The sequence below is a fragment of the Lactiplantibacillus sp. 3062 genome (assembly GCF_055413545.1).
Window position 1 is genome coordinate 115,344 of record NZ_JBVAYE010000003.1, and the last position, 57,671, is coordinate 173,014.

Genomic DNA, 57,671 nt, shown 5'->3' on the forward strand with positions numbered 1-57,671 from the left:
TGACGTTGGGCATCTGCATTAATTGTGCCACGTTGGTATCTTGAAGCACCTCACCCTGATGATTTTGATTAAATAACGCATTTTCACCCTCAACCGTATCAAGTGCACAACCGGCGATTTCACCGGCCTTTAACGCTGCCACAAGATCATCGGTGACAATCACTGGTCCGCGTGAGGCGTTGATAATGTAGGCATCCGTCTTCATTAACTTCAGGGCCGCCGCATCGATCAACCCCGCAGAGGTCTCATTCAAATCCACGTGTAAATCAACGACATCCGCCTGCCGCAATAGGTCTTCCTTAGTGTCAACGTAGGTTAAAACGTCTTCGAGTTCAGGATGGCGTACCACGTCATAGGCAATCACCTTGGCACCTAACCCGTGGAAAAGTCGAGCGGCCGTGCCACCAATACGACCCGCACCAATAATACCAACGGTTAATGATCGAATTTCTCGTGCTTGCAGTCCCGCCCACTGAAAATTCTGTTGGCTGATTCGTTGATCAAACATTTCCAAGTTGCGAATCAAGCGCATGGTTTGTGCCACCGACATCTCAGCAACTGAATTAGGCGAATAGGCTGGGACGTTCGTGACCACAAGACCAGCCGCCTTGGCTGCCGGAATATCGATTGTATCCACACCAGCCGTACGGCTCGTTAGTTGTTTTAACCCGGCCGCAGCTAATGATTGGTATAAGCTAGCATCACCACCAATTGGACTGCGTTGCTGAATGACCAAGCCGTCATAACCCTTGACCAGGTCGGCAGTTTCTGGATGGAATTCCAGATCATTCGTATCTACTTGAATTTGATGAGCCGCAGCCCACGCTTGAATCGCATCCTGTTCATCATCGCGAACACTATACATTAAAATTTTCATCTTTAAGCCCCCTGCTTCTTGCTGGCAACGTACGTCCTGAGCCGCGTGACCGCCGTCTTAAGATCGGCCATCGAAGCGGCATAACTAATTCGAACATAGCCTTCACCACCCGGGCCGAATGAGCTACCTGGAATCAGAGCGACACGTGCTTCATGGGCTAGTTCACGGCAAAAAGCCATACTATTTTGTGGCAACCCGGCTGGAATCTTACTGAAGAGATAGAAGGCCCCTTCTGGCTTAGCTGATTGGAACCCAAGGTCATTAAGTGCATCATACAAATAATCGCGCCGTTCTTGGTACTCACGTTTCATTACTTGGGCATCATCTAACCCATTTTTCAATGCTTCCGTCGCAGCTGCTTGAGCATTGGTCGTCGTTGAAGTCACTGTGAATTGGTGAATCTTACCCAGTTGTGCTGTGATAGCTTTCGGCGCACACATGATGCCGATTCGCCAGCCCGTCATCGCGTGCGACTTTGAGACGCCGTTAAGCAAAATAGTTTGTGTTGGTAAGTAATTTGCAATCGATTCATGAGGCTCACCATACGTCAATTCGCTATAAATTTCATCAGACAAAACAAAAATTGGTTGATTAGCTAACACTGCGGCCAGGGCTTTCAGATCATCATGCCGGTAAGTCACACCGGTTGGATTTGAAGGAAAGTTAAGGACCACCGCTTTCGTCTTGGGGTGGGCTGCTAACGTCGTTTGTAACTGGTCAGGCGATAACACGAAGCCATTGTCCGAGGTATCCATGAAGACTGGTGTTGCCCCAGATAATTTAACGATTGCGATGTACAATGGAAAAATTGGGGTTGGAATCAGGACCTCATCCCCAGGATTAAGGATTGAAGTCAACGCTGTATAAATGCCCCCGGTCGCACCAGCTGTGATAATCACTTCGCTAGCAGGATCATAATGGACATCATACTTAGCGGCCAAGAATTCAGCGGCAGCCGTCCGCAAGGCCAACGTTCCGTTCGAGGGTGCATAGTGGCTTTCATCCGCTTCAATGCTTTCGATTGCAGCTTGTTTCACGTGCTCAGGTGTATTAAAATCCGGTTCACCGAGGGTCAAACGCACGATACCCGGAATATTTGCGATTTCAGCGTTGAACGCCAAAATATCAGACGGCTGAATCGCCGCAATTTCATGATTCATATGGTTAACAAGTGTTTCTGAATTAATTGACATAAAGATTCCTCCCAAGTTTGGCTGATCTTGTTGGTGGAAGCGGACTGGACTAGGGTCAAAAAAGCGCACCCCTTGAAATTCCAAAGGGTGCGCCACCACGCAGAAACAAACTTATTAGCCACCCTTGGAATTTTCAAACATCCATGGGCGCCGTCAAATCACAAAATACTCTTGGCAACCGCATCGATGCAAACATCGGATTCGTGTTTGCACCTCTGCAGCCGGCACAAACACTAGCGAAAATACCAAAAGTAAAAGCTAGTTCTAGATTTTAATGAATTTAACGGTAATGACATATCATTAGCTCCTCATCAATTGTTAATCTAACTATAATGGTTGTCCTAACCACTGTCAAGGACGAATTTGCTATACTGGAGTTAAATCTACTTTGGAAGGAACGATTATATGACTTACCAAGCATTAATGTTTGATATTGACGGCACGCTGACTAATAGCCAACCAGCTTACACGACGGTTATGCGTGAGGTACTTGCTACTTATGGCAAACCATTTAGTCCTGCCCAAGCGCAGAAGACTTTTCCCATGGCCGCTGAACAAGCAATGACTGAATTGGGGATTGCAGCCAGTGAGTTTGACCACTTTCAGGCCCAATACGAAGATGTCATGGCCAGCCATTATGATCAGATTGAACTTTATCCAGGCATTACCAGCCTCTTTGAACAGTTGCCGTCTGAACTAAGACTTGGAATCGTGACTTCCCAACGACGAAACGAATTAGAAAGTGGGATGCGCTCGTATCCATTCATGATGCGGATGGCTGTCACAATCAGTGCGGACGATACGCCTAAGCGCAAACCAGATCCCCTCCCCCTACTCACAGCCCTCGAAAAAGTCAACGTTGCGCCACAAAACGCACTCTTCATCGGGGATTCCGTCAGTGACGAACAAACTGCCCAGGCCGCTAACGTTGATTTTGGACTGGCAGTCTGGGGAATGGACCCTAACGCCGACCATCAAAAAGTGGCCCACCGCTTCCAAAAACCATTAGACATTTTAGCGCTTTTTAAATAGCCATACCGACAAAACAACCGTTTCGAGCCACTGCTCAAAACGGTTGTTTTGTGTTTAGATTCAATTTGGCTACCGAAACGTGCTTCCAAAGGCAGTTTGCTCCGCTTAACTCCCGCTTGCCGAAACGTGCTAAAAGACACAGTCAGTTCCGCTTAACCCTGTTCACGCTTTATAGTCGAAACGTGCTTCCAAAGGCAGTTTGCTCCGCTTAACAATAAAACGGTCATCATCCAAAACCAGGATGATCACCGTTTTACCGTTAATGCTCACAAACTAACCGCCTTTGGAAGCACTCTTAATCTTCTCTTCCCTCATACGCAACCTGCGCGGTTACCTGGTAATCGCCCGGTTGCTCGATAGCCGACGTTCGGCCCGCAATCTTGCTCATACCACCTGTGATTACCGTGGAGGCCAAGTACAACTTATAATCCTCATGCGCATCATGAACATCGGTCAAGCCGACCTTAGTAATATGCCCAACCGGGGATTGGTCCATCTGATTGATTCCGGCGTAAATAACTAGCCGGTGATTCTCCAACTTTAACTGCGAAAAAGGAATTTGAATGCCTTGCCCAATCGCATAAACGGGTTCACCCGTTGCCTGCGCCTGCTGAATGATGGCATCATCAGTTAAGCCACCGTAATCTAATCGGACAATGTTCGCCGCTTGTAGTTGATCAACGATTTGATGCACATTCTCCTGTTCAGCACGTGAAGTCTTCACCGTGGCGGGCAACAATTCCTGCCCATCAAAAATACCGTTCGCAGGAATGTATGGTTGTTGCTGACTTTGTTGTGCTTGTTTTTCAGCTGCTAACGCTTCTTTAGGCTTACCACCCAACAATTTTTCAATACGTGGTGATAAGTCATACTTCGCAGTTTTATTAGTAAAATAATAAATGACGTTTAACGTAATGAAATAAATCAGCGCCAAGAAAACGAGCATATATAAGATGCCCCGTAACCACGCGCCATTCTGCATCAAGCGAATTGCCACATAACCGAGGTATAAATTACCCGCAATTCCAATGCCGATATAGATTTGGTTCTTAATCTTCACATTGACATTAACGTAACCCAAGGCGTGGTTGATCATATCTAAAATACTAAACATTCGTTATTCGCCCCCGTCGCTAGTAGTGGTATCCGTTGTCGACTGTGACGTTGTCGTTGTCGAGCTTGACGCGGTCGTACTTGATGACTCAGCAGCAGAGCTTTCATCATCGTCACTCGTATCAGTCGTTGAACTATTGTTATCAGTCGTACTACTATTAGTGGCACTAGAACTCGTATCATCAGCTGAACTTGATGAACTACTGGTCTTATTAGCACTGCTGCTGTCCGTATCATTCTCGTCAGTACTACTACTGGAACTACTATTCTGTTCATCATTAGATGTATCTGAACTGGATTTGTCTTTGGATTTATTCTCATCGCTACTATCATCAGCCGCTTTCTTTTTCAGACTTGCGGAACTAGCTGATGAACTTTTGACCACACTGCTAGTGGCCTTGGCGCCATTGACAGTATGGGTTGTCTTATTAACGACCACGTTAGTTGCCCCCAGTGCAAGGACAATTGAAACAATTGCAAATGGTGAAATAAATGGTGGTGTTCGATAAGCCATCGATGTCATTCCCTTCTGAGGCTTTGCCGTTATTCTTTCTAATCTATAATTAAACCATGCTCGTGTTCGGAATGCACTAATTCTATCACAAATTAAGAAACTCTTTACTCAAACAAGGCCAACAAAAAAGCCGACTCCCCGTCAGCTATTAATTGCCTGCTTTTTCGTGCAATTGGCACATAGACCGTAAATCTCGATGCGGTGACCCGTAATCGTACAACCCGGTAATTGTGCTTCATACTCGTCTAACGGACACGCTTGCAGTTCCGTCACCTTACCACAGTTTGAACAAACAAAATGGTGATGGTGTTGATGCTTGAAATCACATTGATATTTAACCAGGGTTTGATTAGCCTGGGCCTTCAATTCCAATAATCCTAACGTTTCAAACTCTTTAATATTGCGATAAATGGTATTGTGACTCATTCCTGCAAATAAGGTCCGCATGTGCTCATCAACGGCCGAAATTGCCACATAGTGGTCCTGATAGGTCACCAGATAATCTAATAATGCCTGCCGTTGCTTCGTAATTTTAAACTGATTGCGACGTAAAATTGCGACGGCTTGTTCAATTGGTGTTTCCATAATGTTGCTGCCTCCTACTGACCAGGACTTCACTAAATCATAATCATTACTATTTAGTTTAGCATACTCAAGTGTAAAAGTGAATTACGTTGACCGTCTATACGTCAGCGCTAATCTTTCGTCACAACATCATGCTGACAATATTCAGTGACCAGCTCATCTAGTTGGCGCCGCGTCGCCTGCCAATCATCATTCACGATAACATGTGCATGCCCCACTAATCCTACTGGCAAAGCCTGGTCCCGCAAATACTCATCACTAGCAACTCGCTTTTTTATCCGGCTAGGAAGATCTCCTCGCTTGGTCAAACGCTGAATTAGCGCCTCTTGATCAGCAACCTCGAGATAAATCACCACCGCTTGTTCGCCCAACTCCCGCGCATAGGTAATAGCCCCCGCCGTATCTAAGACGATACTAATCAGTGGTGACCGTTCCCAGGCTGCCGCTAGTCCTTCTCGTGAAGAACCGTATTGATTACCACTATAGGTCACGTGTTCTAAATAATGTTTCGTGACAAAACTCGCCGGAGTTTCAAAATAATAGTCGCGCCCACTGACTTCACCTTCCCGGGGAGCCCGGGTCGTATGAGTAATCACCTGAGGAATTTGGTATTGTGACCGCAAGTAATGACTGACAGTGGTCTTACCACTCCCCGTTGGTCCCGTGATCACAAAGATCCGTTTCGTTGTCAAAGTTGATAAACCTCCATTTTTTAATTCATGTAAAGCTTTTCATTTGCGTTAGCTCGGTAAACCGAGTATAGTAACGTACCTATAAGGTTCAAATAGATGATTCACGCATCTCGTAGCAAACCAACAATTTTCAGAAGGGAGTTTTGTCATATGCAATTTCAAAAAACAAATAGCTGGTTCAGCATTGTCTTAGATACGCAACGCCAAATGTTTGTCGCAACTGACAAACTTCATCCAGAATTGTTCGCTGAAGGCGTAACAATCGAAGATGCAGTTGCAAACTTACAAACCCAGGCCTAAGCCAATCTAAAAATATTGTTTAAAAATTACTGGTACCGTTTATGCGACGGCACCAGTAATTTTTTTACAGTCAGTATTATTGTAGATGCTGCTCAATGTAGGTGTTAGCCTGATCTAACATTTGCTTTAAATTATCGTAAGTCAATCGTTCACGGGCAGCAGCATAATCAAACCAGCCAATTGCACTGATTTCAACTTGCTGCCGCGTCACTACGACACCACTTGGGACTTCACTGACAAACAGTGTGACTTGCTTCAAATTACCATTCGGTAAGTCATATTCGGTATACGCCTTAAAATTGGTATCGAGTGTCGCTTCAATTTGAGTTTCCTCACGGATTTCACGTCGCGCCGCCTCAGCTAACGTTTCATTGCCTTCAACGTGCCCCTTCGGAAAGCCCCAAAAATCACTGGTCGCACTCTGTAATAATAAATAAGCGGGATGACCATCTTTTTGTTGATAGACGACCGCACCACTAGCTACTTCTGTACTCATGAAGTCGCACCTTCCTAATTATGAATTATGCTCTAGTATAACATGTTCCATCATCAATTGAGGGCTAAAATTGCCTGGAGCAAGTCCCCCAGTGCGACCCCTTGCCGGTCATCCGTTCGATTTTGTGCAATCGTTTCTGCTACCGCCATATTCAACCACTGATTAGCGCGCGCCAGCGTTGGTGCTAACGGGTAACCCCGGCCCAACAGTCCCGCGATTACAGCAGCTAAAGTATCACCGGTACCATTATAATGCCCCGGCAAACGTCGCGCACCACAGTATTGCACGTGCCCAGCTTCATCCAACCAGGCACAGCCAATCTGATCAGCACGTTGGACATCCGTAATGACTGCGTGGGCACCAGTTTTCAACTGTGCTTGCAGTGCTGGCAAAATAACTTCTAAATCTGGCGTCACTTGATAGGGCGCTCCCGTTAGCAATGCGGCCTCCGTCGTGTTTGGCAAAATCACATCCGCCTGTTGAATAAGCTGACGCATTGCCGCGACATAGTCCTGATCAAAGCCCTGATAGAGTTGACCGAGATCGCCGAGTACTGGGTCAACAACTAATAGCGACAGCGTTTGTTGTTCTAAGTAAGTAGTTATTTGTTGGCACAGTGCGACCGAACCAACGTAGCCGATCAGGGCTTGATCAAAATGCAGTTGTGCACGGGTCCAATGCGCAAAGACCTGCGGCAGCCACGTCGATAAGTCGACAACGGCTGGTGTCCCGTACCCGCTAGTATGTGTCGATAATAAGCTGGTCGGCAGTGCTGCCACGTCATACTGCATCGCCGTTAATACGGGCAACGCTGAACTAAGTGAGATTCCACCGACTGCGGATAAATCTTCCGCCACTAACATTGTTGACAATCTTGCTACCCCCTCTTATCTCGTGTAATGCTTATTCTATCAGAACTCCGACTGACTGTAACCTCTTCGCTTCAAAAGAAAGGTTAAATCAACCACTCAAATAAGCATTGATTACTCCTCACTGCAAACCGCAACGGTATTGTCATCATTAAGCTTGATTAGTGCCGACTCAAAAAGTTGAGCAGCGGATTGCCAGTCCCGTTGTTCAACTCATTAAAATTTATCATCCATCCTCATCAGACTAAGCACACATTACGTCGAAGCCCTTCGACACTTAACCGACTTCAGTTCCTTCAAATATTATCCACAATATTAGCTAGCCTACAATTTGCTAGTGAATCCTAACGTGGGCATCCGACAGTTTCAGTTATCAGATGACGTTAAATATTGCTGTTCCATAGCGTGCCGGGCCCGAACCGCATCTTCAAAATGCGCAAAATGTTTGTTTAATATGTACGTTCCTTTGTAGTAGAAGTGCGCAACCCAGGAACCTGACTGTTTGTCATAGCTCACGCCCACGACCCCACTCGTGTTACGCTTCGACTTCTTGATTGAACTCACATCTGTATGGTGATCACGAATCTTCAAATTGCGCGGGTCCCCCATATGCGAAACTGCTTGCGGATTATTAAAAATATTTTGCCGACTCTGTTCCACGGCTAGACAGCCACAACTACGCGTCTTGCCGTGCCGCAAAACGTAGGAATCCACCACGCACGTCCGGCCACACTGACACTGACAAAACCAGAGCGCATTACCATTCTTGGCCCGGCCCGCTCGGTGAACAGCTATTAAGCGTCCGAAGTGCTGACCGGTAATATCAATCGCCGCTCCCATCCTAATCCCACCATTCTAAAATTAAATTTCTATTGATAACAATATTATAAGCTTTGGCGAATCCAATTAACAGTTTAATGTATTATCCGTGTGTATTCTTTGACTACCGTTCGTTATAACAAAGTATCAACTTATAAATAACAATAGTAACAGCTACCCAACCGCATATTCAGACCCGTTTCTCTTCAGCTTAGCACCGTTACCGCCGGCTTAAGTGATGACTAGTAATTCGGCCATCACAACGCTTTTTAAATCCCCACCATGACTGGTTACGCGTTATCGTCATCAAATCTATTGTCAGCACGAACAGTGCCTCGACAGTCGCAATGTCACCAGCTTCTATGATGATTAACCAGCTATCTTGCTCCGTATCCCATTGAGTTATTAATAATAAAAGGCTGATTCTAATTGACTTTTAATAATCAACCACGGTATCATATTGACATGACGATTTGTCGATAATGACAACTAACTGTTACAAATAACCAAAAAGGTGGTCCATGTTATGGGGATTTTCCAGCGCATTTTCCAAAAAGAAGATTTGGAGCGCTATTTACAAAAAGATAGTCATTTTGAACGAACCCTCTCCGCAGTCGATCTGATTGCACTTGGGATTGGTGCCGTCATTGGGACCGGGATTTTCATCCTACCCGGAACGGTTGCCGCAACAAAAGCGGGACCCGGGATTATTTTATCTTTCGTTTTGGCTGCCATTGTGTGTGCCGTCGCCGCAATGTGTTACGCCGAGTTTGCTTCGGTGCTCCCAATCGCCGGTTCCGCGTATTCATACGGAAACATTGTCTATGGCGAAATGATTGGTTGGATCATTGGTTGGGCTCTGGTACTCGAATACGTCCTAGCCGTTGCGACCGTTGCCGTTGGGTGGGCCGCGTACTTTAATTCATTCATTGCTGGTTTTGGCCTCAAGTTACCGAAAGCCATCACCGGTTCGTTTGACCCCGCCCACGGGACCTATATCAACGTGATCGCAATTCTGATTGTCTGTCTGATTGCTTGGATTATCGATACCGGCCTAAAAACGTCGATTCGATTAAACAATATTATTGTGGTCGTAAAATTAGCAATCATTGTATTGTTCTTATTAGTCGGTTCATTTTATGTTAAACCAAGTAACTGGACACCCTTTGCCCCATTTGGTGGGACGGGAATTCTCAAGGGCGCCGCGGTCGTCTTCTTCGCTTACTTAGGGTTTGATGCTGTGTCTTCGTCGGCAGCCGAAGTTAAAAATGCCAAGCGCAACATGCCAATTGGAATCATTGGGACCCTAGTCATCTGTACCATCTTCTACATTCTCGTTTCAGGAGTGCTGACCGGGATGGTTTCGTACAAACAGTTGAACGTTGACGATGCAGTGGCGTTCGCTTTACAACTCGTCCATCAAAACTTCGTTGCCGGTATTATCTCGATTGGTGCCCTCGCCGGCATGTTCACAATGATGGTTACGATGATCTACAGTAGCTCACGGCTATTATATTCAATCGGCCGTGACGGCTTACTCCCACGTTTCTTAGGTAAAATCGATAAGCACCACGCCCCTAAAAACGCCATGTTGACGGTTACAATCGTGATTTCAATTCTTGCTGGTCTCATTCCGTTAGACCAATTGGCAAACTTGGTTAATATCGGGACATTAATTGCCTTCGCCTTCGTTTCTTTTGGAATTTTGCTACTACGGCGTAATCCCAAGCTCAACGCGATCAAGGGCTTCCGCGTGCCACTTTACCCGGTTCTCCCAATTATTTCTGGCTTGCTGTGCCTGTTCATGATGACCCAGCTATCCATGGAAACTTGGCTGGCATCCCTAGTCTGGTTCCTCCTTGGTCTCATCATTTACTTTGGCTATGGCATTCGGCATAGTCGCATGAATAAAGCTGATGAGTAACAATCTAGATTTGTACTAACTAAAAGCGCCCATCTCAAGTGATCAATCAACTTGAGATGGGCGCTTTAACTATTGTCAGCCAGCTAACGATGACAACGATTACATTTTAAGGTATGATAATGATACTTAATTAAGGAGCGTGGTTTAATCATGTTAACACCTAAAACGATCCATGACGACCTTCATGAGCATCATACCCAGGTCGTTCAACTATTCAGTAAGCATCCCTGGCTCATTCCCGCCACAACCTTATTACACATTATTCCAGTTGTCGTCGGCATCAACGGCTTTTGGAAATCGCGAGCACTAAGCAAGCAGCTCAAAATCGAACGCGAAAAAACGAAGCAACTTGCCCTACAACAGGTCGATAAAGTTCAGTCAGCGGTTACTAATCATCACTGTCAGCACCCAAGCTTACGCCAACTTTTCAAGCAAATTCGCAGTCATCATTAACACCAACGTGGTTCGAATTGGCAGTTTTAATCGCTGCCAACTCGAACCACGTTTTAATCAATCCCCTGACATTTTTACAAACTACGATTAATGATTACTGCGGCCATATCACAACGGCTAAGCCAATTGAATCGTCACGTTGGCTGATGGCCCAACGAGCTTGGCAACGGGACAACGCGTTTCCGCAATCGCGAGCCACCGTGCTGCCGTTTCAGCATCCACTTCCGGAATCGTGACCCGAGCATCTAGGAAAAATTGGTACCCAAAACGGTCACGCGACATCTTCACCGTAGTCACGACTTTGCTCTGATGTGTCTGGCCGTGCTCCTTTTCGATTGCCTCCAGCGTCGCGTTAAGGCATGTACTGAGCGCCAATCCGATTAATTGTTCCGGATTCGAGCCCGGCACCGCCTTAAGTGGACTAGATACGGCCACCTCAAGACCATTGGGAATATAGGCGTGTCCTTCGATGCCGTCTTCATTAACTGCTTGGGTCGTATATAAAATTGGAAAATCACTCAATCTTAGTTCCTCCATTCGATAGTTCACTTTGCAATTAACCTACCACAACATTATAAACTTGTCAGTAAGAAGCATTGGTTCTCGACTAATTAGCGGTATAATATTTCTAATAATACTTAATGGGGAATTTACTTATGAAAAATAATCAATTTGCAATCGTCCCGACTGATTCGGAAACCGCGATTGCCGAACTTACAAAAATTCATTTTATTACGCCTGATATGGACGCCCTGACGACTGTTCCAGCCGTCTACCAGGCATTGCTGGCTAAAAGCTTACCAGAAGTTCACACGGCAAGCGGCTTGACCCACAAGTTTAATAACATCATGGCAACCAGCCAGCACACTTTATCAGAATGGCTCGCCGATGCAACTATCGTAAACAATCAAGTCTTTTATAACGTGGGACTTCAGCTACTGGGTTTTCTACCTGGTCAAGATTTTGAATTGGCCGATCCATTGCTGGCGATGCGCGATATTCACTTGCCAATGGTCGGTGATAGCGCCTTTGATCGTGAAGCCCTCTATTATGCTTGGTACCTATTATTAAATACACGTGGGAATAATGGACAAACCTTGATTGAATCACTCACGACCCGGGGTTACTTTGTACCATTTTACCAATTACCTAACGATCAAAAGCCACTCTTCTTCAATGGTAAGGCCCAAGCCGTCTTTGATACCAACGCGCTCATTCGTGACGTCGTCTACGTTGAAGCGCCTTTAGATACTGACCACGACGGCCAACGGGACCTGCTCAAAGTTGAAATCCTTCGGCCAGCTGAGACCGAAACCGGCTTAAAAGTTCCCGTTCTCTATACCGCTAGTCCTTATAATCAGGGCATCAACGACCAAGCTGGCGATGCTCAAATGCACAACGTAGACGTTCCCCTGACTGCAAAGGAACCGGACGAAAATACCTATGCGGATGTTGAGTTCCAGCCAACAACGGCGCAACTACCAGCCGCTCGAACCGCGACCACGACGACCGATACAGCAGAGGAGACTTTCAGCCGAGAAAAGTCCTACACGCTCAATGATTACTTTCTAGCGCGCGGTTTTGCTGTCGTCTATGCAGCTGGAATCGGTTCGATCGACTCGGATGGGCTAGCCCCTACCGGTGACGTTGATGAAACGACCTCAACAGTTGCAATTATTGAATGGTTGACTGGCAAACGCCAAGCCTTCACCAATCGTGATGGCAATATCGCTATCAAAGCTTGGTGGTGCAACGGCGCCGTTGCTATGACTGGCCGGTCTTACCTCGGTACCCTCGCAACTGCCGCTGCTACGACGGGCGTGGCTGGCCTTAAGACGATTATTTCCGAGGCCGCCATCTCAAGCTGGTACGACTATTATCGAGATAATGGCCTGGTTGTCGCTCCCGATACGTTCCAGGGCGAAGACACCGATGTTCTCGCCGCTGAGGTCTTCTCACGAAGCTTAAAAGCCGGTGACGCTCACCAGATCCAACCCGCGTTTGATCAGAAACTGGCAGAACTGACTGCCGACCAAGACCGAGCAAGCGGTAACTATAACCGTTTCTGGGATGAACGCAATTATCTCAAGAACGTTGACAAAATTAAGGCGGACATCATCATGGTTCACGGGCTCAACGACTGGAACGTTAAGCCCCGCAACGTAGCTAATTTATGGGATAAATTACAGGCAGTTCCCGTTACTAAAAAGCTCATTTTGCACCAGGGACAACATATTTATATCAATAACTTACAATCGCTCGATTTCACCGACATGATGAACTTGTGGCTAAGCCATAAATTATATGGTTTAGATAATCATGCGGAGACACTCTTGCCTAACGTCTTGGTACAAGACAACACGCAAGCCCAAACTTGGCACGGCTATGACAATTGGTGGCAAGACACAACCGACGCTTTAGATTTTAAGGTTCAGTACAAAGAATTAGTTCCTGCTGACCATACAGTTGACCAACGCGCCGCTCATTTTACTGATAAATTGCCTGACAAATTATTCGACCACTATAAGCATCATTTGGATAGTTGGCAGCGCGACCTCTTGCAAGAGGATAAGTTAAATCCGCTCTATGATTACCGCCTCTTGTTCAAGTCTTGGCAGGCACCTGAGGATCAATTATTAGTGGGTATTCCGCACGTTGCGGGCTCTGTCGCCGTTAATAAGAATTTCGGCATGTTGAGCTTTATGCTGATTGACTTCGGGGCCGCGCGCCGTTTGACTGTCAGCCCACAAATGCTGGCTGCAAAAGCGCTTGATCTAGGTTACCACTGGCGCGAAGATGATTTGAAGGACTTCAAGTTAGCGGGTGAGACGCCGTTCAAGATGATTACTAAGGGGCATCTTAACTTACAGAACCGCCACCACCCATGGCACGCAGAAGCGATTCAGCCAAATGTCTTTTATGACTTTTCTGTGGATCTCCAACCGCTGTTCCACCACTTGCTGAAGGGGCATCAACTCGGACTAGTCATTTACGCAACTGATATGAAGATGACGATTCGTGGCAATCAAGACCTACAGTACTCACTTAACTTGAACGATATTCGCTTACACGTCCCAATGAAAAAAATAACAGACTAACTAATTATGGCCTACCAACTAACCACACAACCGTTAACTGGTGGGCCTTTTGTGTACCTTCAACTTAAACAGCCACTTATCATGACCAGGTCGGACACCACCACCTGTCCGGAACTAGCCAAAAAAAGTTCCAGCTTACCATCAACGTAAGCTGGAACTCATCTTTAATTGTTATTAACTTCGGCAATGCGGTTCGCAATCAAATTCGTTAACTGGCGATTACCAGTCGTATTTGGATGAACATTGTCATCTGCAAACCAACCACTTTGATTCTGCGCACGACCATGCCAATCGATAACATGCACGTTCGCATGCTTCTTAGCAGTCTTGGCAATTTGAGCATTGACCTGATTTTGCCAACTCTGTGTTGGGACGTGGGCCGTTACCCAGAAAATCTGACGATCCTTACCAATCAGTTTAACGACTTGTTCAGCTTGATCATCCGTAATTGTCCCGTTAGTCCCAATGTTCAATAGGACGTTATGGGCTAATTGCCCTTGCGACTTCAGCGAATTAATGATTCCAGGAACTTCCGTCACTTGACGACCAACGCGACCTTGAACCACCGTACCCGGGATAACATCTTGAAGATCGGAAGAAACATCCAGTAACACCGAATCCCCAATGGCTGTCAGATCCGTATTGGCCATCGCTAGAACAACTTGTGGCTTCAAATCGTATTCCTTTTCCACCTGCTTCTGCTTCGAGTTCAACTTCGCTTCAGCCTGCTTGGTCTGCATCTTTTCAGTCGCAACCTTCTTGCTTGAAGCAGCCGCTGCCTGGGCAGCTTTTTGCCGTTTGAGCGCCGCCGCATTCTTCTTATCAGCCGCTTTAGAGTTAGCTGCAATCGTCTTTTGTAATTCAGTCTTCTTGTTAGCTTCCGCTTTACTTGGCTGTTGAACGAAACCAACCGCCGTAATAACGAATAAGACCGTGGTCAAAGCGACAATCGCAGTGGTCACGCGGTTAAACTTCGGTTTGCGGAGGAAATCTTTGAAGTCGACCAATAACCGACTGTAATCATAGTGCCGCATTGGATTTTCAATAAACCGATAACTCAATTCCGTCACGATCAAAATTAAGGCAACTTCAATCAAACTATTGAGGAGTAAATGATCACCAATGTTTTTAACTTTAGTTTCGTAGAAAATCATCACTGGGAACTGGTAGAGATAGATCCCATAACTACGTTGCCCAACGTACTTAAACACCGGATTCGTCAAGACGCGATTGAGATGACTAGCCGGGTGGGCCACCGTTGCAACTAACACTGTTGATAGGACTGTGAATAGTAACATACCGCCACGATAAGTGAAATCAGATTGACCGGACATCTGGAAAAACATCCAAATAATTGCAATTAGCGAAGCACCGCCTAAGATATCCAGTGTCACTCGATTAACATTAGCAATGTCCGCCGATAATTCCCGTGATGGCCAGATAAACGCAAGGCCAGAACCTAACAAGATTGCAAACATCCGCGTATCAGTTCCGTAGTACACCCGATTCGTATTCGCTGGATCATACAACATTGCCATGGTTATCGCTGAAATACCCGCAGCAATCATCATAAACCAGAAGACCCGTGAACGCTTCTTGAAGATGACCATCAAGATACCAATCACTAATGGCCAGAATAAGTAATATTGTCCTTCAATTGAGAGCGACCATAAATGAGTGAACGGTGATTCACCATTGAAACGGTCAAAATAACTTTGACCGTGATTGATTTCAAACCAATTATAGACGTAGACTAAATTCGTTAATACAGTAGCCCGAATGTTCGTCAATAATGACCGTTGAAACAGCGTAATGTAGGCTGTTGTCCCTAACAACATCGTCACGAATGCTGGATATAGCCGCCGCATCCGGTGTCCGAGAAACCGCCATATCCGGACATGCCCCCGACTCAAAATATCTTGTAATAAAATATCCGTAATCAAATAACCTGAAACGACGAAGAAGATCGGAACTCCCAAGTAACCTCCTTGTAGTGAGGCCGGCATCAAGTGATAGATGATGACACCCAGCACCGCCAATGTCCGGATACCATCAAATCCGGTGATATAACGTCTTGGATTCATCCGGTGTCGATTCATCCGACTCATTGTTCGGCTCATATTTACGCTCCGCAAATTTTCATTCATATTCCTATTACCCCTTGAATTGTCTCTACAAATATTAACTAACCCACCAGTGCTTCGGTACCTTTACTATAATATGTAAATGACCGCATTGACCAGCATTATTTAAACTTCATTAATTATTTTTATTAACCACTTTATTCATTATGCTGATTAAACACATATAACCCCGAACTTAATTACAATATAAATAAATCAAACGTGAGTCTATTAATCCATCCGTTATCATTCCTATGTTATCAACAATTTAAGGTTGATTCGACGTACCAAACAGCTCAATTAATCAAATTGAAATTGATTAGCACTACTTGTGACTAACTTCTACTATACAACAGTATGAACCAGTAAAACATTGAATCAGAAATCATTTTAAAAGATTGACGCGATTCGTTCGGTAACTTGATAAATTGATTTTACAAACTTGCTAGCCATGATAACCACCGGACAAGAGGTTCACCTTAGTAATCTCACCAGAACTAAAATGACGACTCTGACCAGTCTCTAATTTGACGACTAACGCCCCGTGTGCATCAATATCCGTGACAACTCCACGATACTTTTGCGTTCCGCTCTTCAACTCGACCTGTTGATCGATCACCATGGAGAGTTTCCGATAAGCGTCCATGAAAGTCCCACTACGATAAGTCCCATAGCTATTGAAAAAGCGCCGCAGTAGCTCACAAATCACTTGATTGCGCGTCACACCATTTGGATTGGCAACGACTGCGCCCGCTTTGTGCGCTAGTAGCGCTGGAAAAGCTGTCGTTGTTAAGTTAATGCCAATTCCAATAATGACTGCTGAAATTTGCCCCGTTTCGAGACTAGTGATGCCTTCTGATAAGATACCAACCACCTTGTGATGATTGACTAACACATCATTGACCCACTTTAATGAAACGTCAACCGCAAACAGCTGTTGCAGCGTCTGAGCAACGACTACCGCAGTACTCGTTGTCAACAAACCAGCGTCTAACGCCTTCTGGTCACTGAGTGGTAACCCAATGCTCATGTAAATTCCAGTCTGTGCTGGCGAATAAAATGCCCGCCCCGACCGACCGTAACCAGCAGTTTGCGTATCCGCAACCACGATTTTCGGAAGTGCTAAAGGCGTCTGCGTGACTAACCGCCGTAAATAGGCATTCGTTGAATCAACCGTTGGTAGCACGGTCAAATCAAACGGTGGTAACGCTGTAAGCGCGTATTCAATCACCGGCGCACTCAATTGATTATTGGCCACATACCGATAACCTCGCCCATGCCGGCTCTCAATAGTATGGCCCGCCGCTTGCAATCCTTGCACTAATTTCCAAATAGCCGTTCGACTGATTGCAAGTCGTTGTGCCAACCAGTCACCCGAACAGTACGCGGGCGCCGCTTGGATTAACAAGCGTAAAACTGCGACTTGATTTGCCATATCAATCTCACCCATCTCTAATTAGTTAACCCATTATTTCATATTGGTTAACTAACCGCAATTGAATTTAAAGAATGTAATATTACATCTTTCTGTGCTGAGCAGTTTACTTATTATCGCTGAAAATGTAACCGCTTGTCAAATCAATTGTGTACAATCGGTCACAATACGACTGAAACTTGGTCTATCAGTCGTACCGACCAGCATAATAACTAGTATAAACCAAATTCAAACTAAACGGCCCGTTCTAATTATTATTTTTATATCGTTTCGACCGAAGTCCCCTCCCATACTCAGCTACTATGACGTTAACGTACTGATTCAGTTAATTAGTGAACACGACCTTACCAATTATCTACTTAATGCAATTCTTTATGATTGCCTAGTCTCTTTGACCCTGCTTAGTTAACAGTGGTAAGATAACAATTAAAATATGAAGAAATTAGGTGATCATTTGAAACAAGGAACGACAATCATCACGCTGGATAATGGCTACCATTTATGGACGAATACTCAGGGCAAAGGCGACATTCAATTATTATGTCTACACGGTGGCCCTGGTGGCAATCACGAATATTGGGAAAACTTTGGTGAGGAACTGGCAGATTTAGGCGTCCAAGTTTCAATGTACGACCAATTAGGATCCTGGTATTCGGATCAACCCGACTACTCAGATCCTGAAATTGCTAAGAAATATCTCACCTACGACTACTTCTTAGATGAAGTTGAAGAAGTCCGACAAAAACTAGGACTCGATAACTTCTACTTGATTGGTCAGTCTTGGGGCGGTGCCCTCACAATGATGTACGCGCTCAAGTATGGTCAACACTTAAAAGGCGCCATTATTTCAAGTATGGTCGATAACATTGAGGAATACGTTGTCAACGTTAACAAGTGTCGTGAAGAAGCCCTACCGGCTGACGCTGTTGCTTACATGAAGCAAAAGGAAGCGGAAGGCAACTGGAATGATCCCCAATATCAGAAGTACGTGGACGTTCTGAACGCTGGCTATGTTGACCGCAAACAACCCACTTCAATTCGCCATTTGATCAACACCACTGCCACTCCTGTATACAACGCCTTTCAAGGTGATAATGAATTCGTTATCACTGGGAAGTTAAAGGAATGGGATATTCGCGATCAGATTCACAACATTAAAGTGCCGACCCTGTTAACTTTCGGTGAACACGAAACAATGCCATTAGCTTCGGCCCGCCGCATGGCTCGTGATATTCCTAACTCACGCTTAGTAACGACGCCAAATGGTGGTCATCACCACATGATCGACAACGCCCCCGTCTACTTTGACCATTTGAAACAATTCATTCGTGACGTGGAAGATGGCAGCTTTAATCAAAAATAAATCCTAACTGAACAATTAAGAAGCCGCCAGTATCAGGTCATACCCGATACTGGCGGCTTTTTAATAATATTAGGTTAACTGAAGCTTTGCCCAGTGGTCTAACTAGCCCTTCAGGCTTTAACTATAGCTGATCACCCTGTGCTCGTAGTAAGGCGCCTAATGATGGCTGTTCCTTAATATCAATGTGGTTGGCTTTGGCATAAGCGTCAACTTCTGCTTGACCATATAATTCAGGATCTAGTGGCATGTAAGCTGTGCCAATTGGATCATCATTCTTGATGACCGCGTTCACAACGATTGGCCGCTTGTTGCCCTTCGCTTGGAGCGCCTTGATTTGGTCAAAGACGGTTTCGACCTCTTGATTATTTTGAACAGTAAAACCAATCCCACCAAGGCCATCTGCAACTTTGGCCCAGTCGGCATCCGTTAGATCAACACCATACAAGTGTTGCTTCGTATCAACTTGCTCACGATAGATGAAACCAAACCGTTGATTACTGAAAATCACGTTAATAACGGGCAAGCCGTAACGTGCTTCCGTGATAATATCTGGCGCTACCATCGCAAAGCCACCATCGCCTGAGAAACTCCACGCTTGGCTGTCTGGAACACTTAAGGCACCAGCCATCCCAGCAGGTAGTCCAAATCCCATGGTTGCGAAGAGGCCAGATAAGGCAAAGCGTTGCTCCTGATCCATTGGGAGCCCCCGGACAGCCCATTCGGAGACGTTACCGGTGTCGACCCCGTAGGTATCACGAGGGCCGACCATACTAGCAACTTTGTGCATGACCGCTTCCGGCGCTAGTCCATCATGGTCGTCAGCAGCCAATTGTTGGAGCCACTTATCCCAATTACGTTTATTTTGCCGGTTAGTCGTTAACCACGCTGTTTCAGGTAACGTTTCGCCAGTTGCAATCATCGCTTGCAAATAAGCTTGGGCGTCACTGATGACGGCGTAATCGATTGGGACCATCTTGCCGATATCAAAACTGTTATTGTTGACCTGAATAATCTTAATCCCCTTAGGCCAAAAACTAGCAAATGGAAATTCAGATCCCAGGAACAAAATCAAATCAGCGTGTTGGAGTGCTTCGAACCCCGATTTGGAACCCAACCGGCCAAACGTGCCAATTGCATTCGGGTGGCTCGTTGGAATAACCCCCGTCGCCGGGACCGTATTCATGACTGGAATATTGAATTGTTCACTAAACTTGACCAGGTCTGCCTTAGCACCAAGAAGACCCCGACCAGCGTAAACTAATGGATGCTTAGCTGCTTTTAGCATCTTTAACGTTGCCGTAATGGCCTGAGGATCGACCCGTTGTTCAAACGTATCTGAAACGGTGTTAGGCGTCGATACCGGCTGATAATCGATTTCTTCCGCTGAGAGATTTTCAGGAATGATAACGACTGCCGGTCCCTTTTGCCGGTATGCTTCACGAATCGCTTGGTTAATGACATATGGTAATTGTCCGGCCGTCGTGACAGTGCGGTTATATACCGCCACGTCACTAAACATTGGGGTCTCATCCATTTCTTGGAAGTAATTCGTGTTCATCGTCGCTTGTGGTACCTGTCCGACAAGTGCTAATACAGGAACGTGATCCATCTTGGCATCATACAAACCGTTGAATAAGTGCGTTGCACCAGGACCCGCAGAACCAAATGAAACGCCGATTTTGCCCGTAAACTTGGCATCTGCCGAGGCTGCTAAGGCTCCCACTTCTTCATGCCGTACTTGAATATAATCAATATCGGCCTTTTCAAGGTACAAACCTTCAACGGTATGATTGATTGAACCGCCGGGAATCCCGTAGATGTGGTCCACACCCCACGCCTCTAAAACCTTAACTAAAGCTTGTCCTGCAATCATCTTTGTCATCACTATTCATCCCTTCGACTTAGAACCAATTTGTCTGCTTGGTTCAATTCATTTAACAAACGTATTATAAATCGCTTTCAATTATAAATGCAATTAATATGCTTACTTTTCGTAAGTGAAATTACAAGTACACAAAACGGGGCACCATTCAGCGCCAATTTTGTGTTTATCCGATTATTTCATGTGAAACTATCTATGGACTAGAAAAATAGGATCAAGCACACACCCGATACTCAGTTTTATCAAATATCGCTAACGGTCTAGCACGAATAACTTACCGACTTAACGACAATCAAAAACCACCCCATCAAACAGATCAGGGTGGTCTACATTAAGCTTTACTATATTGTGATTGTTGATGCTGGGCTGAGACAGAACTGACCACTTGCAAAGCACGCTGCTGCCACTGAACGTCCACATCTAATACCGTGGTTTCCGGTGGCAACTGGTATGGCGAAATAATTTTTAATGTCGTGGTGACTCGCAGAATGACTGCCTGTCGATAATTAGCGCTAACTAACCAACAACGATAATCACCGGCCGCTGGTAACTGCTGTTGCCGATTTGCAAGTTGGATCGTTCTAGTCAACGGATCGAATGTCGCCTGTGTCGCGTAAGTGTACCCCAATAAATCATTAGCTTGTTCAATCTGCCCCCGAGCAATCAGCCCCCGGATCCGAGTAGAACTGACTTTAAGCTGCTGATTAGCCAAGCGATCCACCGTGACCGTTTCAAAGTACGGGGCGCCCAATTCCGCGAGTTCGCGCATCCCATTTGCGCCACCCTGCCCGAACGTATAGTCAAACCCCGCCACAACGACTTGCGCATTCAACCCGACAAGGTAATCCTTAATAAACGCAGTCGGTGTCAAGCCAGCAAATTGGTGGTTAAAATCCGTAATATATAGTCGGTCCACCTGTAGCGCCGCCATATGTTGGCTTTTTTGCGCGACGGTATTCAGATACCGAAAAGTGGTCTGGGACTTAAACAGTTGTGACGCGTGTCGATTGAACGTCATCACAGCGAGTGGTAAATCACGCTGCTTCGCAATTCGTTTCGCTGTTTGAATCACGCGTTGGTGGCCCTGATGCACACCATCAAAGAAACCTAAAGCTAATACCAGTGGCGGTTGTGGTGCCAGCATCTTTAATCGATGGGCATCTAAATTGATTACTTGCATCTGTGCGACCTCCCGAACGTTCACGTAGTGTTCTCTACAGCTTGGTATGTTGTCACCGCCACAATGGCAAGCGACACTTAATACTATGTACCAAAAGAGCCGCGATAATCGCGTCCTCTTTCGTTAATTATCTATCCAAATTAGTTTGTTTGAGCTTGTTTTAAGAAGTAGCTGAACGGCTTCAACGCTTGAGCATCATACTTCTTGACAAATTCAGCAATCTTGTCTTTATCTTGCCATGCGTCATCGAGATACATATGTTCCGTTGTAAATGGCATTGCATGCGTTAACTTCACATCAATGACAACTGGCTTATCCGTCTTCTTAGCGTCTTCAAGGGCTTGCTTGAATTCAGCCTTGGTCCGAACGGTATAACCAACGGCACCATAGCCTTCGCCAACCTTGGCCCAATCAGTATCTGGCAAATCGACACCAGAGAGTGGTTGATGGCTATCATCAGTCTGTTCAGCTTCAATAAAGCCTAAGGTCTCATTACTGAAGACAATGTTGATAATGTGCAAGTTATACTTAACTTGTGCCAAGATTTCTTCTGACAGCATTGCGAAAGCGCCGTCACCGCTCAAACTGTAGACGTCCCGATCTGGGTAGTTGACTTTAGCAGCCAGTGCAGCAGGAACCCCAAAGCCCATTGTTGCATAAATCCCAGAAGTTGCCCATTTCTGGTCATCGTGCATTCGGATCAAGCGTTCAAAGTTAATATTAACATTGCCGACATCGATAGCCCAAACAGCTTTGTCACTAGCTTCTTGGTTCAAGACATCAAAGATTGGTTCGGGGCGAACTGGTGATTCAGTGCTATCGTTGAAGCTGGCTTGCCATTTGTCCCAGTTCTTTTTATCAGCAACCGCAGCGTCATAAAAGGCTGAATCATCGCGCGCTTCACCAGCTGCATTGATCGCCGCTAAAGCTTTTTTCGCATCCGCCTGAATAGCAACGTTCGTATGGTGGCGCTTACCAAATTTTTCACTATCAATATCGATTTGAATGACCTTAGCCTTCTTATTAAATAAGAAGATACTAAATGGGACATTGTTACCGACCCAGAGGATTAGATCCGTACTAAAGCCAATCTCGGCACCCGGCTTAGGTGCGACTCGTCCCGTGGAACCTAAGTAAGCGGGATAATCGTCTTCAATGATCCCCTTCGCTAATACTGAAGAGACAAGTGGCATCTTAAACTTTTCAGAAGCAGCTTTTAATTCTTCAGCCGCGTCCTTAGCGCCAACGCCAAAGTAAATCATTGGTGACTTAGCAGCTTTGATTAATTTAACCGCATCAGCAACTGATTCAGCGGTTGGTGCAGGATAGTTAACAGTGTGCACGCTAGCGTTCGTTTCAAAGTTGTCTTCAATTTCAGCCCAACCAAAGTCCTTAGGGATCGTTAAGACAGCTACACCATTGTGGGCATACGCTTGACGAATGGCTTCATCAGTCATCATCGGTAAACTCTCAGCAGTCATCGCAGTCCGATTCCAAACAGCCACATCGTCAAAAATCGGTTCTTCATTCATTGCTTGGAAGAAGTCCATGTTCATCCGCTTAGTAGGAACTTGTGCAACGATTGCTAACATTGGAATACCATCTTCCTTAGCATCGTACAATCCGTTCAGTAAGTGGACAGCACCAGGGCCAGCGGAACCAAAGCAGACGCCGATCTTTCCAGTTAGCTTATAATCAGCGGAAGCGGCAATCGCACCAGCTTCTTCGTGACGTACTTGGATGTACTTCAACGTTTCCCGTTGATTATAGATGGCGTTCATCGTTGAATCGAACGACCCACCGGGCAAACCATAAATATGTTTTACGCCCCACTTCTGAATTACTTTTAATACGGCATCTGAACCACTAATTTTAGCCATTAGTAATGTCCTCCTCTGATATATTTTAATTATCAACTTTACGACTTTATTGTAATCACGATTTTTTAAAATGTAAACGCTTTTATCGATAGATTTTATCTATCATTAGAAATTTTGCGAAACTTTCTATGGTTTACAAGCGTTAACGACGGGCTTTGGAGCGTTTTTAATTTTTTAAAAAAAAACGTATTTTTTTGTATTTTTATATTTTGTATTATTTTCGACACCGGTATACCACCTTAACCACCGTACTAATTGTGTATTTGTCTTATTAAATCGAATTGGTACGGGTACATCCCCACTCGTTACGCTTGCCCCGCTTAGCAAATCTCGGCCGATTGACTGCTCATGAGCTAGTTTCAAGATAGTTTTTGATGACGGCGCTTACATTTCAATGTTTATCCTAACTTTCTGATTGCTTCACCTCCCCCTTCTATCACTTGAATGACTCTAGTATAGTCACCTCCAAAGCAAACCAACTTGACGCTCATCAAGTTTTAGCCTATTTCGCGTCAAAAAAAAGACTACCAACGTCATGTGCGTCAGTAGTCCGTTTAGAATTAAGTCATTTAAATTATCTGTAACTAGCCAATAACGTCGAGCTGACCACCTTTAACTGTCAGACATTTAATATCCACAAGAAGATAATGAAGATGAAGAACAGCACGTACATTAATGGATGAACTTCCTTGGCATGCTTAGTTGCGACCATCGTAATGACGTATGCAATGAAGCCTAAAGCAATCCCATCAGAAATACTATAAGTCAACGGCATCCCGATAACAGTTAGAAATGCGGGTACGGCAATTTCAAACCGTTCCCAACTGATCTGTTTTAAAGATTCTGCCATCAACACACCCACAATAATCAATGCAGGTGCAGTAACTTGATCCGTCACGACGTTTAATAACGGTGAGAAAAATAATCCAAGAATGAATAGCGCACCTGTAACAACTGCACTCATCCCAGAGCGACCACCGACCGCAATTCCGGCCGAAGATTCAACATAAGCTGAAGTTGGTGAGGTTCCCAACACTGACCCAACTAACATCGAAGTTGAATCGGCCATCAACGCTTTACCAACCCGCGGCATTTTATTATTTTTCATGAATCCAGCCTGTTCTGCCAATCCAACTAGCGTTCCGGCCGTATCGAAGAATGTCACTAATAAGAACGTCAAAACAACAATAATCAATTGTAACGAATTAATATCACCAATATGACCAAGCGCCACACCAAACGTTGGTTTCAACGAAGGTGCTGCCGAAACAATTGTGGATGGCATCTTAATCAAGCCAGTTGCTAGCCCTAAAATGGAGGTTAAAACCATCCCGATAAAAATCCCACCGGGAACTTTGCGACTCATCAAAATCAACGTGACGATCAATCCAAAAATAGTTAACCAGGTCGTTCCAACTGTCAATGATCCCAGACCAACAACCGTTGATTTGTTGGCAACAATTAAGCCACCACCATGAAGACCAATAAAAGCAATGAAGAACCCGATCCCCGCCGAAATTGCTAACTTCATATCCCGCGGAATCGCATCAATAATCATTTCCCGGAGCTTAAAAATCGTAATCAAGATAAAAATCACGGCTGCAACGAACACCCCAGCCAGAGCAGTTTGCCATTTAATGCCCATTCCGATAACTACGGAATAAGTAAAGAACGCGTTAACGCCTAATCCTGGTGCAATTGCTATCGGGTACTTAGCAACTAACCCCATCAATAAACAGCCTAACGCTGACGCTAAGGCCGTCGCGGTGAAGACGGCGCCCTTATCCATCCCCGAAGCCCCGAGGACGCTCGGATTAACAAATAGGATGTATGCCATCGAAACAAACGTGGTCAAGCCAGCCAGCACTTCGGTTCGCATTGACGTTTTCAATTCTGAAAAATTAAAATATGCCGCAATTTTATTCATGATTCCCTCCAAATATTCGCCTAAATTACAATTGCACAATTGTAAACGTTCGTGTTTTAGCGTTCTTTTAACGTATTTAATCGTATCATTTTGTTTATTTAAAAGCAATAACCGAACGCTAAATAATTTTGAATCTATTTAATTGCGATTTTCAATTTTAATGAGCCTGCGGTAGAATGAAATTGATAAAGCGTGTTCATTGCCTTAAAACCGCTCTTGGTCCTCACGACCCTCAGGCAAACAACGCGTCACGATTCTCCATACAAAGGTGTGATTTAAATGGCTGGTTCCAAAATTACGGCAATCTTCTTTTTAATCCTCTACGCCGTCCTACTCTACTTGGTCTTCACAATGCAGAACATGTTAGCCATGTACTTAATGGCTATTGGGATGTTTCTTGAAGCTTGCGAAGGGGTTTACCATAACTTCTTCAAGCATTGAGCGCTACACGTATCACAGTGAAGCAAGTACGCCCATTTGAGTGCTTACTTTCTATGAAACGACCCTACTTTAGTACAAGTGTTTTTATTCAATGGGTATTCGTAACAAAACAGACTTCTTAAGAATTGTGACAATTCCTAAGAAGTCTGTTTTTGACTAGCGACCAAAATAGTTGCTCATCAATACTAATTTAGTGGTTAGTCCCATGTACATCCTAGTGTAGAACGGGGTGTGACTGTGGCTCACCGAGGTCCGTGACCTGCTGGCTAAAGGTCCCCATCATCTTGAGCACTTGATCAATCTGTGGTGCGCCCAACTGGTTGACCCAGTGATCAAAGTGCTGGGTAATGGCTTGGTCGACAATCCGTTCGACTTGTTGTCCCCGTTCTGTTAAATGTAAGTAGAGCCGCCGCCGATCACGCGGATCTGGCACCTGAAAAACATAGTGTTGCATTAACAATGATTTGACTTGCCGTGAAATCGCGCTTCGCGTTACTTGTCGCTGAATTGCAATATCATTGAGTGTCACTTCATCAGTCGTGGCAATGCGCCGCAATATTAAAAATTGTTCAAATGACAGTTTATTTTGACTTAAAGGCCAAGCCACTAAGTCCATCATAATTTTGGTTGTATTTTGATATGCTTCAAAATAATCATTGAGAAGTTTGCTTAATTCGTCACTGTTCATCGCGATCACCATCACTTCATTAACTTTTGACCAAATATAACACGCCTTTAACTGTTTTGCATGAAATTACCCGTAAATTCCAACGTTAAGCATCCTCCCTAACAATTTTGTGCAACAAAGTGTATGATGAAAGTAGTTGAAACGCTTACGTAAAAAGGAGACGAGACCATGCCCCTGACACCCTTACATCAAGTTGAATTGCGCTTGATGCGTACCGTCATCGCAATCTGTGAGGCTGAAAATATCGATTACTTTTTGATCGGTGGTTCTTTACTCGGTGCTATTCGTCATCACGGATTTATTCCGTGGGACGATGACATCGACATTGGAATGCGCCGTCATGACTACCAGCGCTTTATCGCCGTCGCCAACCACCATCTTGATCCAAACAAATTTTTCCTACAAACCGGTGCCTCAGATCCGGACTATGCACTCAGTTATATGAAGCTATTAGACGTAAATACTTACATTGAAGAACGCAACAACGTCAATAATGCGTTTAAAGGCGTGTTCGTTGACATCTTTCCGTTTGATAAGATTCCAGATGACGAAGCCTTACGTCGTTCACAGATGTTACATTACAAATTAGCAGACGCTGCGATCCTGCTCAAATTGAATTACCGCTTTGTCAAAACACCACTGCGTAACTTGATTACGAAACACACACCTCAGCAATTAGCTGAAGTCAATCGCTATAAGCTGGAACGTGAGGAATACATGCGCCTGTACGAGCAGTCAGACTCCCGAACTTACAAAAATCTGGCGTCTCAATACGATTACGAAAAGGAAATTATGACCTATCAGGAATTGACCGAGCTAACGACCGTTCCATTCGAAGATATCCAAGTGAAGATTCCCAGTGCGTATGACACCATTTTGACCCGGATGTATGGTGATTACATGCAGCTGCCACCAGCTGATAAACGAGTTGAAAAACATCTGAACAAACTAATTATCGATAATCACGAAATCTTATAATATCAACTAGCGTGGTTCAGGCATACTCGTTACGGCTGAGCCACGCCTTTTTGGTATCTTGGATCAAACGTGCCAAGTTAGGTTAGCGTTCGCTACCGCTGAAACCGGGGTAATCATCACATCAACCACCTAACTAGTAAGATTCATACAAAGTTAATGATGGCCTTAATTACGCTTAACTTTCGTATAAAAACTAAAAGTAATCGCTAACTGTTTCACTACTAAAATACTAATTTAACTAACCCCAACCTGTGTTAAACTTAAATTAAATACATGACTTTAACCTTATTGGGGGTCAGGAAATCATAAAAATGGGGGATCGCCATGGCAGCAAAATTATTTGGAATTATGATGATTAACGTTCAGAGTATTGAATTGTCGATTGTCAATTTACGCACATTACGCCAAGTAGAACGAGTTCGTTCCGACGTTTCACTTGGTGAGGATATTTATGATCAGCATACGATCGATTATGATTCAGTGGAACAAGCCGCACAGGCACTGAGTGGTTTTGTTCAGATCATGAACGATTACGGCGTTAAGGACTACCATTTATGGGGGTCGTGGTCCTTGTCATCCGCTAACAATGCCGACTATATTCAAGACCAATTACTTGTCCGGACTGGGCTCAAGATCGACTGGTTATCTAGTAGTCAGGAAACCTACCTGCGTTCAGTCGCAGTTGCGGTACACTTTCCACGATTCAAGCAAATGATCACGAAGCCGACCTACTTATTAGGAATCAACTCTGGTAGTGTCGGTATTTCGCACTACGATCAGAGTAACTTTGTCTTCTCCCGTAGTCTCCGTTTAGGACCAGTTCGAATCGCGGAAGTTCTTGAAGACTTGCAATCGAGCGTGCCTAACTATGTCGAAGTTTTGGATGATTATATTTCGAGTCAAATCGTTGACTTTGGCCGCTTCTTGCCCGGGCGAAGAGATCAACCTAGTAACGTCGTCATGCTCGGCGTCGCGCCGTTTGCCACCCTCTTTCGCCAACAACAATCAAAAGCTGGCGTGGAGGAACTCAGCAAAGCAGATTTTCAAGCTTTATATGAGGACGTGTTGAACGCTTCTGACCAGTATTTAATGGATAAATACGAAGTTGATGAAGAAGACGTGCGCCTAATCGTGCCCGAATTACTACTTATTAACGAGTTACTACAACTCACTAATGCTGAGAAAATCTGGCTTGGCAACGTGACCGTGCTGGATGGGTTAATTATTCAAGAAGCCATTAAGTTGGGCTATAAGAAATATAACTTTAATGATCAAATCGTAACAGCAGCTAAGAACATTGCGGACCGGTACAACGTTGAACCCAAACATCGCGATTTGGTTACCAAATTCTCATTGCACCTATTCGACCAGCTCAAACCGCTACACCACTTAGGTAAACGGGAGCGGCTACTCTTACAAGTAGCGGCTATCGTGCACGACGTTGGGAGTTATATCGATCCACACCAACATTACTTACATTCGGACTATATCTTGCAGGCCACTGAACTCATGGGATTAACCGATACCGAAAAACGAATGGTCGCCCTGATTTCACGCTACCATAGCGCGCAAACACCATCAAAAGACATTCGCCATTTTGGACACTTACAAGTCGAACAACGCTTATTAGTCTCCAAACTATCCGCCATCTTGAGAATTGCGGACGCTTTGGATGACGGTCGCAAACAAAAAATTGATAAAATTTCCGTTTCAATTCGCAATCCACGGGTCATCATTACTTGCTTTGCTCATGATGACCTCTTCTTAGAAAATTGGGTATTCGCACAAAAAGCGGAATTCTTTAAAGAAGTCTTTGGTTTAACACCAGTGATTAAACTACGGGGGGTACGTTAAATGAATTATTATAAAGAAAGTTATTATACAAACCGTGAACTCAGCTGGCTTGATTTTAACTATCGTGTCCTTGATGAAGCACGTGATAAGGATAACCCCTTGCTAGAACGTGTCCGTTTTCTCGGGATCACACAGAGTAATCTTGACGAATTCTTCACGGTCCGGGTCGCATCATTACGTAAATTGATGTCAGTCAATTACACTAAACCGGATCCCGCGGGACTGACCGCTGCTGATCAAGTCAGTGCAATCAGTGATAAAGCCCACGAGATGGTCAAGCGTCAATACAATACATTAAACCGCTCGCTTTTGCCATTGCTGGAACAGCACGCGATTCATCTCTTGTCGATGGCTGATCTAAACGAGGAACAACACGCCTTTGTTAAGAACTACTTTGATGATGAGCTGTACCCGGCTTTAACACCGATGGCAGACGACTCTTCACGCCCATTCCCGTTCATTGGGAATAATACACTCAACATCGCCTTACGGATTTATAAAAATGGGGATAAGAAGGACCGCAAGTTTGCCACCGTTCAAGTGCCGGACGTCTTTCCTCGCGTGGTCGTTTTGCCAGGCGCACCGAACCAGTTTATTCTGATTGAGGAAATTATCAAAGCCTTTGTCGGCTCACTATTTATCAACTACACGGTCAAGGAAACGAGCTGTTACCGCGTCATGCGGGATTTGGACTTAGATGTCGCCGAAGAGGATACCTCGGACTTATTAAAGGAAGTTCAAAAACAATTAAAGATGCGTGAACGCGGTAAGGTCATGCGCTTAGAAGTCGAAAAGAGTATGAGCAAACATCAACGTACGCGACTCGCTAAAGCCCTTGGGATTAACGAAAGTGCGTTATACGTCATCAACGGTCCCCTCAACTTGACCTTCTTATCCAAGCTGGTGAAAGCTGTGCAGGGCCACGAAGACTTGAATTATCCAAAATACCACGCCTACTATCCCGCGAAGTACCGCGAACGATCCATCTTTGATCTTATCAAGGATCACGACATTTTAATGCAATATCCGTACGATGATTTCAAACCCGTTGTGGACTTTATCCATGAAGCTGCAGAAGATGAGGACGTGTTAGCCATTAAGATGACGCTGTATCGCGTATCAGCTGATTCACCGATTATCAAGTATCTCGGGCAGGCTGCCCAAAACGGCAAACAAGTAACCGTTCTCGTTGAAGTTAAGGCCCGTTTTGATGAAGAAAATAACGTTCACTGGGCGAAAAAGCTTGAAGAAATGGGTTGTCACGTGATCTACGGTCTGATCGGGCTTAAGACACACTGTAAGCTTGCCCTCGTTGTTCGGCGAGAAAACGAAGGTATCAAGCGCTACATGCACATGGGAACTGGGAATTATAACGATGTCACCGCCCATTTCTACACGGACATGGGGCTCTTCACCGCTGATACAGACATGGGAATCGATGCTTCCAACATCTTTAACATGTTATCTGGCTATTCTGAACCACCGTATTTCCACAAATTGCACATCTCACCAGATGGCATCCGCGACTTTATCAACGAAAAGCTAGACGATGAGATTGCCATTGCCAAAGCTGGTCAGCCCGCAGTTGTCAAAATGAAGATGAACTCATTATCCGATCCGCAGATTATTAGTAAACTCTACGAAGCTTCTCACGCCGGTGTTAAGATCCAACTGATCATTCGGGGAATTTGTTGTTTACGAACAGGCATCAAAGGTATCTCGGATAACATCGAGGTCCACTCGATCATTGGTCGCCTTCTGGAGCACAGTCGTATATACTACTTTAGCAACGACGGTGAACCACAAATTTACTTATCCAGTGCGGATATGATGACCCGTAACCTAAATCGCCGGGTCGAATTATTGTTCCCACTACTCCAACCTGAAATCAGTCACCGTGCGATGACAATTTTTGAAACAATGTGGGCTGACACGGTCAAAACGCGCATTTTGCAACCAGATAATACGTACGCCCGTGTGGATGGGCGCGGCTTAGAGGTTTTGGACTCCCAGGCCGAATTCATTCGCGAAGCCGAGCAAGCAGTCAAGGCTGATCACGGCGATACTACGCCCACTAGCAACGCGCACCAGTTCATTCCGATGATGAGTCCCAAGAATGAGCCGGATGCTTCAGATCTTGATAGAGAGGATGATTAGCGATGGAAAACTTTGCGGTCATTGACTTAGGTTCCAATTCATGTCGAATGACAATTACACAGATTCAGGAAGACGGTAGTTATGCGGTCACTCACCGACTCAAGGAAATGGTGCGTTTATCCGAGAATGAAAACGCCACGGATACGCCGACCCTTCAAGCCGAGGCCATTGACCGCACGATTGCAGCGCTAAAGTCATTTGCTGCCGTCTACAAAGACTTACCTAACTTAACTATCAAGGCCGTGGCGACCGCCGCAACGCGAAAGGCCAGCAACCAAAAGAAATTTCTCAAACGCGTTAAAAATGATGTTGGCCTAGATATCGAAGTGATTCCTGGAACAACCGAGGCCTATTACGATTACTTAGGGGTAGTCAATACGCTTCCAACGACTAACTGCGTCATGGTCGATACTGGTGGCGGTAGCTGCGAACTCGTCCTTATCGTAAACGGCCAAGCCAAGGACCTAATCAGTCTGCCAATCGGCGCGGTCAGTTTATCCGAAAAGTTCGGCCTCAACGACCAAGTTACCGCTAGTCAATTATTTAAAACGATGACTTTCGTTGATAAAATTTTTAATAGCGTCTGGTGGTTGCGAAACGGTCTCAACTTACCACTCGTCTGTTTGGGTGGTAGCAACCGAACGTTAGCCAAAATTAACCGGCGCAAATGCAATATCCTCAACTTTGAAGATATTCACGGTTATCGGCTACGTGACAACGCCATCTATGACACATTCAATACTGTCATTAGCCAGGATGCAGCTGGTCGCGCGGCTATTCCTGGATTAGCAAAGGACCGGGCTGATATTATTGTTGGTGGGATGATTCCTGCCATTAGTCTGATGCGCTTTTTAGATTCTGACCGGATGATTTTCTCTCAAAATGGACTGCGTGAAGGCATCCTATTCGAGCACCTGACTGCTTTAGCTGAACAAAGCGCTAAAGTCAGCGAATAAAAAAATCGGACTGACATTTTTATCAGTAGTATGCTAGGATTAAAACATTAATAAATTCATCAAGGTCGTCTTTGATGCTTGTATATCTTTACAACGGAATCTCCGTTGGTCAAGAAAAGCGTCGTTTCACATACGAAACGAGCTGGCCTTGATCAATGGAGGTTTTATTTTGTCTACAACAACACCTGTCATCCCAACCCAAACGAAGGTTGCAATTTTTGGCACCGCCAGTCTGGCTTTTTGCGGTATTTTAGTTGAAACATCAATGAACGTTACCTTTCCGACCTTGATGCACCAATTCCACACCACTCTAGCAACGGTTCAATGGGTCACCACTGCCTATTTACTCGCCGTAGCCGCTACCATGGTTATTACGGCGTTTATTCAACAACGCTTCCGTTGGCGGACAATTATTAACGTTGGCGGGGCTGGTTTCGTTCTTGGCGGTTTATTATGTACAGTCGCGCCACAGCTCTGGTTACTACTATTCGGTCGAATCATTCAAGCCATCGGAACTGGATTGGCATTACCATTAGTATTTGCGCAAATCATGACCCTGGTCCCTTTCACTGCTCAGGGTCGTTTTACGGGGACCGCTGGAATGTTGATCGCATTGGCCCCTTCACTCGGACCAACATATGGCGGCTTAGTGACACAACTATTATCCTGGCGCTTAATTTTCGGCATTACCCTACCGTTTGGTCTGATTGCTTGGCTGATAACGGCCAAAACTATTCGCCAAACGCAGGCACCACGGTCACGTCCGTTCCCCTTATGCCAATTCGGGCTAGTCGTCGCGGCACTCATCCTGCTGATTTTTAGCGTCAATAACCTTAGTACACATGGCTTAAGCTTAGTATTCGTCTGGTTACCACTGTTATTAGCGGTACTCGCCGTACTGACTTTTACCCGTTCGGCAACCCGAACCACGCACCCACTAATCAACCTGGCCGTCTTCCAACAGGGTGACTTTACCCGGGCGCTTCTCATTTACTTCTTCATTCAATTCATTCAGATTGGACTGACCTTTCTGCTCCCTAATTTTGCACAACTCGCTTTGGGTAAAAATGCGTTAGTGTCGGGCTTAATGCTATTAGCAGGAAGCTTATGTTCAGCAATACTATCACCTTTGGCTGGTAAATTGATGGACCGTCGCGGCATTCGGCGACCATTCCAAATTGGTAGTGGCTTTTTACTGTTGGCAACACTAAGTCTCGCAGGGTTAGCCCAGCATCTCTCGGTCGGCTTGATCATTGGCTTATTTGTTGGCTTTCAAATTGGGTTCAGTTGCTTATTTAACAATGCCCTGACGTATGGTTTACAACAATTGCCGCCCCAACTAATGGGCGATGGCAACGCGCTTTTCAACACCCTACAACAGTATTCTGGTTCGCTCGGTACCGCCATTATGGCCGTCTTGATTACATTGGGCACCCGCATGGCACCGAGTGCTTCGAGTACGATGCAAACCACCCTCGGCACCCAGATCGCACTCTGGTTCAGTCTAATTATCATTATGATTGTAGCTGCTTTAGCGCTGACTACGAAACCAATTGCGAATATGGCTGACGACCAACATCAATCACGGTCATCTAACCACTGATTTACTTGGGATTTGGTTAAGCCGTTAAAGGCTTCATTAAGCTTCACGTCTTCTTTACTTCTGACCACTGAGTTTACGGTAAGATACAGTTAATCCAAACCGAGGAGTGGTGTGCATGCGTTGGGAACCGTTCAGAATTATTTTAATAGTTGCAACACTAAGTTGTTTGGTGATTCTTGTCCACGTTCGCCAGCCACAAGCCCGGACGCGGCAGCTACTCGGCTTAGGTTACTTATTTGGCCTTAGTGTGATTTTGTTTACCCCGCTGTCATTCGACGGAACTGCCATCTACGTGATGCCAGCTGGTGTCGGCCAAGTGAACCTATCACGGTTGTATCTTCACGGGCTGGGCTTTATCGAAAATATCATTCTGACGATTCCCTTAGGCTGGGGAATTAAACGCCACTTTCATCACTACCCACTATTGGGCCTCGGATTAACGGGCTTGTTAGTGGGTGCCAGCATTGAAAGTCTGCAATATTTCATGTCACAACATTGGCTGATCAATCGCAGTAGCGATATCAACGACGTCATTGCCAACGCAACGGGTATCCTGATTGGCGGACTCGTGGCAGCTACCTTCCAATTTGTGGCCCAGCACCGCAAGACAAGCGTCACGGATTACTGATCACAACTGTATCCTGAAGCTTGCACCCCCTTGCTGGCTGCTTAATGCTCGACTGCGCCGTAAATCACGGCATGGCGCTCAACTTAAATTCACAAACGCAGTGACAAAAAGACGGTTGTTAGACCAATAATAGTCTAACAACCGTCTTTTGTGGCGTCTTCTCAATTTTAATGGTTAGTTGTGGACTTGTCCTCATGCGCGGCACGTTGCGCTTGCTGATCTTGATGCCAGCTAGTTGGACTCCATAATTGGCCTTCCATTGAACCCCGTAGACTCTCAATCTCAGCCTGTTGGTCATCGATGACCTTAATGATACTCTCCACAACAACTTGATTATCAGCCGTCTTCAAAGCGGCGAGTGCCTGGATCGCCCAGGCAGCCTGGTCTTGTTCACTCATTATGTTAAAATCTCCGTTTCCTTTAAGCCTTTTTACATTGTACACAAACCAACTGATTATACCAAGGAATCTGCTTACTCAGCAAAGGTAACGGGCGGTAATCGGCAAGTAAAATAACGCCCTACACTGCGATACGCTGTTAAGAAGACACGCAACCTAACGCGCCCTGGTGGCTGGCTGATATTGTTCTTTCGACAAAAAAACGCCCCATCAAGAATATCAACACAATTCTTGATGGGCCGCTTTCGTCTCAAACGCTAAATCCGATTAACCAACTGCTTGTTGATCATCGTCATAAAGTTTTTGTTGAATTTCACGTAATTCAGACTTACGTACCGAACGTGGCAAAAATGCCCGAATGTCCTCTTCGTTATAACCGATTTGTAACCGCCGACCATCATAAATGATTGGCCGCTTGAGTAATTGTGGTTTTTCAACTAATAGGTCCAATAACTGATTGAAGCCTAAGTCCGACAAATCAATGTGTAATGCTTTGAAAGCCTTAGAACGCGTTGAAACGATGTCCTCGAAGCCATTTTCAGTGAGCCGGAGGATTTGTTTCAATTCATCGCGATCCAGAGGATTAGCAATAATGTCGCGTTCATTAAATGGAATGTTATTCTCAACTAACCATGCTCGTGCACTACGACTAGACTTGCTGGACGTTGAATAATATAAGTTTACTGTCACGATGAATTCCTCCTAAGTTTCAGCAAGTGACTTTACACCACTTACTTTAATATAGTAAGTATACGGTTTTAGTCAAGAATAGTCAAGGTTTGTCAGAACTTTTTTAGTTAATTATTTCTAAAGTTCTGCCAGCCAATTACCCATCAAATGCCAGCGCTATTCTGTACTTGTGCCGACAAAAGCGGTACCTCACGAGATACCGCTACTTAACTAAACATGACCAACTGCCCGGGCTGGGATCGAACCAGCGACCTCTTGATTAACAGTCAATTATTCTACCGCTGAACTACCGGGCAATGATTATGTCTGTATTTATACACGCTTTTATGATAAAAAACAAGTCCTTTTAAAAAAAAGTCACACTAAATTCACATAATTAATATGATATCCACCTCAAACAACGTACAAACCTAACCACGATACCACGGAAAAGTCCTGTTTTGAAAAGCGTTGTGCCAGTGTATTAGTGATTTCTAATTCACTCAATGTCGTTTTTAACTCAAAGTAGTAATCCCCACGCTGATTATGCAGTGCCAGTTGCCAGCTACCTAAATCATCCCAGCAAGTCGTATCGGGAGCGGCGTGTTGATGCTTAAACAACACGTGAAAAGTCGGCTTCCACGTCTCGTGATCGTCTCCTGTGATACGGATCAAGCGACACACTTCCCGGTGACAACGAATCGCTGTCCGAACACCAACGATAATACCTGCCACCATCACCCCCGCACCAAGTGCCAACCCAAGTAATAACAACCGGGTTAATAGTGGCGTTGCTTGCAATTGCGAGCTAATCACAATCGTCGCACTCATCATGAGCCAGACTACCAATACCCAGCCATTGAGCCAGTTCAAGGCGACATCGCGAGCATGTCGATACACTGCTAAGCGGTATTGTTGATCATTGTTGACCACTCGTTGTTTAGGGGCCACAGTTGAATAAACCACCGCCATATCATCATGAAACGTATAACTAGTAAGTGGTTGGAAGACCGTCGTCATAACTTGTAACGTCGTCTGTGGCATGTATTCGGCAATCAGCTGGCGTGCTTGTGGGACTTCTTTAAACTGATAACTCAGACCGTGAATCGCCGTCAATTGATAGCCCCACGCCGCCTGCCGATTGAGCCAAGCAACCTCGGCAGCAGAGCCTTTAAGAAAAAAGCGTCGTTTTTGCATACTAGGAATCCTCCATTTCACACCGATTTGAGTCCCCATTATATGCCGATTGGTCTACATTTCAAATATTCATTAATCTTAGTTCAACGCCGTTACTAACCGTTGTACAAAAGTAATATTATCAAAACAAGCATGGTAACCCTTTCCTTATTTCAGCGAATTGGTATGGGTACGATGATTAATTCTCGATACTTCATGGGATGCCAGTTTATATATTAAGTTTTTTATATTTATTCACAAGTCCAACTATCCATGCTAGCATCAAAGATGATGTTATTGATTACAATCTTCGGAGGAACAAGTTATGTCAGCCAAATATATCATGGCCATTGACGAGGGGACCACGAGTACCCGCACCATTATTTTTAATCACGCCGGTCAAAAAGTTGCCGACGCCCAAAAGGAGTTTCCACAATACTTTCCGCAACCGGGGTGGGTCGAACACGACGCTACTGAAATCTGGAACGCGGTTTCCTCAACGATCGCTAACGTCTTAATTGACGCTAATATTAAACCTAATCAAATCGAAGCCATCGGGATCACCAATCAACGTGAGACTACCGTTGTCTGGGACAAGCAAACCGGTCTACCCATTTATAACGCCATTGTTTGGCAGTCCCGGCAAACTGCACCGTTAGCTGAGCAACTCATCGCTGATGGTATGGGCGATCTGATTCACCGGCACACCGGCCTAGTGACCGACGCCTACTTCTCAGCAACGAAAATTCGCTGGATCTTAGACCACGTTGATGGTGCCCAAAAGCGCGCGGAACGCGGCGAACTTCTTTTCGGGACTATTGATACTTGGCTCGTCTGGAAATTGACTGGTGGCGAGACCCACGTCACCGACTACACCAACGCCAGTCGCACCATGTTATTCAACATTCACGACTTACAATGGGACCAAACGATTCTGAACCTACTGAACATTCCTGCTGCGATGCTCCCAGAAGTACGGTCCAACTCTGAGATCTATGGCACGACTAAGGACTACTTGCTTTATGGTAGCCAAATTCCAATCAGCGGGATGGCCGGCGACCAACAAGCCGCACTATTTGGTCAGATGGCCTTTGAACCTGGCATGGTCAAAAATACTTATGGAACCGGTGCCTTTACCGTCATGAATCTGGGCGAGCAACCGCAATTATCCGACCACAACCTTTTAACGACCATCGCTTACGGGCTTGATGGCAACATCAATTACGCGCTTGAAGGCTCCATCTTCGTAGCGGGTTCGGCCCTGCAATGGTTACGCGATGGCATGCAACTGATCGAATCAGCACCAGAATCCGAAAGTCTTGCTCAACAGTCCCATAATCACAACGAAGTTTACGTAGTTCCCGCCTTTACCGGATTGGGCGCACCTTACTGGGATTCCGAGACCCGTGGAGCCGTCTTTGGCTTAACCCGCGGGACCACCCGGGCTGATTTTGTTAAAGCCACACTACAGTCACTGGCCTACCAGTCCCGCGACGTCATTGATACGATGAAAAACGACGCCAACATCACCATGCCCACACTCATGGTCGACGGCGGGGCAGCCCGCAACAACTGGCTGATGCAATTTCAAGCCGACATCTCAAACGTCAAGATCATCCGGGCCGCTGACCTCGAAACGACCGCACTCGGTGCTGCATTCTTAGCCGGCCTAGCCGTGGGATACTGGCAAGATTTGGACGAACTCAAATCAATCCACCAAACCGGCAATGTCTTCCAACCCCGAATGGCCGCGCCCCAACGTGCGAACCTTTACCAAGGCTGGCAAGCCGCCGTCAAAGCAGCCCAACTATTCAAGCACACCCCAATCGACGCCCAATCAAGTACCAACTAAACTAAATTTCTAGTCAAAAACGCCGCGACTGAAGTCAGTCACGACGTTTTTAGTTCAGCACTATTTTCCTTGAATCCATCACTGCCATTCTTATCTATCCGATAATCCGCACTGTGTTTGTTGCTTTTCATGATTAAAACGTGCCGATTAGGTGGATTTCTGTTCGTCAGCAATGATCGTCCTATTCCGACCTCCGGGGCTGGGTGACAATTGCTGTAACGTAAGCCGACATCGATTTGAGCTAACGCCCAACCCGCGTCATCTCAAATACGAGTCTTATTCTAAGCCGGAAGGAAATCACTTCCGACTAAGAATAATTTGGCTACTGAGCATTGTCACCCAGTCCCTCCAGTCTCAAGAGTGTGCGGGGCCACGAGTTGAAGCCGAGCATTGCCTAGCCAACGGATTAATGCGGTTTTGGCATTAGTCCGTTGGCGTAGCAAGCACAGGCTTTAGTGGCACCGAACACGTTTCGGGAAGCCGCTCGAATGGCTGATGAACGGCCACTTAACTTAGCACAATTTATCGTTGACTATTTTGATACAGGAACTTTAAACGAGACGTTAGGGTTACCCTAACCACTTTGTTGAAACGTTCGATTACTACTATGGTGATTCCGAAATAGTAAGCTATCACAATGTCATTTTCTGCCTGACAGTTGCTCGACAAAATTACTGTTTATGAAGAACAATGATGAGTCCAATAAAAGTTGGGTACATCTCCGTCTGCCATTCGAACACTGTCCCGACTGGAAGGCGTTTCTGACAATGCCCAGTGGTGAAATTTCACTTAGCAAGCGTCTTGTGCTTGGTTAGTGAAAGGCCAGTATTTAAGACGTGGGCTTCGGCTTAAATCTGTGCCCACCACGTTCCGGCAATTGGCAGAAATGCCTGGAAGTCGGCATAGGACACACTAACTAAGCAAGTTTACGCTAACCTGAACTTTTTCCAGCGGGTCTAAGCTGGTTGCTTTTGAACTTAAAAACTTGGCACGTTTTAATCATGATTGATGACAGATTAATGAATATCGCGTGGGGTTTATGATAATTGTAGTTCGTCTACTTTTTTGAAGGCGTGACTGGCTAGAAATAGCAGGAATATGCCGGCATAAAAGAGGGCAAATAGTAATAAGAATAGCCGTAAATCAAAGCGGTCAGCTAGGAAAGAAAACGCTAGCGAACCCAGCGGTAAGGTCACGGAAACCAGCGTATAAAAGCAGGTCATTACCTTCCCGAGTTGGTCTGAACCGACCATCGCTTGAATCATCGGTGTCTCAAATACTTGCGTCAGTCCTTGAAAGACAAAGCTCAGTAAGTAAATGATGGCAAACAGCCAGAACTGGTTGTACGACACTACTGTCAAGATCATGAATAACGCGCGCCCAAAGTTGCCGATGAGGTAAGACTGCCGAACGGTCAACTTTTTTAACTGTCAGTAGACTACCGTCATCCCTAATAATATTCCAACGGCTGACATCGACTCCAAAATACCGTAGTAGATCGAGTCACCGAAATGCCGCCCAAATAAAACGACGTACGTATTCAAACCGCCAAAGAAGAAATTCATGACGACGCTCGCAAACGTCAATAAACGCAGCAGCGGATCAGTGCTGATAATTTTGAAACCAACCAAAATCTGGTTGAGATACAAGGACTTTTCCCGCGTGTGTTGCTGACGGGGTTCAGCGAGTTTGATCCGCCTAAAAGTGGCAACGGTAACGACAAACGTGGCTGCATCCATGATTAAAACACCGAGCACTGAGCAGAGGCTGATCAAAAATCCAGACAGCGCGTTGAACACGTAATCCGTTCCCTTGTAGGCAATTGACATGTCCGCTTGTGCTTGAACTAGCTGGTCTGGCTCAACGAGCAGCGGTACTAATGTATCTTGAATCGGATAAGCTAGTGATCCAAAAAGGGCCGCGACGAATACCAGCCCGACATAGATACCTGGCAACTTAATATGTAACGCAACTAATCCAATTAGCATGACCACGATCACTAACTGTGAAAATTCAACCGCGACTAATAATCGGCGTTTAGAATGTCGGTCGATACTGTCACCAAACAGAAACAACAACACGCCCGGTAAAACAATAGCCACATTCATGATGCCGATCCACAACGCACTGTTGGTCAATTGGAGAATGAACCAGTTCATGGCAATCATGTAGATGCTGTCACCAGCGTTACCCACTGCTCGCCCTAAGACGAGTTTTCTGAAGTTGGCATTGATCACATTATCCGCCCCTTTCAAGCCTTGCAACAATGTTACTATCACACATCAGAATAAGGATCGACTCAGCTTTCACTCGAATCTGCAACGCAGCCCGGGCCTGCTTAGTAAACATCGTCTCAGAATTAATTATATTATAATTAGTAAAAATAACAATATTTAATCTTATTTTAATGTTAAGATTCGTCCTCCCAGGTACCAAAAAATCTCCCATGTCAGCTAATAGCGACATGGGAGCGTTACATTAACGGTTATTTTTCGTTCAGCCATTCTAATTATTAGTGTTATGGTAACGATTATTGGTCTAATTCCGGCAAAAAGCCCTGCTGCCTAGCGATTGTCAAAAACTCTCGCCGTTTGGCCGCTGAGTGGGTCGCTTCCTGCGTCATGTGCGCTAAGTGTTCCGTACGGGCGTGACTACTCCGATGTTGATAATACTGATTCAAAACGCCATCAAACCGGTCCAACTCCGCCTGATAACTCGCAGGCTCAGCATAGGTATCTTGAAACAACACAGCGGGCAACCCTAATCGAGGTTTCTTTTCAGGAACATCCGCTGGGTGCCCTAACTGCAACCCAAAGACGGGTAACGTCAAGTCCGGCAAGTGCAGTGCGTCAATCACCGCCTGCGTGTCGTTGTTAATTGATCCAAGTACAACGCTACCAAGACCCATGCTTTCAGCGACCATCACCATCGCCGCTGTAATCAGCGTGGCATCTTCAATACTACCAGCAAAGCGGTCAAATTCACTCAGTGCCCGACGCGTCGTTGCGCCCGGTGCTAGCTTGACGTTGCGGTGTTGGTCCGCAACCACAACTAATAAACGGCCGTTTTCACCAACCGTTGGCATCGTCGTAATCGTGGCCAATTGTTGCCGTAGTGCAGGCTGAGTGATCTCAATCAAACTGTATGCCTGTAAATATTGGCTAGTCGGCATTTGTTGTGCCGTTGTGATGATTTGCGCGAATTGCGCATCACTAATTGGTTCAGTGGTAAATTGTCGCCGCGTTCGATGGTCCTGTAAGGTTTCAATCACACTCTTTGTCACTTAAAATCGCTCCTGTTCTTGTTGTAATTCCCGTGACCAGTCCGTTAATTGTGGCAACACGTCCAGGTTCAAGTTAAACACAATTCGTTGACACACTTGATCAAGCTGTACGCTCCGAAATAAGGGATAACGGGTCCTGCCCTGATCCTGGTGTATGATAACACTTAACGTAACCAGCTCATCTAACGCCGTTTCTAACAGTGTCATCGCACGCTGCGGAAAATATTCTCGCTGTAGTGCCGGCGCGTCCAATGAGCAGCCTGCCAACGCTTCAACATCTCGCCGAGTCAATAACAAACTTTCCGGATGTTCGCCAATTAATCGACTTAAAATCTGAACAGTCAATTGGGTCTCAAACGCGTTACGAAAACGAAAACGGGTCTGGAAATGACTTTGAATAAATTGTAGCAATGCCCCATTCTTCATTTAATAACGAGCCTCCTTAAACATGCTTATTGATAATAACACTGATACTAGCGTTTGTAAGTTATTTTCCCCCACCACGCACCCGCAATTAAATCACCACAATCAGTCAATTACATGATCCAAACAAAAAAGCTGAGCTTAGAGAATTGACATTCTGAAAGTTCAACTTTTGAGCCAACGCCTACTAAAAAACAACCGCCGTTTGATAAACTCACACTCCTGCGCTAGACTTTGGCTAACAGCTTTTAGCCAATATGATTTTCTTTCAAAATCAGATCGACCTCAGCTTGCATGTCAGGTGTTTTTGTCCATTCTTCCCAATGATCCATCGTTTCATCGGGAATCGTAAATGTTTCATTAATATATTGCTCATACTTGGCAACATGCGTGGAATGCGGAATGTTTAGTTGTAATATCCGCACTTGCTTAATAAAACCACGTTCAGCTGCTAACTCAGCGCGGCCATTCATCAACATGTTTCCGATCTCCATGTATGAGGTCCCATCATTACGTGTTATTTCTTGAATTAAGTCTAATACTTCATGGTTTTTCAACTGCAATCCCTCACTTCACATTTTAGTATAAGCGGGGTTGGCAGTCGTGTCAAAACTGACCAGTAATTGCCAGGTGATCAGGCTTGGTATGCCTAATCACCTGTACTTGATGAACACTAAACTAACTCAGTCAGCCCCAAAATGCTACCATCAGCCGAGCACTCCTTTTTCTGAGTAAACATCAATCTTCAAAAATTACAAGAGAGCCTTATCTTCATCTGGTCCGCCATCAATTCGCTAATTTCACTCAAAAAACCACTATCCAAGCAGATAGTGGTCGGCATAAGAGAGAAAGAGAATTGATTAGAAGGTAATTAAATACCTTACAAACTAAGAATAAGCGATATTGTAAGCGTTGTCAACAGTTAGTCAAAATAAATAGATAAATTATTTCTATTTACTCATTAATCTTTTTCTAACACCCTCAGCCAGCCATGTTCGCCACTAAATTGCCGTCTTTACTTGCACAAAGTTAATTAATTCACCTTATTTAATAGATTGGTACCATTCACAATTACCAAGATTTAAAACAAACTTCTCAACCTAGATAATTTTAATTATTATCAACAATCAATTATAATTATTTACACTGGTTATTTAAATTGACTTCACTAGCAACTAACCCTGTCACTCTCGCATTAACACTTGCTGGGTTATTATTCGCATTCCCTTTAAGAATGAAATATACTAAAAGTAGGCGGTAACATGTCAGGCAGCTATGGGAGTGAGGGCATTATGAAAATAATCGAGCATCAGGAAAACGGGATTAATTATTATACATTAGTGAACAATCATCATATGAGCGTCACTATTATGGACTGGGGCGCCACAGTCACCGCGATCAAAACCCATGATAAAGATGGTAATTTTGCAAATATTGTCTTGGGATTTGACGACGGCGCCGACTACATCACCTATCAATCTTTTTTCGGTGCAACCATCGCTCGGGTTGCGGGGATCATCAAAAATGCCCGGTGGCGGCAGTATGACTTAACTCAAAATGCGGGCGAAAATCATCTAAACGGTGGTAATATGCCTCAAATTTCATTTGAACCATGGTTTTTAGAACGTAAACTGCACACTAGTGATCAAGTTGGACTCGTCATGCAATATATTACCTTGGACGGTGAGAACGGCTATCCCGGGACAATGACGATCACGGCTAATTTCGTATTAGATAACGACGGTAAATTTACTATTAGCTACACTGGTAAAAGTGATAAAACAACCTTATTCAACCCCAGCAACCATACCTACTTCAATCTAAGTGGGGATGCGGAACGCCTCATTGACCACCATGTTCTTAAAATCAATGCAGACGAGTACGCCGCGTTAAACAAACACGGTATTCCAACTGGTAAGTTGCCATGGGTCACCGACACCCCATTTGATTTTCGTGACCCAGTCGAGGTTGGACCCCAGGTTGCTAACATCAAGGGCGGGCTCCATCACGGCTTCGTCTTAAACGACACCCCATATCCACAAGTAGAATTACTAGATCGCATCAGTGGACGCAAAGTCACGATGCGAACGAACGCTCCGGCAGTCGTGGTTTCCAGTGCAACTAATTACCGTGATGATCGTTATCGACTCAATGGCGGTAAACCGATGCGTTCTCAACTTGGTCTTTCCCTGCAAGCACAAAAATTACCGGATGCTATTCACCACAAGGAATTTGGCAGTATCATTATCGAACCTAATATTCCTGTAACCTACCAAACGGCCTATCGTTTTTCTAATATTTACGATGTCTAACTACTCAAGAATGATTCAAATCGACCTCCCAGAATGCAAACTACTGGGAGCTTTTTTGACTCACTAATAATGCGTTACACCATACCATTGACTGAACGAAAATCTCCTAACCCATTTTAGTCGACGGACATGGCCTCATTACCATTTACCTACTAGGCGCATATGCTATTATGCACGTTGCGCGAGTTAATCTGTCATGACTCAGGACGAGTTAACTATCAAAATAAGTGCTATTATGATAATAATACCCACATGTGGCTTAACGACTAGTACATTTAGCGGCGGTTTAATAATGACCACCCCATCAAATGTAATTAATAAGGAGGATCAGATTATGCCAGCTACTGACTTACGTGTTCAGCGCACCCAGACTGCGCTGAAAGAGGCTTTTCGGACGCTTGCTTTAAAGTATCCGCGCTATCGTGATATTACTGTTAAGGAGCTCACAAGTGTCGCTAATATAAACCGCAAAACTTTCTATTTACATTTCGATTCCATTGACGATTTAGCGGAAACGTTCGTTCAAGAAGGTGCTGATAAGATTCTAGCACTCATTGACCCGCAAGATTTCAAGAAAAACATTAGCCAACCCGGCTTAATCTTTGATCGCTTAGTGACCTATTTTCGCCAATCTGAAGCTTTTCACCGAGTCATTTTGTTGAATGATGATTACAGTTTTTTGTCTCGGAAAATCCACGCTGCCGTGGTAGCAGGGCTTACAACGACGATTCAAACAAACTATCATTTATCTGCAATCGATGCTAAGGTCTGTTCAAGCTTTTTGATCCACAACAATTTAACCTTTTTCCGGCTCTATTTTAATGGTGATTTAGGACTAACTTTGGCTGAACTAAAGCAGCGTTTAGTTTCGCTCAACACTTATGGCATTCATCAATTCTTCTACCCTAATCAATCACTTTAATAGGACCCAAAAAGCTGAGCTATCGAATAACGATGTTCATTCGATAGCTCAGCTTTTTACTGACTAGTTATAGGCTTTTAATTATTTAACAACTCTTGTTCAATGGTTGCTAATACCCCATCATGTTCATTATCCAGGGCCGTCACGTGTTTTGCTGCGGCTTGAATGTCCGCCGGTGCGTTGCACATCGCATAACTGTGCGCTGCATATCGCAATAATGGGACATCATTCGCCCCATCACCGAAGGCCATCACATTAGCTGCAGTTAACCCAAGTTTAGTCGCCAAGAATTGAATTGCTGGTAATTTTCCGACCCGCTGATCAACCAAATCTACGACGCCATACCCACTATCATGCGCACGTAACTCGCCATCAAAATAATCATTAGCTCGTGCCACCAGATCAGCAGCCTGGTCCGGTGACGTTGAGATACTGATTTTTTTAACGGTATCATCAACAGTGGCCAGATCCGCAACCAAGTGTAAATGATCATAAAACTGACGGGCCATCGCTACTAACTTATCAGGTGCTCCTAACTCAGTATACGACCCATGGCTACCAACTAAGATTACGTATGCGTCTTTGAATAGTGGCTGGTGACGATCAACAGTCACAAACTTTCGTTGCTGGTCTGCTGAAAGACTACCATCAAAGATCAAGCGATCTTGGGCATAAATCGACGCCCCATTTTCAGCAACAACGATAAGATTATCCGCCATAACATCTTTAAATAACTGTCTAAGATGGGCATATTGGTTACCGGACGAAAGTACTAGGGAAACGTTTATCGCCCGTAACTGCGCCAAAACCCGTTTAAACCGTTCTTTGTCAAAACGCTGATCTTGATGCAATAATGTTCCATTCAAGTCAGTTGCAATTAAATTGATTGCCACAAGTAGCCACCCCATCTTTTATCATTTACTAACAAAATCGGCCTCGTCTCGTCATGTGATTCAGCCGATTAAACATCAACATGACACTCAGTTACATTGCTACGAATACTATTGTAGCATACCACTATTGTCATGCCATAAATGTCGCGGGTAGTTGCGGTTTGGCAAAATAATATCCTTGCCCTCGCGTAATGCCTAGATGATTAGCCAGTTGAACATCAGCCGCTGATTCAATGCCTTCAAAGGTAAATAGCATTTGCTGTTCCTCCGCCTTATCAAACCAAAATTTGAGCGTCGAAACAATTGCATCCGTAGTTGGGGTCCCCAGCGGTCGCATATTTTGTAACGCGAATTTAACCGTATTCACATATGGCAACATCATTTTGATCTGTTGGAATAGGTTATCAGAACCAACATCATCAAAAGCAAGTAATATACCAGCTGCCCGGTACCCAACACTTAATTGCTGTAACTCACTTAGCTCAGGTGTCGCAACTAGCTCAACAGTTAGTTCTCGTGGTAACAAATGCGTCTGCACATAGTGACTAATTGCAACTTGAAAGTCAGGATTAGCAAACTGACGCGCCGTTAAATTGATGGAAACATGATGGTTATTTAATTCCTGAATAGCGCAATCCAGCAATTGAATCAATTCTGTTGGCGCTATTTCAAAGGTCGCTGGTATTCGCCAAGTTTGTTGCCTCTCATCCCACTGTCGTAATAATAACTCATACAAGATTGTTCGGTTGGTTCCAAGGTTATTAATTGGCTGTGCAAAATATTTATATTTCAGCATGACCATTCATCCCCAATAGTCTAATTATTTAGTTGTGTTATCGCAACCGCTTACTTTATCATACCAAAAGATCGTCAACTTTCACAATAGCCTTATGAATATTAGTAGTTAAAAATTATGCAAAAGCTTTGTGGGCAATCAAAAAACGCCACCGTAATCGAACGGTGACGTTTCTTGGTGCCCACACACTTACTTTAAATTATTCAACGGTCACACTCTTGGCAAGGTTCCGTGGTTTGTCCACATCTAAGCCCTTGTTTAAGCTCGTGTAGTAGGCCAATAACTGACCAGGAACAACACTAAGCAAAGCCGTTAATCGTTCATCAACCGTTGGCAAGATAACCGTGTCACCATCTTTAGCTAAACTATCGGTGACGATAGTAACTGTCTTAGCTCCCCGTGCAGCAACTTCTTGTAAGTTGGAGCGGGTCAACCCAGCGGTATTCTTTTGCGTAATAATCCCAATCACTGGGGTATCCTTTTCAATCAAAGCAATCGTACCGTGCTTTAATTCACCAGATGCGAAACCTTCAGCTTGAACGTAAGAGATTTCCTTGAGTTTCAAGGCCGTTTCTAATGAGACGGCGTAATCCAGTCCCCGACCAATATAAAAGGCGTTTGGCGTATTCAATAAGGCACTCTTAGCAATCTTTTCAAAAGTAGCCTTTTCATCAACTAAGCTTTGCATCCCATTAGCGACTAACGCCAACTGCTGTTTTACGTCGAAAGCTGTTGCAGCTGGTTGGTCAACGGCCACACCTAACGCCTTAGCTAAGATGGCTTGTAAGGCAATCTGTGCGGTATAGGCTTTGGTTGAAGCAACCGCAATTTCTGGGCCGGCATGCAATAACAACGTGTACGTTGCTTCGCGCGATAGCGTTGAGTTTGGCACGTTCGTGATGGTCAAGCTTGGGAAATGTTGATCGTTCACATTCAATAACACTTCACGACTATCAGCAGTTTCACCAGACTGGGTCAAGAAGATGAAGAATGGATGTGCTGATAATAATGGTTGGTTGTATGCAAATTCTGAAGAAACGTGCACTTCAGTTGGCACGTTAGCCAACGATTCAAATAACTTTGCACCAACCAGACCAGCATGATAACTAGTCCCAGCAGCCACAATGTATAGTCGATCGGCTGCTTTAAGAGCTGTTAACAAGTCATCATTGATGATTGGATCACCCGCATCATTAAGATAAACTTGGGATAGCTTCCGCATCACATTCGGTTGTTCATCGATTTCTTTTAACATGTAGAATGGATAAGTTCCCTTGTCAGCTTGAGCTGCGTCAATGTCGACATGGAATGGTTTCCGTTCAACTGGTTCGCCGGCCTGGTTCGTGATTTTAATTTCATCAGGTTTAACGACCACGATTTCGCCATCATGTAATTCCAAGAAATCTTTCGTTTGGTCTAACATCGCTAAACTATCTGAGCAGACCACGTTGAAGCCTTCGCCGACCCCAATTAATAATGGACTCTTATTCTTTGCGACGTATAAGGTGTCAGGATCTTCCTTATCCATCAGTAAGAACCCATATGAAGAATGGCCGAGTAGCCCTAACGTCTTACGGAAAGCGGCCAACGTACTCAAGCCTTCCTTGGTGACAAACCGATCGACTAATTGAACAATGACTTCCGTATCTGTTTGAGACTTAAAAGTCACGTCACTTAAATAAGTCTGTTTTAAGTCTTCAAAGTTTTCGATCACACCATTGTGAACTAAATAGAAGCGGCCATCCGCAGAAACTTGAGGATGCGCATTGGCAACACTCGGTTCACCGTGAGTCGCCCAGCGAGTATGCCCAATCCCGGTCGAACCATGAACAGCTTCGCCTACTTCTTTACGTAAGTCATCGATCCGACCCTTTTCCTTAACTAAATAGTCATGACCATCTTGATCATTGACATAGATACCAGCTGAATCATAGCCTCGGTATTCCAACTTTTCCAATCCGTTCAATAAGATTGATACTGCACTATCTTTACCCGTTACACCAACAATTCCACACATAAATTAATCTTCCTTTACTGTTTGAATTGTTTCTAGCTGCGTAGTCAATATATCTGTCACCAACCTCACAGTCGGTTTTTGTAATTGACCTGTAGAGTGCAGTCCCTGACGTCACCCGTCGATTATCGATAAACGTCATCCTCGTCAACTTTAGATTCTAAAGTCCTGGCGCTATTCCGCTTTAACCAATTAACAATTGGTCTAGTCTAACCTCCAATTGGTATATTTCCTAGAAACAAGTTAACTTTACCGTTACATCTAATAAAAGTCAACAATATATTATATTGGTATACGTGTTAGTTAGCGTGTATACCAATCTCAAACGCTTATAAATCAAGGGCATCACGAATTTTCGAATTTTTTGTAACTTTTTTGCGGTCAAATTGGTTTGGGAGGCACTGGGTCCCCTGACAGTCGCCAGTTAACCGCGTTGCCACCGCGCCAACCGCATTTAGCAATGACCGTGCGTTTCATGGCAACAAAAAAGTCGCAACTCTAAGAGTAACGACTTTTTTTGATGATCGGTCTGATCACTTAATTATTCAACGCCAACTTCAGCTTTGACCACATCGACGATCCGATCTACATAAGCGCTAACCAGTTCGTCGGTCTTCGCTTCTGCCATGACCCGCAATAAATCTTGGGTTCCAGAAGGCCGTACCAAGACGCGACCATCACCGGCCATTTCATCTTCAACGTCCTTGATAACTGCCTTGATCTTATCATTGTTCAAAGCGGCTTTCTTGTCTTGAACCTTAACATTCACTAACTTTTGTGGGTAAGTCGTCACTTCGGCGGCTAATTCAGAAAGCTTCTTACCCGTTTCCTTCATGACGTGCAATAACTGAATTCCAGTCAACATGCCATCACCCGTCGTGTTAAAGTCTAAGAAGACCACATGACCAGATTGTTCACCACCAAGGTTATAGCCGTCCTTCAACATTTCTTCGACAACGTAGCGGTCACCAACTTGGGTCTGCTTGCTGTGCAAACCAGCTGCTTCTAAGGCCTTGTATAAGCCCAGGTTACTCATGACCGTTGTGACGACCGTATCCTGCTTCAACTTGCCTCGTTCACTGAGGAATTTTCCACAGATGTACATAATCTTGTCACCGTCAATAATGTTTCCAAGTTCATCGACTGCGATACAACGGTCACCGTCTCCATCAAAGGCTAAACCAACTTGAGCGCCTTTTTCAACGACGAATTTAGATAATGCTTCGGGATGCGTTGAGCCGACCCCTTTGTTGATGTTCAAGCCATCTGGTGCCGTAGCCATCGTATCAAATTCCACGTTCAAATCCGCAAAAATCCGGGAAACTAAGTTACTGGTAGAACCATTGGCACCATCGACAGCCAAATGAATGCCACTTAAGTCATCTGGAATCGTTTGTTCCAAGAATTGTGAATATTTAAGATTACCCTCTGGAAAATCAGCAACTGTCCCCAGACCTTCTGCTGCTGGCCGTGGTAAAGTGTCTTTCGGTTGATCCAGTAATTCTTCGATTTCTTCTTCCTTGGCATCAGACAACTTGAAGCCGTCGCCACCGAAGAACTTGATCCCGTTATCTTCAACTGGATTGTGAGAAGCCGAGATCATGACACCCGCGTCAGCATCTTGGATCCGTACTAAGTAGGCCACTCCTGGCGTCGTAATTACACCGAGACGTAAAACTTCAATTCCGGCTGAAAGCAAGCCGGCAATCAAGGCTTCTTCCAGCATTTGGCCCGAAATCCGGGTATCGCGTGCAACTAAAACGCGTGGTTGCGTACTCTTGTTTTCCGCATGTTCCGTCAATACGTAGCCACCAGCACGACCTAAACGAAAAGCCATTTCAGGTGTTAAGCCTGAATTTGCAATTCCCCGAACACCATCAGTACCAAAATATTTCATTATAATTTACCTCATTTCAAAAGTGTCATGATTAATCATTTTTAACTGTAATTTTTACTTTGACCGACGTTGGGCTAACTGACGAGATCCCATCCTCATCGCTAGTCGAAACATCGACCGTCTTAGTCGTGGTTGAATCAACATTCGTCACATCAACATTGACTGGCAAAGACTTCAACTTCGCCAATGCCGCCTTCGTGCCAGTAACCGTCACTGACTTCGTGTCAGATGAGAATGAATAACTGGTGTCCGCCGCGGTCTTGCCACTGGCTTTCAAATCGATTGGCACATCTTTCGTCGTTGTCGCCTGCGTAATGGGAATATACACCGACGTGGTCGAAGGCGTCAAGACAACGTTCAAATTTTGACCGTTGGCATCTAATGCTTCAATGATAGCCTGCTGGTTCACGGATTTCTCTAAATTCTTGTTGGTATTAACGACCGCAACGACTTTCGCGACTTTGCTAACTTCGCTGACGGCGCCCGTAACTTTGACAGATGATGTTCCGAGCCGTGCCGATCCAACTTCATAACCATCTGCTACGTTGGCTTTATTGAAATCTGCGCTGACCTTATAAGTAGCCGTTCGTCGTGGCTGAATATTAACATGAATGTACTTTTGACTAAGTCCATAACTCAATTCTTTATTCAAGCCATCGACTTCGACTTTGACACTGTGCCGCCCAACTGCCAACTTAGATAAATTAGCATAAACTTTAAAATTCTGCGTGTTAGCCGTAGTTGTGACTAAAGCAGACGGCCCTTCGATCGTAACTTTAATATTTTCGGGATAGCCCGTTACAAAATATTTCGTACTATTCACGTTCAGTTCTAAGGGCGCGCTAATGGTCACTTTACGGTTAGATGTCAATGTCGTTTTCGATGAACTATTCGTCAAAATACTGGCGTTATGCGTTGTCTTTAACGAATTAACGTAGGCGAAGAGCACCAACGCACACAGCAGTGCTAGTAGCCGCATTGACCAATTGCTATTCATAAATTTTTTCATTTTCGGGGACCTCCTCCGAAAACTCGTCCAAACCAATTTTGAAGCGCGTTTTGCTTGGTTGAATCCTCAGGCGTTAGTAAGACTTGGCGGAAATACCGTAAGTAATTTTCACGCGTCATCCCCCGCATCAGCTCATTGTCCTTAGTAATCGACACTTCACCGGTTTCTTCCGAAATGACGATGGTGAGGGCATCCGTTACCTCACTGATTCCGACCGCGGCACGGTGCCGAGTTCCTAACTCTTTAGGAATCAGATTGCTTTCAGATAATGGCAAGTACGCCGCCGCAACCTTGATTTGATTATCTTGAATAATAACGGCACCGTCATGTAACGGCGTATTTGGAATAAAGATATTAATTAATAATTCGCCGGTGATATCAGCATCTAATGCGATCCCAGTCTCGATATAATCCTCAAGACCCGTGTCCATCTTAATCGACATTAAAGCGCCAATCCGCCGTTTAGCCATATATTGGATGGCCTTATCCAGTTCGGCAATCATCCGCTCTTCATCTTCATTCTGACGCTTACCACGCGCAAACATGGAGCCACGCCCTAAATGCTCCAATCCTCGCCGAATTTCGGGCTGGAATATAATAACCATTGCAATGACTGCCCAGTTAATAATTTGATCCATAATCCACGATACCGTGTCCAGACCAATCAAAACACTCACAGCTTTAATAATCGCAATGACAACGATCCCGCGAAACAGTTGTACGGCTTTAGTGCCCCTTAGCAACACAATCAGCTCATAAATGACAAACCATACCGCAAGAATGTCAAGGAGTCGGACAAAGTTTTGTAAGGTCAACAAACCGCTCCAATTGAAAGTCATTAGTCTCCTCCTCATGAAAATCATTTACTTTCACATTATAGCACGGCAACCCGGTTCTCGCGGTGCGATTTCAGCAGAGCCTGCGCTTTTTAGCTAGATTTTGAATAAATATTAAGCTTGATGTTATTTAATATTGCTTGATTAATATTTCTGTTAGAATTAGTACCAGAAGGGAAGTGACTAAATGACTAAGTTACAGCGGTGGTTTGTGCGACTCGCATTCTGGGGATTTTTCATCTTCGCAGCAGTCGACTTGCACGGCGCGTTCCATTTTCTATTACTTAATTCAATTTTGGCTTATGTCCCGATCGAGCTGAGTTTTTGGCTGACACCCCGACGTAGCCCGCTATTATTTTGGCTGATTGCGGTCATTTGGTTGCTTTTCTATCCGAATGCACCGTACTTAATGACTGATTTATTCCACCTCAGCCTATTGAAGCCGTATGGCATCAACGGTCTCTTGCGCTTCGACTTACCGATGTGGCGGGATTTCGCTTACTTGGTTGGGCCAATGATGGTGTCTACAATCATTGGTACCTGGGGCGTTGACCGAATTGCCCAGCAACTGACCCAACGTTTACACTTCCAGCGACTCCCTGCTAGTCGTGGTATCATCTGTGCCGCACTCTTCCTATTTGCTAGTGTCGGTGTCTACGTTGGCCGATTCCTCCGACTGCACTCCATCTACTTACTAATTACGCCACAGTACATTGTGAAACAATTAGTTGAAATGTGGTCGCTAAAGATGCTCGCTTTTGTCTTGATGATGTGGTTACTTCAACTCCTCATCTACGCGGCTTGGCGATTCACGATGCCAACAGTTCCTCATCAAACACCGGATAAGTCCTAGCGTAATCAAAAACACCGTTTGAACTGATTTGATAATCGGTTCAAACGGTGTTTCTTATTATTAACTAAATATTAGCTAATTCTTCGTCTTAGGATCACTATATTCGGTATGCCGCCCCCGCTTATCATGCAACCCACTGAAGCCACTGAAACCCAGTTCGGTAGCCTTTTGTTCCGCATCGTTGATATAACGCAACGTATCGCTTGCCCGTTTTTCACCATAGACTTGGACCCATTGATGAAAACGTTCCTCGGAAGCCGTGGTGATTTCCTGTTCCACTTTATGACCAGCAGGTGTTAACGATAAGTACTTGATTCGGCGATCATGCGTATTCGTGGTCTGTTCAATGTACTTCAAATCTAATAACACGTTGATTTGACGTGCAATCGCACTCCGTGAAACCCGCTGCTCTTTCGCAATCTTGACCAACGTCAGCGGCTCCTCACTTGTTGCAATCATCCGCATAACCGTGTAGGCCTCAAACGTTATCTTATACGGCCGGGTCGGCACTGAAACGAAGTCCCCGACATATTTTAAAATATGCATATAAGTGTCCACGAAGCGTTCATGAATTTCTGATTCTGTCATAATGATGTTTCCCCCTGTAAGGCTGCCCTTATTCGTCCGCTTAAGTAATGATTAATTTGCAAACCTAACCATTCACCGTCAATACTACTCTAACATCATTATAACCTAGAACTACTGATTTACAATCTAAAAAGTTAACTAATCTTCATCGGCCTCAATATCATTGAGCATCAATAAGTTCTCCGAGTAATTAATGAACTGCCGTAACTTTGCCGCGGTGCGTAAACTAATTTGTCCACTCTCTAACAAATGCTGTACACCCGCACGTTCGGCACCAAGACTCTTGATGCGTAGTCCATGCAGCTGTTGTTCATAATCATCACGTGATAACGTGTGATCATTTTTCGCATTCTCGATGCGATTCCGGTAATGAACGATCAAGTGATACAGAGCCTGGCGATCAAACTGTTGCTCATCAACGTTGGCCTGTTTGAGATACTGCGACAACGCTTTAATAGCAGCTTTAGAAGCTTCACGCTGAATATCCAACAACGCCACTCGTAATTCTTCGCTATCGCCAGGTGCTAACCATAGTCGAATCCCTTGCATTGCGCGCGTCAACAACAACCGTAATGAGCGCAGTGTCGGAAGCCCCTGTCGATGTGTCGCCTGTAAGAAACGTTGTTCGCGCCGATCGACACGCCGCAAGTAGACCTGTCCAGCTAACTTACTAGTTTGTTTATTGGCAATCATTTCTCTAACTGCTGCCCGTTCACCATTCAGTGCCACTAAGCGAAGTTCCAATTCATCTGTCAGCATCGGCGCCAACTCATCCGCAGTCTGCGACGCCACTTCTAGACGCCGAATCTGAAACTGCTGGTCCAGGATCAAATCATAGGCCGCACGTTGGTTAGCTGGCCGCCGATGTTCTTCAATATTTTGAATCGCTAACTGTAAGATATAAATGCGGGCTTGCTTGTATGTTAACTGTGGTAATTGCCCACTGCTATCATCACCGTCATCCGTTCCGTCTGCCAAGACCGCGTCGTCTTCATCCGGACTGGATCCCCGAGTAACAAAGGGGAGAGATTTGGCCGCCATCAATGGCAAAATAGCCGCAGCAGCAACTAAACTTACAATGATGACTCCAGCCGCAATGAACAGTACGAGCGCACGTTCCGGAAAGGCTTTGCCCGAGGCCACCACGGTTGGAATCGTGAAGACCCCAGCCATCGTAATGGCCCCCCGCACACCTGATAAACCGGACAATGCTGCAATTCTGAGACTAGGTTTGGCCTTCTTGTGATGTCGTAACCAGTTGAACAACATGTAAGCGTATGTCCAAGCAACCCGAATCAGTAACAAAATCCCCCAGACGATTAAAACGTCAAAGACCGCATGAAACGTATTTGTATGCGCGCCTTTAATGGTTGCTTGCGTTGCTGCCGGCAATTCAATACCAAGAATCAGGAAGACGATCCCATTCAATAAGTAAACAACCACGTTCCAGACCCGTTCCGTCACTAATCGTAATTCCGGCGCATCTTCACTTTCATGTGAATTTTGCAAGTGCGATAATACCCCGGCCGCAACAACGGCGACAACACCGGACGCGTGGAACCATTCTTCAGCAATGAAATAAATTGCAAACGGCGTGAGAATCTGTAACACCACGTTGAACACGATATCGTTGATACCCTCTCGTCGTAACACGTCCCGAATGAGTTGAATGATCGTGATCAGCGCCAGCCCAACGGCCAAACCGACCAGACTAATATAGAAGAAATCCCCAACAGCTTCACCGAGTACAAACGTACCGGTAACCGCTGCTGCTAACGCATATTTGAACCCAATTAACCCACTCGCATCATTAATCAGGCTTTCGCCACTGACCAAGTGCAAAATTTCTTTAGGTAACTTGACCCCTTCCGAGATCGACTGCACGGCAATCGGATCAGTTGGCGATAAAATGGCCGCCAACGCGATTCCAACAGCGAGCGGAATCGTTGGGATCAATACGTGAATCAAAAAGCCACCGAGAATGGTGGTAATAAAGACGAGGACGATTGCATTCGCAAAAATTGCCCCGCGTAGTTCCCATAATTCCTGTTTTGGAAATTCTCTGCCATCGTTGTACAGCATGGGCGCAATAAAGACGAGCATAAACCAATCCGTTTGCAATTTTACCTGTACATTTAATAATAAAGCCACTCCTAGACCCAGCCCGACTTGAATTAAACTGACCGGGATTGCGACTAGATAGTGGCTCAATACATTCGACAGCAGCACTAAACATGCCAGTAAAATCACTAATTCGATAATCGGCATCTAGTGGTTGCCCCCTTTGTTAAATTGACATAACTAACCTTGAACGACGTCTTCACCAATGATTCGGACTTCCGTCTGAAGATGGACGCCAAACCGCTCAAATACAACTTTCTGGACGTAGTGAATCATATCCATATAATCGGTCGCTGTAGCGTGATCGACATTGATAATAAAACCCGCGTGTTTCTTAGAAACTTCAGCACCACCGATTCGATGGCCTTGTAAGCCAGCATCATGAATCAGTTTACCAGTAAAATACCCAGTTGGTCGCTTAAAAACACTCCCGCATGATGGCCATTCCAACGGTTGTTTGGCTGCTCGCAACGTATTCAATTCGTCCATCCGCGCTTGAATCTTGGTCTGATTACCTGGCTTGAGACCAAACGTCACCGATACGACAATATCATCATAGTCCTGGATCG

Annotated in this window: 51 protein-coding genes and 1 tRNA gene (2 of these 52 cut by a window edge); 17 read left to right on the forward strand and 35 right to left on the reverse strand. The window is 45.0% G+C overall.

Going from position 1 to position 57,671, the window contains the following annotated elements:
- Nucleotides 1–877, reverse strand: the 5' portion of a protein-coding gene (locus ACWQAU_RS06595; protein WP_003641121.1) for a D-2-hydroxyacid dehydrogenase. The gene continues 116 nt to the left of window position 1, outside the view; the window shows 877 of its 993 coding nt (coding positions 1–877); its start codon is at nt 875–877; its stop codon lies off the left edge, out of view.
- Nucleotides 878–879: 2 nt separating this feature from the next.
- On the reverse strand, nt 880–2,070 hold the full coding sequence (locus ACWQAU_RS06600; RefSeq protein ID WP_025015639.1) for an aminotransferase class I/II-fold pyridoxal phosphate-dependent enzyme: 1,191 nt from the start codon (nt 2,068–2,070) through the stop codon (nt 880–882).
- A gap of 405 nt (nt 2,071–2,475) precedes the next feature.
- Here ACWQAU_RS06600 and ACWQAU_RS06605 point away from each other — a divergent pair, with 405 nt between their 5' ends.
- Entirely contained in the window at nt 2,476–3,102 is a 627-nt protein-coding gene (locus ACWQAU_RS06605; RefSeq protein WP_003641119.1) for an HAD family hydrolase, read from the forward strand.
- 295 nt (nt 3,103–3,397) lie between these two features.
- Here ACWQAU_RS06605 and ACWQAU_RS06610 read toward each other — a convergent pair whose 3' ends face one another.
- From ACWQAU_RS06610 to ACWQAU_RS06625, 4 genes are all read right to left on the reverse strand, one after another.
- Nucleotides 3,398–4,216 carry a DUF6681 family protein gene (locus tag ACWQAU_RS06610; protein WP_003641118.1) on the reverse strand — a complete coding sequence of 273 codons (819 nt, stop codon included), beginning with the start codon at nt 4,214–4,216 and terminating at the stop codon, nt 3,398–3,400.
- A 3-nt stretch (nt 4,217–4,219) separates the two neighbouring features.
- Nucleotides 4,220–4,729 (reverse strand): hypothetical protein, encoded by a 510-nt coding sequence (locus tag ACWQAU_RS06615; RefSeq protein ID WP_003641117.1) that lies wholly within the window; start codon nt 4,727–4,729, stop codon nt 4,220–4,222.
- Between the two features lie 141 nt (nt 4,730–4,870).
- Nucleotides 4,871–5,314: a Fur family transcriptional regulator gene (locus ACWQAU_RS06620; protein ID WP_003641116.1), complete on the reverse strand. Its 444-nt coding sequence runs from the start codon at nt 5,312–5,314 to the stop codon at nt 4,871–4,873.
- A 110-nt stretch (nt 5,315–5,424) separates the two neighbouring features.
- Entirely contained in the window at nt 5,425–6,006 is a 582-nt protein-coding gene (locus ACWQAU_RS06625; RefSeq protein WP_003641115.1) for a guanylate kinase, read from the reverse strand.
- 150 nt (nt 6,007–6,156) lie between these two features.
- Between ACWQAU_RS06625 and ACWQAU_RS06630 the strand changes: the two genes are divergently transcribed.
- On the forward strand, nt 6,157–6,306 hold the full coding sequence (locus ACWQAU_RS06630) for a hypothetical protein (protein ID WP_003641114.1): 150 nt from the start codon (nt 6,157–6,159) through the stop codon (nt 6,304–6,306).
- A gap of 76 nt (nt 6,307–6,382) precedes the next feature.
- Here the strand turns inward: ACWQAU_RS06630 and ACWQAU_RS06635 are convergent, their stop codons facing one another.
- The 3 genes from ACWQAU_RS06635 to ACWQAU_RS06645 form a co-directional block, all read right to left on the reverse strand.
- A complete protein-coding gene (locus tag ACWQAU_RS06635; RefSeq protein WP_003641113.1) occupies nt 6,383–6,802 on the reverse strand; it encodes a bis(5'-nucleosyl)-tetraphosphatase in 420 nt (139 codons plus the stop codon).
- Nucleotides 6,803–6,855: 53 nt separating this feature from the next.
- On the reverse strand, nt 6,856–7,674 hold the full coding sequence (locus ACWQAU_RS06640; protein WP_003641112.1) for a PfkB family carbohydrate kinase: 819 nt from the start codon (nt 7,672–7,674) through the stop codon (nt 6,856–6,858).
- A 363-nt stretch (nt 7,675–8,037) separates the two neighbouring features.
- A complete protein-coding gene (locus ACWQAU_RS06645; protein ID WP_003641111.1) occupies nt 8,038–8,511 on the reverse strand; it encodes an AP2 domain-containing protein in 474 nt (157 codons plus the stop codon).
- 505 nt (nt 8,512–9,016) lie between these two features.
- On the opposite strand from ACWQAU_RS06645, the gene ACWQAU_RS06650 reads away from it, so the two are divergent.
- Both ACWQAU_RS06650 and ACWQAU_RS06655 read left to right on the forward strand, forming a co-directional pair.
- Entirely contained in the window at nt 9,017–10,414 is a 1,398-nt protein-coding gene (locus tag ACWQAU_RS06650) for an amino acid permease (RefSeq protein WP_003641110.1), read from the forward strand.
- Between the two features lie 150 nt (nt 10,415–10,564).
- On the forward strand, nt 10,565–10,867 hold the full coding sequence (locus tag ACWQAU_RS06655; protein WP_003641109.1) for a hypothetical protein: 303 nt from the start codon (nt 10,565–10,567) through the stop codon (nt 10,865–10,867).
- Nucleotides 10,868–10,984: 117 nt separating this feature from the next.
- Here the strand turns inward: ACWQAU_RS06655 and ACWQAU_RS06660 are convergent, their stop codons facing one another.
- Entirely contained in the window at nt 10,985–11,404 is a 420-nt protein-coding gene (locus tag ACWQAU_RS06660) for an OsmC family protein (RefSeq protein ID WP_003641108.1), read from the reverse strand.
- A 119-nt stretch (nt 11,405–11,523) separates the two neighbouring features.
- Between ACWQAU_RS06660 and ACWQAU_RS06665 the strand changes: the two genes are divergently transcribed.
- Nucleotides 11,524–13,965: a Xaa-Pro dipeptidyl-peptidase gene (locus tag ACWQAU_RS06665; RefSeq protein ID WP_022637908.1), complete on the forward strand. Its 2,442-nt coding sequence runs from the start codon at nt 11,524–11,526 to the stop codon at nt 13,963–13,965.
- Nucleotides 13,966–14,129: 164 nt separating this feature from the next.
- On the opposite strand, the gene ACWQAU_RS06670 is transcribed toward ACWQAU_RS06665, so the two are convergent.
- Both ACWQAU_RS06670 and ACWQAU_RS06675 read right to left on the reverse strand, forming a co-directional pair.
- Entirely contained in the window at nt 14,130–16,112 is a 1,983-nt protein-coding gene (locus ACWQAU_RS06670) for an acyltransferase family protein (RefSeq protein ID WP_024002947.1), read from the reverse strand.
- 421 nt (nt 16,113–16,533) lie between these two features.
- On the reverse strand, nt 16,534–17,523 hold the full coding sequence (locus tag ACWQAU_RS06675) for a biotin--[acetyl-CoA-carboxylase] ligase (RefSeq protein ID WP_003644005.1): 990 nt from the start codon (nt 17,521–17,523) through the stop codon (nt 16,534–16,536).
- 454 nt (nt 17,524–17,977) lie between these two features.
- On the opposite strand from ACWQAU_RS06675, the gene ACWQAU_RS06680 reads away from it, so the two are divergent.
- Nucleotides 17,978–18,886, forward strand: a complete 909-nt coding sequence (locus ACWQAU_RS06680; protein ID WP_003644004.1) for a proline-specific peptidase family protein — start codon at nt 17,978–17,980, stop codon at nt 18,884–18,886.
- 121 nt (nt 18,887–19,007) lie between these two features.
- Here ACWQAU_RS06680 and ACWQAU_RS06685 read toward each other — a convergent pair whose 3' ends face one another.
- The 4 genes from ACWQAU_RS06685 to ACWQAU_RS06700 all read right to left on the reverse strand — a co-directional run bounded on the left by ACWQAU_RS06685 (nt 19,008) and on the right by ACWQAU_RS06700 (nt 25,755).
- Nucleotides 19,008–20,768, reverse strand: coding sequence for a thiamine pyrophosphate-binding protein (locus ACWQAU_RS06685; RefSeq protein ID WP_024002948.1), 1,761 nt, complete (start codon nt 20,766–20,768; stop codon nt 19,008–19,010).
- 331 nt (nt 20,769–21,099) lie between these two features.
- Nucleotides 21,100–21,948, reverse strand: coding sequence for an FAD synthetase family protein (locus ACWQAU_RS06690; RefSeq protein WP_003644002.1), 849 nt, complete (start codon nt 21,946–21,948; stop codon nt 21,100–21,102).
- Nucleotides 21,949–22,088: 140 nt separating this feature from the next.
- Complete coding sequence (gene spxB / locus ACWQAU_RS06695; RefSeq protein WP_003641101.1) at nt 22,089–23,828, reverse strand: pyruvate oxidase; 1,740 nt, start codon at nt 23,826–23,828, stop codon at nt 22,089–22,091.
- A 619-nt stretch (nt 23,829–24,447) separates the two neighbouring features.
- Nucleotides 24,448–25,755, reverse strand: a complete 1,308-nt coding sequence (locus ACWQAU_RS06700; protein WP_003644001.1) for an NCS2 family permease — start codon at nt 25,753–25,755, stop codon at nt 24,448–24,450.
- A gap of 279 nt (nt 25,756–26,034) precedes the next feature.
- Between ACWQAU_RS06700 and ACWQAU_RS06705 the strand changes: the two genes are divergently transcribed.
- Complete coding sequence (locus ACWQAU_RS06705) at nt 26,035–26,196, forward strand: hypothetical protein (RefSeq protein WP_003641099.1); 162 nt, start codon at nt 26,035–26,037, stop codon at nt 26,194–26,196.
- Nucleotides 26,197–26,410: 214 nt separating this feature from the next.
- Here the strand turns inward: ACWQAU_RS06705 and ACWQAU_RS06710 are convergent, their stop codons facing one another.
- Complete coding sequence (locus ACWQAU_RS06710) at nt 26,411–26,896, reverse strand: MarR family winged helix-turn-helix transcriptional regulator (protein ID WP_003641098.1); 486 nt, start codon at nt 26,894–26,896, stop codon at nt 26,411–26,413.
- 156 nt (nt 26,897–27,052) lie between these two features.
- On the opposite strand from ACWQAU_RS06710, the gene ACWQAU_RS06715 reads away from it, so the two are divergent.
- The 6 genes from ACWQAU_RS06715 to ACWQAU_RS06740 all read left to right on the forward strand — a co-directional run bounded on the left by ACWQAU_RS06715 (nt 27,053) and on the right by ACWQAU_RS06740 (nt 35,060).
- Nucleotides 27,053–27,862, forward strand: coding sequence for a LicD family protein (locus tag ACWQAU_RS06715; RefSeq protein WP_003641097.1), 810 nt, complete (start codon nt 27,053–27,055; stop codon nt 27,860–27,862).
- 324 nt (nt 27,863–28,186) lie between these two features.
- Complete coding sequence (locus ACWQAU_RS06720) at nt 28,187–29,716, forward strand: Ppx/GppA phosphatase family protein (protein WP_003641096.1); 1,530 nt, start codon at nt 28,187–28,189, stop codon at nt 29,714–29,716.
- A complete protein-coding gene (locus ACWQAU_RS06725) occupies nt 29,717–31,873 on the forward strand; it encodes an RNA degradosome polyphosphate kinase (protein WP_003641095.1) in 2,157 nt (718 codons plus the stop codon). It begins immediately after the preceding gene.
- 2 nt (nt 31,874–31,875) lie between these two features.
- Nucleotides 31,876–32,829 (forward strand): exopolyphosphatase, encoded by a 954-nt coding sequence (gene ppx / locus ACWQAU_RS06730; protein WP_003641094.1) that lies wholly within the window; start codon nt 31,876–31,878, stop codon nt 32,827–32,829.
- A gap of 169 nt (nt 32,830–32,998) precedes the next feature.
- Complete coding sequence (locus ACWQAU_RS06735; protein WP_003641093.1) at nt 32,999–34,432, forward strand: DHA2 family efflux MFS transporter permease subunit; 1,434 nt, start codon at nt 32,999–33,001, stop codon at nt 34,430–34,432.
- A gap of 115 nt (nt 34,433–34,547) precedes the next feature.
- On the forward strand, nt 34,548–35,060 hold the full coding sequence (locus ACWQAU_RS06740) for a VanZ family protein (protein WP_003641092.1): 513 nt from the start codon (nt 34,548–34,550) through the stop codon (nt 35,058–35,060).
- A 167-nt stretch (nt 35,061–35,227) separates the two neighbouring features.
- Here ACWQAU_RS06740 and ACWQAU_RS06745 read toward each other — a convergent pair whose 3' ends face one another.
- The 4 genes from ACWQAU_RS06745 to ACWQAU_RS06760 all read right to left on the reverse strand — a co-directional run bounded on the left by ACWQAU_RS06745 (nt 35,228) and on the right by ACWQAU_RS06760 (nt 37,324).
- On the reverse strand, nt 35,228–35,458 hold the full coding sequence (locus ACWQAU_RS06745; protein ID WP_003643998.1) for a hypothetical protein: 231 nt from the start codon (nt 35,456–35,458) through the stop codon (nt 35,228–35,230).
- A 267-nt stretch (nt 35,459–35,725) separates the two neighbouring features.
- Nucleotides 35,726–36,148 carry a Spx/MgsR family RNA polymerase-binding regulatory protein gene (locus ACWQAU_RS06750; protein WP_003641090.1) on the reverse strand — a complete coding sequence of 141 codons (423 nt, stop codon included), beginning with the start codon at nt 36,146–36,148 and terminating at the stop codon, nt 35,726–35,728.
- A 224-nt stretch (nt 36,149–36,372) separates the two neighbouring features.
- A tRNA-Asn gene (locus ACWQAU_RS06755) sits at nt 36,373–36,444 on the reverse strand.
- A gap of 97 nt (nt 36,445–36,541) precedes the next feature.
- Nucleotides 36,542–37,324 carry a hypothetical protein gene (locus ACWQAU_RS06760; RefSeq protein ID WP_021355846.1) on the reverse strand — a complete coding sequence of 261 codons (783 nt, stop codon included), beginning with the start codon at nt 37,322–37,324 and terminating at the stop codon, nt 36,542–36,544.
- A 304-nt stretch (nt 37,325–37,628) separates the two neighbouring features.
- On the opposite strand from ACWQAU_RS06760, the gene glpK reads away from it, so the two are divergent.
- On the forward strand, nt 37,629–39,155 hold the full coding sequence (gene glpK, locus ACWQAU_RS06765; RefSeq protein WP_011101174.1) for a glycerol kinase GlpK: 1,527 nt from the start codon (nt 37,629–37,631) through the stop codon (nt 39,153–39,155).
- A 1,037-nt stretch (nt 39,156–40,192) separates the two neighbouring features.
- On the opposite strand, the gene ACWQAU_RS06770 is transcribed toward glpK, so the two are convergent.
- From ACWQAU_RS06770 to ACWQAU_RS06790, 5 genes are all read right to left on the reverse strand, one after another.
- Complete coding sequence (locus ACWQAU_RS06770; protein WP_011101173.1) at nt 40,193–40,573, reverse strand: MFS transporter; 381 nt, start codon at nt 40,571–40,573, stop codon at nt 40,193–40,195.
- A 12-nt stretch (nt 40,574–40,585) separates the two neighbouring features.
- Nucleotides 40,586–41,392, reverse strand: coding sequence for an MFS transporter (locus ACWQAU_RS06775; protein ID WP_011101172.1), 807 nt, complete (start codon nt 41,390–41,392; stop codon nt 40,586–40,588).
- A gap of 293 nt (nt 41,393–41,685) precedes the next feature.
- Nucleotides 41,686–42,438 carry a nitroreductase family protein gene (locus tag ACWQAU_RS06780; protein WP_003645805.1) on the reverse strand — a complete coding sequence of 251 codons (753 nt, stop codon included), beginning with the start codon at nt 42,436–42,438 and terminating at the stop codon, nt 41,686–41,688.
- Entirely contained in the window at nt 42,439–42,864 is a 426-nt protein-coding gene (locus ACWQAU_RS06785; RefSeq protein ID WP_003641081.1) for a hypothetical protein, read from the reverse strand.
- Nucleotides 42,865–43,109: 245 nt separating this feature from the next.
- Nucleotides 43,110–43,418 (reverse strand): hypothetical protein, encoded by a 309-nt coding sequence (locus ACWQAU_RS06790; protein WP_011101169.1) that lies wholly within the window; start codon nt 43,416–43,418, stop codon nt 43,110–43,112.
- Nucleotides 43,419–44,123: 705 nt separating this feature from the next.
- Between ACWQAU_RS06790 and ACWQAU_RS06795 the strand changes: the two genes are divergently transcribed.
- Both ACWQAU_RS06795 and ACWQAU_RS06800 read left to right on the forward strand, forming a co-directional pair.
- The gene (locus ACWQAU_RS06795; protein ID WP_003641079.1) at nt 44,124–45,173 is read left to right on the forward strand and encodes an aldose epimerase family protein; all 1,050 of its coding nucleotides are present in this window, start codon (nt 44,124–44,126) and stop codon (nt 45,171–45,173) included.
- A gap of 334 nt (nt 45,174–45,507) precedes the next feature.
- Complete coding sequence (locus ACWQAU_RS06800; RefSeq protein WP_022637902.1) at nt 45,508–46,095, forward strand: TetR/AcrR family transcriptional regulator; 588 nt, start codon at nt 45,508–45,510, stop codon at nt 46,093–46,095.
- Nucleotides 46,096–46,172: 77 nt separating this feature from the next.
- Here the strand turns inward: ACWQAU_RS06800 and ACWQAU_RS06805 are convergent, their stop codons facing one another.
- From ACWQAU_RS06805 to cdaA, 6 genes are all read right to left on the reverse strand, one after another.
- Nucleotides 46,173–46,988 carry a Cof-type HAD-IIB family hydrolase gene (locus tag ACWQAU_RS06805; protein WP_003643989.1) on the reverse strand — a complete coding sequence of 272 codons (816 nt, stop codon included), beginning with the start codon at nt 46,986–46,988 and terminating at the stop codon, nt 46,173–46,175.
- Between the two features lie 130 nt (nt 46,989–47,118).
- Entirely contained in the window at nt 47,119–47,784 is a 666-nt protein-coding gene (locus ACWQAU_RS06810; protein ID WP_022637901.1) for an EAL domain-containing protein, read from the reverse strand.
- 199 nt (nt 47,785–47,983) lie between these two features.
- Nucleotides 47,984–49,801, reverse strand: a complete 1,818-nt coding sequence (gene glmS / locus ACWQAU_RS06815) for a glutamine--fructose-6-phosphate transaminase (isomerizing) (RefSeq protein WP_003641075.1) — start codon at nt 49,799–49,801, stop codon at nt 47,984–47,986.
- A gap of 538 nt (nt 49,802–50,339) precedes the next feature.
- On the reverse strand, nt 50,340–51,695 hold the full coding sequence (gene glmM, locus ACWQAU_RS06820) for a phosphoglucosamine mutase (RefSeq protein WP_003643988.1): 1,356 nt from the start codon (nt 51,693–51,695) through the stop codon (nt 50,340–50,342).
- 31 nt (nt 51,696–51,726) lie between these two features.
- The gene (locus ACWQAU_RS06825) at nt 51,727–52,704 is read right to left on the reverse strand and encodes a CdaR family protein (protein ID WP_003641072.1); all 978 of its coding nucleotides are present in this window, start codon (nt 52,702–52,704) and stop codon (nt 51,727–51,729) included.
- Nucleotides 52,701–53,543, reverse strand: a complete 843-nt coding sequence (gene cdaA / locus ACWQAU_RS06830) for a diadenylate cyclase CdaA (RefSeq protein WP_003643987.1) — start codon at nt 53,541–53,543, stop codon at nt 52,701–52,703. The genes ACWQAU_RS06825 and cdaA overlap by 4 nt, the downstream gene beginning before the upstream one ends.
- Nucleotides 53,544–53,727: 184 nt before the next feature.
- Between cdaA and ACWQAU_RS06835 the strand changes: the two genes are divergently transcribed.
- A complete protein-coding gene (locus tag ACWQAU_RS06835; protein ID WP_015825221.1) occupies nt 53,728–54,393 on the forward strand; it encodes a DUF1361 domain-containing protein in 666 nt (221 codons plus the stop codon).
- 75 nt (nt 54,394–54,468) lie between these two features.
- Here ACWQAU_RS06835 and ACWQAU_RS06840 read toward each other — a convergent pair whose 3' ends face one another.
- The 3 genes from ACWQAU_RS06840 to murB form a co-directional block, all read right to left on the reverse strand.
- Entirely contained in the window at nt 54,469–54,981 is a 513-nt protein-coding gene (locus ACWQAU_RS06840; RefSeq protein ID WP_003641069.1) for a MarR family transcriptional regulator, read from the reverse strand.
- 138 nt (nt 54,982–55,119) lie between these two features.
- The gene (locus tag ACWQAU_RS06845; RefSeq protein WP_003643985.1) at nt 55,120–57,249 is read right to left on the reverse strand and encodes a cation:proton antiporter; all 2,130 of its coding nucleotides are present in this window, start codon (nt 57,247–57,249) and stop codon (nt 55,120–55,122) included.
- 33 nt (nt 57,250–57,282) lie between these two features.
- Nucleotides 57,283–57,671: the end of a UDP-N-acetylmuramate dehydrogenase gene (murB, locus tag ACWQAU_RS06850; protein WP_003641067.1), read on the reverse strand. The gene runs 520 nt beyond the window's last position; 389 of the gene's 909 nt are visible here — the last part of the coding sequence; the start codon falls outside the window, past its right edge; it ends in the stop codon at nt 57,283–57,285.

Excerpts from the sequence above, each read along its gene's own strand:
- ACWQAU_RS06835 (WP_015825221.1), top strand. The coding sequence starts at position 53,728 with ATGACTAAGTTACAGCGGTGGTTTGTGCGACTCGCATTCTGGGGATTT.
- glpK (WP_011101174.1), top strand. The coding sequence starts at position 37,629 with ATGTCAGCCAAATATATCATGGCCATTGACGAGGGGACCACGAGTACC.
- ACWQAU_RS06700 (WP_003644001.1), bottom strand. The coding sequence starts at position 25,755 with ATGAATAAAATTGCGGCATATTTTAATTTTTCAGAATTGAAAACGTCA.
- ACWQAU_RS06670 (WP_024002947.1), bottom strand. The coding sequence starts at position 16,112 with ATGAATGAAAATTTGCGGAGCGTAAATATGAGCCGAACAATGAGTCGG.
- ACWQAU_RS06745 (WP_003643998.1), bottom strand. The coding sequence starts at position 35,458 with ATGAGTGAACAAGACCAGGCTGCCTGGGCGATCCAGGCACTCGCCGCT.
- ACWQAU_RS06690 (WP_003644002.1), bottom strand. The coding sequence starts at position 21,948 with ATGCAAGTAATCAATTTAGATGCCCATCGATTAAAGATGCTGGCACCA.
- ACWQAU_RS06630 (WP_003641114.1), top strand. The coding sequence starts at position 6,157 with ATGCAATTTCAAAAAACAAATAGCTGGTTCAGCATTGTCTTAGATACG.
- ACWQAU_RS06710 (WP_003641098.1), bottom strand. The coding sequence starts at position 26,896 with ATGGTGATCGCGATGAACAGTGACGAATTAAGCAAACTTCTCAATGAT.
- ACWQAU_RS06655 (WP_003641109.1), top strand. The coding sequence starts at position 10,565 with ATGTTAACACCTAAAACGATCCATGACGACCTTCATGAGCATCATACC.
- ACWQAU_RS06840 (WP_003641069.1), bottom strand. The coding sequence starts at position 54,981 with ATGACAGAATCAGAAATTCATGAACGCTTCGTGGACACTTATATGCAT.
- glmS (WP_003641075.1), bottom strand. The coding sequence starts at position 49,801 with ATGTGTGGAATTGTTGGTGTAACGGGTAAAGATAGTGCAGTATCAATC.
- ACWQAU_RS06715 (WP_003641097.1), top strand. The coding sequence starts at position 27,053 with ATGCCCCTGACACCCTTACATCAAGTTGAATTGCGCTTGATGCGTACC.
- ACWQAU_RS06825 (WP_003641072.1), bottom strand. The coding sequence starts at position 52,704 with ATGAAAAAATTTATGAATAGCAATTGGTCAATGCGGCTACTAGCACTG.
- ACWQAU_RS06725 (WP_003641095.1), top strand. The coding sequence starts at position 29,717 with ATGAATTATTATAAAGAAAGTTATTATACAAACCGTGAACTCAGCTGG.
- ACWQAU_RS06610 (WP_003641118.1), bottom strand. The coding sequence starts at position 4,216 with ATGTTTAGTATTTTAGATATGATCAACCACGCCTTGGGTTACGTTAAT.
- ACWQAU_RS06845 (WP_003643985.1), bottom strand. The coding sequence starts at position 57,249 with ATGCCGATTATCGAATTAGTGATTTTACTGGCATGTTTAGTGCTGCTG.
- glmM (WP_003643988.1), bottom strand. The coding sequence starts at position 51,695 with ATGAAATATTTTGGTACTGATGGTGTTCGGGGAATTGCAAATTCAGGC.
- ACWQAU_RS06785 (WP_003641081.1), bottom strand. The coding sequence starts at position 42,864 with ATGAAGAATGGGGCATTGCTACAATTTATTCAAAGTCATTTCCAGACC.
- ACWQAU_RS06760 (WP_021355846.1), bottom strand. The coding sequence starts at position 37,324 with ATGCAAAAACGACGCTTTTTTCTTAAAGGCTCTGCTGCCGAGGTTGCT.
- ACWQAU_RS06650 (WP_003641110.1), top strand. The coding sequence starts at position 9,017 with ATGGGGATTTTCCAGCGCATTTTCCAAAAAGAAGATTTGGAGCGCTAT.
- ACWQAU_RS06705 (WP_003641099.1), top strand. The coding sequence starts at position 26,035 with ATGGCTGGTTCCAAAATTACGGCAATCTTCTTTTTAATCCTCTACGCC.
- ACWQAU_RS06660 (WP_003641108.1), bottom strand. The coding sequence starts at position 11,404 with ATGGAGGAACTAAGATTGAGTGATTTTCCAATTTTATATACGACCCAA.
- ACWQAU_RS06665 (WP_022637908.1), top strand. The coding sequence starts at position 11,524 with ATGAAAAATAATCAATTTGCAATCGTCCCGACTGATTCGGAAACCGCG.
- ACWQAU_RS06685 (WP_024002948.1), bottom strand. The coding sequence starts at position 20,768 with ATGACAAAGATGATTGCAGGACAAGCTTTAGTTAAGGTTTTAGAGGCG.
- ACWQAU_RS06795 (WP_003641079.1), top strand. The coding sequence starts at position 44,124 with ATGTCAGGCAGCTATGGGAGTGAGGGCATTATGAAAATAATCGAGCAT.
- ACWQAU_RS06615 (WP_003641117.1), bottom strand. The coding sequence starts at position 4,729 with ATGGCTTATCGAACACCACCATTTATTTCACCATTTGCAATTGTTTCA.
- ACWQAU_RS06720 (WP_003641096.1), top strand. The coding sequence starts at position 28,187 with ATGGCAGCAAAATTATTTGGAATTATGATGATTAACGTTCAGAGTATT.
- ACWQAU_RS06635 (WP_003641113.1), bottom strand. The coding sequence starts at position 6,802 with ATGAGTACAGAAGTAGCTAGTGGTGCGGTCGTCTATCAACAAAAAGAT.
- ppx (WP_003641094.1), top strand. The coding sequence starts at position 31,876 with ATGGAAAACTTTGCGGTCATTGACTTAGGTTCCAATTCATGTCGAATG.
- ACWQAU_RS06600 (WP_025015639.1), bottom strand. The coding sequence starts at position 2,070 with ATGTCAATTAATTCAGAAACACTTGTTAACCATATGAATCATGAAATT.
- ACWQAU_RS06645 (WP_003641111.1), bottom strand. The coding sequence starts at position 8,511 with ATGGGAGCGGCGATTGATATTACCGGTCAGCACTTCGGACGCTTAATA.
- ACWQAU_RS06620 (WP_003641116.1), bottom strand. The coding sequence starts at position 5,314 with ATGGAAACACCAATTGAACAAGCCGTCGCAATTTTACGTCGCAATCAG.
- ACWQAU_RS06675 (WP_003644005.1), bottom strand. The coding sequence starts at position 17,523 with ATGGCAAATCAAGTCGCAGTTTTACGCTTGTTAATCCAAGCGGCGCCC.
- spxB (WP_003641101.1), bottom strand. The coding sequence starts at position 23,828 with ATGGCTAAAATTAGTGGTTCAGATGCCGTATTAAAAGTAATTCAGAAG.
- ACWQAU_RS06800 (WP_022637902.1), top strand. The coding sequence starts at position 45,508 with ATGCCAGCTACTGACTTACGTGTTCAGCGCACCCAGACTGCGCTGAAA.
- ACWQAU_RS06605 (WP_003641119.1), top strand. The coding sequence starts at position 2,476 with ATGACTTACCAAGCATTAATGTTTGATATTGACGGCACGCTGACTAAT.
- cdaA (WP_003643987.1), bottom strand. The coding sequence starts at position 53,543 with ATGACTTTCAATTGGAGCGGTTTGTTGACCTTACAAAACTTTGTCCGA.
- ACWQAU_RS06740 (WP_003641092.1), top strand. The coding sequence starts at position 34,548 with ATGCGTTGGGAACCGTTCAGAATTATTTTAATAGTTGCAACACTAAGT.
- ACWQAU_RS06810 (WP_022637901.1), bottom strand. The coding sequence starts at position 47,784 with ATGCTGAAATATAAATATTTTGCACAGCCAATTAATAACCTTGGAACC.